This window comes from Bacteroides timonensis, from assembly GCF_000513195.1.
GTDB lineage: Bacteria > Bacteroidota > Bacteroidia > Bacteroidales > Bacteroidaceae > Bacteroides > Bacteroides timonensis.
The window spans coordinates 1-57671 of record NZ_CBVI010000012.1; the positions used below are offsets into that span (position 1 = coordinate 1).

Below are 57671 nucleotides of genomic sequence, written 5' to 3' on the forward strand. Positions count from 1 at the left end.
CCAATGGGACATGCCAGTTTGACATCCACAATGGTGTATCAAGATGTTACCGACGAGCAAAAGAGGGAAGCAATAAAATCCCTGGAAAATAATGTAACGCAGACAATGAAGAAGAAATGGACCATGCCGACCAATCGCTCACTGGCTGCCATGTTCGGTATTAATGTGGACTGAATCCTTCATTAGTTATCCAAACTCCTGAAATGTCAAAGTCTGATTTAAGCGTAGATAGCTGAGGAGTTTGGATAACTGAAAAGTTTGGATAAAACCAGTTGTTGTGCGGCTTGCATATTTCCCTGTAGTTTATAGTCATCCGGTTCTGGGCCTGGTTCCGGGGTAGGCTCAGGAGTTGGTTCGGGGTCGGGCTGTTCAGTATCCGGTTTATCACTTTCTTCTTTTGAACAAGAACTTATTCCACATAAAAGAATAGCCAATACAGATAGTGCTAAAAATAATTTTATACGCTTCATGATATCAAATTTAAAATAAAAAATAAGCTGCTTATCTTTTTAATAAATGTTCATAGCGACAAGGTACACCTTTATCTGTTATACCTTCAATAATAATTGTATAATAGCTGGGACGATCAGCTGTGTAAAAGTGTACGCTGGCATTACCTCTTTCATCGGTTCGGAGTTGAGGCTGCCAGTAAATGGTGGTACGATTATCCGGTACAAGTGATTTGCGTTCTTCGTCTGTTACGTATTTAGGGCTATAAAAGGATTTATACCGATTAAAGCCGAGCAGAAATGCCGTGTCCCCTTGGGAAGTACGCGGTATCTCTAAATTACCGGTACGTGAGGTTAACACAATACATCCACCCGAAATACGTTGAGTTCCATCCTTCATTTTCTGGAGTTGTCTGTCCACTTCTAGTTCTTCCAATTCTTCTAAGGTGGCACCACTCTCAAAAGCTTCATTATAGGCTGCTTCCAAGTATTTCAGATTTTGAGTAATATTGACGGCTGCATCAACTTCCGGATCGATTTTATGTACTCCTACGATGTCTTCCGCATTGATGAGAGAAAGAGCATTGAAACTGATCGTTTTGTTATCCAGCATGAAGCGCGCAGTACGGCCATAATCTATTTTCTCTTTGGGACGCAAGGCATTCCTGTTATTTACATCATTAGACATCAGATGTTCCGGACGTTGGGAGTATTTGGGGTTTATATAGGGACGATTATCTATAATTCGGAATCCGGGAACATTCTTGACTAAATCGAGTGCCGTGCGCGCATCTTGTTGAGCCAACATCTCTTCATCATCCATTTTATAGGAAGAAAAACGATCTTTTACTAAACTTCTGGCATTAATCACGACTTCTGGAAGACGTAGCATCAAGACTCTGTCTTCTCTGACAAAAGGTGATTGCATTTCTTCTATATATTCGTTTTGTTGCTCATATTTTGCATCCTTGTATGGATGGGTGTTTACTGCTTCCGGAAAATAATCCCTGTCTATTCGGATATTAGCATGAAAGATTTTTCCTTTTTCTATTACCTGTGCTTCAGCTCTGGCTGTATCTGCAAAACTTAACTTATCTACAATAAACACTCCGTTATTATCTGTATGTGCTGAGGGATAAGGACGTTTGTTAACAAAAACATTCACAGTTTTTCCCGAAAGTGGCTTATTACGAATATCTAATACCTTACCGGAAACAGCTTGTCCGATTTCCATAAAGTATTTGGGATTCTTTTGCTGTTCTTTAAGAATGTCTTCTACATTAAAACGACTCCACCCTTGTGTCAGCATTAAATTATCCAGACAGGCTTTCAATCGCTGAGAATTATCTTTAAAGTAATATCCGGGTGTTTCAATGTATCCTTTTATATCTGATGTCAGCAGCAGATTAGAAAGAATGTTATCTGCTGTAGAATCACATCTGATGGCATAGTTGTCTGTAACGCTTAAAGAAAAATCCCCCTTTATAGGTTGCCCTGACAGATCGGAAAGATGAATATCAAGAGATACCGGTGAACGCGAACCATAGGATGCCTTATCAGAGGCTAATTGCCAGGTTGAATGATTTTGGCGAACGAATACAAGGCGTTCGCTATGTGGAACGTAATTCCCATCCAATAAAGTAAGGGTTAATATCCCTTCAGGGATGGATTTCAGACTGACCGCTCCTTGTTCTTTCTGTATGGGTTGTACAAATAGTAGACAACCACGAACATGGGCTATCAGGTATAGATTATCCGGTAACTTCTCTTGGGGGGAATGTAATATATTGTAATGTATGATGCCGTTACGTTCGATAATAGACAAAGAGAATTGGTCAGTCTCCGGTTCAGGCAATAAAAACTCTTTTTTCATATTTCCCGTAATAGAACTAACAACTGCTTTATATTTTTCACCTACTGAAATAGGCAGCATAAAACTACCGATGCCTGCATAAACACTTTTAAAATGCGTAACGGTATCACCTTTACTGTCTAAAATACTACCTGCCACTTCTACTGATTTTCCATTTGTATCTATCGCTTTTATGCCCACTTTTTGGGTACATCCTAAAATTAAGCTACCCCCTTCCGGAAAAAAATCGACATGGTAGTCAAAAGTATCCGGAACATAAAATGTGTGTTTGTGCTTTAATTGTTTATCTTCCAATACAACATAGATGTATTGCTCTATTTTATCTTTTTCTGGTATATCTATTTGAATCTCTCCGTTTTGGTTTGTCCGTTGCTGACGAAACTTATTTTCGTATGGCTTGGTACGAACCATATAGTGTACGTAATTACCTGCGTAGACGGTATTGTCAGGACTTTTGAAGGTTACAGTTGCTATACGTTTTTTTCCTTTCTGCTCATATCTTATTTCCGGATACATAAACGAAGATTGAGAAGCAAAGACTTTTAGATTTTTGGAAAAATAAAAGTCGGATTTTTCGTTTAACATCCAATAGGTATATGCACGGAGATAATAATCACCAGCCTCTAATGATTTTGGAAGAGGGATGAAACTTGAAAAGATGTCTTTACGTTGCTGAACCTTAATACGCTGCTGAACTTTATTTTTGCGATTTATGAGCTCTACATACACATAGTGACTGCCATTTCCGGAAAAGTGGGTAATGGCATTCACCAAATATGCTTTCAACCAAATAGTATCACCTGCAAAATAATATGGTTTATCGGTATGTAGATAGACTTTCTCTTGCGGCAAATTAGTAACTTGTTTAAATGAACTGACAATATTGTTCATATAAATAGTATCTGTTTGTTGAGCATTACTTGTAAAGATGCTAACAAATAGTATCACCCATAAACTCAGGTAATATCTTATCCGGTTGTTTTTCATAGTGCATGCGTGTTTAGTAGTTATGTGCTATTTCTTAATTGTAGTAATAATTATAACACCGTTAGCTCCTTTCATGCCATAAGATGCACCATCTTTTTGTATTTCTACCTTGTCTACATCATTGATTGACACTACACCGTCTACTTCACTGCTACTTTCATATAAAGTGCCGTCGACAACAAATAAAGGCTCATTATCCAAATCAAATGAACTTCCTCCGCGAATTGTAATTTTGTCTCCATTCACTGTTACCCCCGGAATAGCTCCACCCTTAAATAGATCGTAAATGCTATTGGCTGATAACTTCTGAATTTGTTCACGAGTCAATACATTTGAGTTATAACTTGCACGGAGTATCCTGGTATATTCTCTTTTTTCTTCTTTCTGCCCATCGAATAAAATGAAAAATTTCTTTTCCAGTTTAAGAGAAGCTTGGGATAGCTTACCAATAGGGATAATTGCCTCTTCTTTTTTAGAAATAGATACTACCAATGTATCTGTGGGCTGTAAACCGGAAAAAGAGAATACTCCCATGTTATCTGTCTTTACACTTTCAGTAGTATTTTTTTTCCATACTTTTATCCCTTTTAAAGGACGTTGCTTGGCATTAACAATAACTCCCTTAAAGTCTTGACCAAAGACCATTGCAACATAAAGTGATGTGTACAAAACAAGAAATAATCGTTTTTTCATAATTACAAGAATTAAAAAAAGTATCTTAGGATACAATAACTCCCAAGATACTTTTTGATGAATGAATATTATTCTAAAATACCTGTATTAGAGGCGTAAGCGTCATCGATATATACTAACGGAATGTTTTTACCACCATCGCCATTGGGTATATAAAGCTCCCAGTTATTGATAGACATACGACCTTCACAGGAGTTTTCAGTACGTGCATCTTTTAAAATATTACTCTTTAATACTTCTTGACCAGCCACATGAACAATGATTGCTTCATTTTCGTCAACAGACATGGATACCGTCTGATAAAGTTTGGTAGTAAATGTATTCATTGTATTCAGGTTGTGATATTCGTTATACGTAGTTTTTTTACCTGCGGCAGATGTATACTGGACAATTAACTGTACATTATAATCCGTGGTACCCTCCATCGTAAGTTCTTCATTAGGTACAGCCGGATACACTTCTCCACTTTTTAGCTTTCCCGGATACCATATCAGACGAATCTGATTAATATAAGAACCATTGTTGGAAGCGTCGGAACGTAAATTCCAACGATACTCCAATGTTGCTTTTCCTGTTTTTTTCCCAACTACAATTTCTTGCATATTAGGGACATTAGAGTCAAAACCAAGTTTCATGCGGGTACTAAACGGAGTATATAACGTATTATCTCCAAAAGCACGGCGAAGATAACGAGTTACTTCTGCGGCAGAATTCACTTTTGCTTGCAGATATTGGTTACCGTTAGATTCTTTTTTAAGTGTTCCAGTTGTACTACCTTGTAAAGATAAAGAATGAGGAGTTTTCTCAAATTTATCAAAATAATAACTGGATACATACATCTTATGAGAACGAACTTGTGATTCTCCCCCAATACTAGCTCGACAGGTAATCGTGTAGGTACCCGGAGTGCTTGGCGCTTTCCAGGTCATTTCATTTAAACCTTGAGGTTGGGTCAATGAACCCGCATCACAACTCCATTCATAATTCGTATGCCATAAATCGCTGGAACGTACACACATCCATACTTTCACTTTCTGATTACAGTAGAATTCATCTCCATCTGTACTTAACGAATCTATTTCGATAAAATCATCATCACCACAGCTTGCAAAAGAGAAAGCACAAAGTAGAACAATGAAAAATTGATAAATATATTTCATAATCGTAATCTTTTTAGGTTATTTCATATTTAGTTGTTCTTTTGTAGGGCGATCCAACCAACTATCCATGACATGCATATATGAACCGTCAGCATTGTAAAGATTGGAAGTGCGTGGCTTGATGGAAGATTTGTAATGCCCATCAAAATTGTTGAATACAATGTTGGGATTACGGTCTTTCAATAAATACATATTTATTTTAGCTGTATCAGCTGTAGCTACCGTCTCAAACCAAGTTGGTTCTGCCGGAAGATTAGTGAAAGTATATTTACCCTTCACAATGTGATAAAGCAAAAATTCTTTCACTTGTTCTTTGGAATAGGCAGTCATACTTATAGGTGCGTAAGAAACAAGTTCTCCAGTTTCCTCATCTATATATGTTAGTTGATGCGTCTGAAAATAACTTAAATCAGTACTCGTCTCTGAGTTAAATGCTGTATTCGTTGGTAACAAGTAGGTCATTCCACTTTGTTTAAACTCATTGTCAACTCCTGCATACAAAATAGCCTCTTCCAACAAAGAAAATATATCTGTACGGGATTTGATAAATTCGAAAGCAGACATATCGATTTTATTACTTGGCATGCCAGCACTATAATCGTAATCGTATGAATCTTGATAATCTAACCCCAATAATTCACAGCTTGCTATAAAGAAAGGAATTACCATCAAGGCTAATGCTTTTTTATAATATTCTAGTTTCATTATTAACTCTTTTTTAATAGTTTGTTTTTAACGTTCAGTATAAGGTGGATTCTGATCTCCAACCAGTGCCTTGTTTGATTCAAATTCAGCATAATGAATTGGCCAGTATTTAGTGCCTTCATTACCGAAACCGGTTACTGTCACATCTGCTGCTTCCTGACGTGCGGAATAGATAGGGTCCATCACTTCTATTAAATGACCAGTTCGCATTAAATCAAACCAACGATACCCTTCTCCATAAAGTTCCAATTGTCTTTCTTGCAGAATAATATTTTCCACTTCATTTACATTATTAACATTGGATACTTCTAATTTTGCATCTTTCAAGTAACCCACACGAGTACGAACATCATTGACAATATTCAGTGCCTCATCTCCTCTGTTCAACTTATTTAAAGCTTCTGCACGCAGTAACATAATATTTGCCATACGCATCATTACCAGAGAAAACTCGCTGTCGGTTGTGTTCATTACTGAAAAATATGATTTATACACTTGATTAGAGGAATCATACTCGCGTTCAGGATCAATATTGCTGTATTTGATACATTTATTTACGCTTTCTACTCCAGCTGTATAACTTGCATACGTCAAAGGAACACGAGAGGCCTTATAGTATACTTTCACAGTGTCAATTGTATTCCAAAAACGTGCATCAGAACCTTCTCCGGAACGAAGCCGATCTATAAACTCATTAAAAATGGGTTCTGCCATTCTGTAACCATTATTCGTGTTACTTGCCCCTAAAAGTTGCGGCCAGCCACTTAAAGCTCCATCTGTTTCGTAATCCCATGCCATAGCAAAGATTACTTCTTTTGAACTACTAGGATTGGTGAAGATGTTTTTCCATTCAATTTCTCCATTAGATAATGACAAACTCTTATGGTTGATAAAATGTTCTGAAGCTGTTAAGGCATCTTGATAATCATTATACCACATGTAAACTTCTGTTAGTAAAGCGTACATTGCATCTTTGCCCAAATAAATTTTATCACTTGTATCAGATTGGTTAAAGTAACTGATAGCCTTTTCTATATCAGATAATATTTGTACCTTTACTTGTTCTAATGAAGAACGGGGAACAGCGATGGTATTTAGAGATCCATCCCATGGTTCCGTTATTATTGGCATTTTACCCCAAGTACGGGTTCCCCAAAAATACATATAAGCACGCATGGCATAACATTGTCCGATATATGGAGCATACTCGGATTCTAGGATATTGGGAATTGTCGGATATTTTTGAATACCAATATTACATCTGGAAATACAAGTGAAAAAAGGTTCCCAACTGGCTTCTGAGATATTGGGCATCAAGGCATTCATGTAAATCTTAGAATCTTCATAGGATGTACCGGTTACATTATCTGAACGTACATCACCAAAAAGAACCTGACGCTTGGAAAGTGCACTCTGAAACGCATCATAAATACCTGCATTCCAGTTCTTCATTTCAGCTTTATCTTTAAAGTAACTTGATGGAGACAAATCTGACAAAGGAGATCTGTCTAAAAAACTTTCACAACTTGATAAAGCCAAAAGACTTGTAAAAGCTAGTATTATATATTTCTTCATTTTCTTATCTTTTTAGTTAAAATCCAATGTTGAATCCAAAGCCAAACTCACGCTTACGAGGATATTTTGAACTGTCTTTACCTGGAGTTAGAACACCGCCACTCAACTCCGGATCATATCCTGTATAATTAGTCCAAGTCAGCAAATTGTTACCATAAATATATGCTTGTACTGAGCGGAGTGGAGTTTTACCTAAAAATTTAGGATCCACACTGTAACTTAATCGAACAGATTGTAAACGAATAAAAGTTGCATCTTCCAAGAACTGATCGCTCAAACTCATAGAGTGATTATTTGTTTTGCGCTGTTTGGAGTTCAATGCATACCAACTTGTGATCTCACCTGGATATTTCCAGCCTTGCATAATATATTCAGGAGTTTGTTTATGAGTATTTCCTCCCCATGAACAATAATAACGCTTCAAGTCATTCCAGACTTGTCCTCCCCAACTAACATAGAAGTTAAATGAAAGAGAAAAGTCTTTATATGTAAGGGTATTCCCCCAGGAGCCAAACCAATCAGGATTTGCTTTGCCTAATTCGGTCTGGTCGTTAGAATTGATCACATCATCTAACTCGCCGTTTTCATTAGGCTTGTTATACCATATGACATCACCACCACCAGCAATTACTCCATTTACTTTCATCTGAGCAATTTTGCCTGTATATTCAGTACCATCTGGGTTCAGATATTTTTCCAATGTTGGCTGACCATTCAAACCTATAACAACGTTACCTTCATCATCCCGTTTGAAAACAGGAGTCAGACGGTTTTTATAATCTTGAGTCCAGGCATTACTTGCGTCATATTCATATACCCCCAAATTCTTATAACCATAGAATAGACCAGCTGGTTTTCCTGCTGCAATCAGCCAAGCACTATTAATATAATCCTCACGTGCCAAATCAAGAATCTTATTATCATTCTTCCACCAATTTACAGTAGTACTCCAGCTAAAATCACGTGTTCTGACTGGTGTTGCTGTAAGTGATAACTCAACACCTTTATTTTCAATACTAGCCAAGTTTACACGCATTTTATCATAACCGGTAGTACTTGGAAGATTATAGTCAGAAAGCAAGTCACTCGTTTTCTTTATGTAATAGTCAGCAACAAACATAATACGTCCATTCAGAAAACTCAAATCCACACCGATATTTGTTTGCTTAGTCTGTTCCCATTTTAAGTCAGGATTACCATATTTAGATGCAGGTACAATACCACCTACTGAATTATAATATTGGGAACCGGCCGTATAAACGGTTTGCGATTCATAGCGTCCAATTTTATCATTACCAGTAATACCATAGCTGGCACGGATTTTGGCATCCGTAAGAATGTTATTAGCCCAACGCATGAAGGGTTCATCCGAAATACGCCATGCAGCAGAAACAGAAGGGAAAGATCCCCAACGATTATTCTTACCAAAACGGGAAGAACCGTCAAATCGAAGATTACCAGTCACGGTATAGCGACTCTTCCAACTATATACTACACGTCCAAATACACCTACCATAGCTTCATCCCAACCGGTTGTATTGATATTCTTCACGTCTTTTACAGTAGCCAAATTCATATAATGAATATCTTCGGAGAGAAAAAACGAACCGGCTATATTATATGCCAATTGATTACTAACTTCGAAACTACTACCAACCATAGCACTCAAAGAATGATCTTTGGCAATTGTCTTATTGAAGTTTAAATAAGCTTCGCCTGCATATTTCCAAGTTTGTTGGCTTTTATCTGCTCCTGTATTTTTCCCATTATCACTTCCTTCCAGATACTTGGATGAGAATGTTAAATTTCTATTAGATGTATAATCAGCTGAAATGTCAGCATCCAATCTTAACCAAGGAGTAAATGTCCAAGTTATACCCTGATAAAAGTTTCCTCTATAAGTCGAGCGTTCATCTAACTTTTGTTTTAGCTCAGCAATAGGATTACGACGTCCCCCCGAAGAATAATAGGGAATTAATTCACCATCCGGATACCAGATAATCATATCAGGATCACGACGCATGGCATCTTGCAAAACAGTTTCTTTAATATTATTAGTTTTATTGTAGCTTAAACGAACACGAGTGGTAAACTTTATATTTTTCCACGGTTCATAATCAACATTGACGTTAGCGGTATATTTGTCATTTCCAGACTCTAGAATTACACCCTTTTCGCCAATGTAGTTCAAAGATGCACGATATTTGAACCCTTTGGAACCACCACTAATTTGTACACTGGCATCATCACGTCCACCTGTACGGAACAATAAATCCTGATAATAATAGTTTGTACTATACTGCATGCCTACAGAGTCTGTACGTGCGGAAAACTTCTCTAAAGTTTTGGAAGGATTGTTTAAATCGGAAGCTGCCATACTTAAACGGCTTTCAAACGCATTAACCTGAGGCAATTTACGGGCAACAGTGTAAAAGGAATGTTGGTAACGTGCATCAACACGAGGTTTTCCTGATTCACCTGATTTAGTAGTAATCAGTATTACACCATTTGCAGAACGAGCACCATAAATAGCCGAAGAAGCTGCATCTTTCATAACGTCAATTTGCTTAATATCATTGGCAGAAATATCGTCAATGTTATCAACAACTACTCCGTCTACAACATACAGCGGAGAGACACCTTCATCACTAAAAGTAGAAGCACCACGAATAGATACAAATGAAGAAGAACCGGGTGCTCCGGAGTTTGATACGATTTGCATACCGGGAGCAGCACCTTGTAATGCATCAAAAACATTCACTGAATTCTTTTCTTCCAAGATTTTAGAATCAACCGAAGTCATTGAACCTGTAATATGTTTTTTGTTCATTGAACCGAAACCGACAATTACAACTTCATCCAGAGCCTGAGCATCTTCAGCCATTTCAATCTTCATTCTTTGACCGCTTGCTTTGTGCTCAACTGTTTTGTATCCCATAAAAGAGAAAACTAATGTGGCACCTTTATTGCATTTAATGGTAAAGTTACCATCTAAATCTGTAATACCACCAGTTGCTGTACCTTTCGTCTGCACAGTTACGCCAATCATTGGTTCATTGTTTTGGTCAACAACAACACCTGTCTGTGTAATTGTTTGAGCCATAAGATTAATACTCAAGACCAATGCTAATAGAACTAAAGATAACCGCCATAATAGCGATTTCGATTTGTGTTCTTTCTTTTTCATTAAACTACTTTTTTAAATTAGACTTAAATTAACAAGGGATTTCACCTGAAATTCTTTTTGAGTTGTTCATAATAGATTGTTTTTACATAATATCAATACATCATTTTTAAAGTTAAACATCATTGTTTTCCACACCGCAAACAAACAACAATTTCCTCAAACAAGATTTAAAGATTGTATCAAATGCTATCAATTATATCTCAAAGTGTTATAGACTGTAAACAGAATAAAGAATAACAATCTATAAACCAACATATTACCAACAATCACGATTTTACAACAGCAAATTACAAGCTAATTCCGGCTTACTTAGTCAGTATTAGCAAGTCCATATTCCTATGACGAGCCATCAGTTGTGCTATATAAAGTGAACGGGGGAAAACATTCTTCTCATTCTGTCCTTCCCAAACACCATCCGGACGATCGATGAAAACTCCCGGATATTTTTCACCCTTCATACCAAAGCTATAATTATATCCTGATGTCCAGGGGCTCTGTACAGCAGCACGCTTCACACGACAGTTCCAAAGTACCTGAGTTACTCCGGCCCAGCCATGTCCACTTCCCATTTTACCACGATCCTGCACATTGATTTCTCCATCGGTAATCACATTATCATAAAGGGTTCCAACTGCCCAGCGATGGTGAGGACCTATATCCGCATAAGTTTGCGAAGCCGTACAATTATAAAATACATTGGGACCACATACACGTGCACCCGTCACATAGTCATGACGCCCCTCTGTACTCTGACAGTTCATAAACAGATTTTGCTGTCCCCAATTATTAAAAGAATATCGCAGTCCACCGGTTATCAGAGATTTTGTTTCTAGACAACGGCAATCCGTCACAGTTACATTCTTCGCATTGCGTTCACAACTTACCGCTGAATACCCGAAATAGCGACAAGTTAGATTACGCGCCCAGCAGTTTTCCACTTTATCGAACTGAACACCAATCCAACCATGCTCGTTATCCTCATAATGTTCAAATTCAGATTCCAAACACATATTAGTTACCCCGACTTCACTGATACGACCATCAAATGTATACTTAAAGACTTCACCACCGCCATATTTCTCTTCCATTTGCATTACTACCGGATTATCAATATAAATACGGTTACCTTCTACTTTTGTAATTTCACGTTCAAAAGAAAGATTATATTCCCGTGCTGTCCATTGGCGGGTTCCCTGGCGTTCAACGATTTGATCCATCTTAATATCATGTATCCAATTCTCTGTTCCCGGACGATAAACAATGATACGATCACCCACTTTAAAATTTGCAGCAGAAGAAACCTGAAAAGAGTGTGTTCCCACTGGTACAAAAGCATCCGTAATCTTCACCCTTGTTCCGGATACTTCCTCCATTCTACCATTACCAGATACTTCTATCAATGAAAAACGCTGCTTACCGATAGCCAATAGACGAGTTTCATTCACATTATCCCCTTCTCCGGTTAAAATTACTCCACTTGCATTTATATGAATCGTTCCATGAACATGATATACTCCCCGTTTCAGCAGAACCGTTCCACGGTGTCCGTCTTTATCCGGTTGCATACGAGATACTTCATCTATTGCATCCTGAATTCTCTGACGACTATCCCCTTTTTCCACAGGATATACAGTTTTTGTTACCGGATAATCAGGAATTGATTTATCACCATGATGATAACCAACCCGGCTAAAATCCGGTATTGTATTTCCCTGTTTATCGGGATAATAAGCTAACTCCCCTTTCGGAGTAATTTTCACATAGCTGGATTGCCAGCCCGGAGGTAATTTGGTTTGAGCGGACACACTTACACAAAGTGCTATCGCCAGTACACCTCCTACAAGTTTCTTTACACGTTCCATTCTATTCTCAATTATTAGTTTGTATATAAATTCAGTTCAATTTTTTCACCCGCTACAGTCGGTATTTGCAGATATTCTCCATAGAGAACGTCTGCTTTTCCGTTTTCCCGGATAACTTGCACAGGGCATCCTTTCCATGGATTCTCTATTTTACAGATACGTCCTTTCTCACTAACCAGAGTTACTCCCTGAATTAGTCCTTCTTTCAAAGTAGAAGTAACCAAAAACGCACCATAAGCTCTCAGATTCTCAAAAGATGCATCCTTCTTCTGATTCCAATTGGGGAAAACACGAATAACCCCCTCATAGCTTTGTAACAACATCTCATTAATAGTAAGAGGCACAGCGGCTAAAGTTTCGATGCCTCCCCCACCTTGCACAATCCAGGAATTGGGATATACATCCATCTCAATCCGCTTCTTCAAATAAGATAGAATCTTATCCGAGGGATACCCCACACGTACAGCTCCGGGATAACAAGTTTCAATTCCATTATTAGATGTATTTCCCCAATCATTCGGGTCACGTTGCTTTTCCGACCAATGTGCCACATCTTCCAATAAGATAGTATTGAAAGCCGCATCTGTCATGGGTCCCACAACACCTGCGGGGAGAATCAAGCCATGAATAGATACCCTGTTCAGCCCCGATGGGCGTACTTCTTTATCCTGAGGTCCCTTCTCCATATTCTTCAAACTTTGACGTCCGTCTTCTGTAATTCCTAATGGGTATTCACTCAGTTTATCCAAAATATCCTGCCAACGGGATTGACGTATCTTGTCAATGGAAAGGAAATCACTCATATCCATCACACCCTGAAACAGCATACGAACCAAACCCAACGAAAGAGTTGAATTAAAATCACCTAACCGATTACGCCAGACACCTCCATTGCGTTTATTAGGCATCACCTCGTTGAAATGATCCATACGAATGACATAACGTCCATTCTCTAGAGAGAGATAATCTTCCCAAAAATCCGCACAGGCCAGAAGATACGGATATACTTTACGGGCATACGCCTCATCATACGTACTGTAATATCGCATCAACATATTTCCAACACTAAACACCGCATTGATTTTCTGTCCCAGAAACTTATAACCACCATCAATTGTATTTTCACGAGTAGAATACTTTTCCTGCATTTCTTCAGGAGTTAACGGCCACATAGCTGTACATAAACCTTTAGGACCGATACCCACCGGATAATAGATACCTTTGCAATTCAGTAATTCCTGCGCATGCTTCCGTCCAGCCTCCATATAATCTAATAGAGGTTGATCAAAATTATCCGTCAGACTAATATGATTGGAAGAAAATGACGCCCAGTAAGGTGCCTGATAATTATAATTCAGATGATAATCACCTCCCCATGCCGCTTCGTCACGCGTAACAAATGGTCCCCATATACCAGGCGCAAACTTACCCTCACGGGAAGAACAAGCAAACAAATATTGCGACTGATAGTAATACTTTTCAAAATAACTATCACCTATATCAATATGAGACTGTTTCCAGAAATGATTCCACCAGGAACGGTGTTCTTTCCGTAATTGCTCAACACCCTCTTCCGTTACTTTCTCTGCTTCTGTAATTGCTTTGTTTTTCCAATCCGGTGTATCATGATTCGTATAAACAGATATAACCAATTGTACTTTCTTACCGGGAATCAAGAAGAATTCATCAGAACTTGAGTTTAGAGCCAATGCCACATGAGTAGGCCAACGCAGCAATTCCGTATTTTCAAAGGAACGACTTACCCACATTACTTTATCTTTGCCTCCCGCCGTAGCCGAAGTATTACTTTCCGCAGCCCATAGACGCAAATGGGCAGTAACGGCTTTGTCCGATTGCAATTCTATAATAATCTTATTATCCGTTGCAGCAACCCATGCAGACAAATTCAACTGACAATGAGGAGTTGTGAATTTAGTTCTGATTTCAGCAGATCCGGGCAATTGTTCCGCATAGTAAGTAGCTCCTTGCAGTTCTTTTATCTCTATATTCAGTCCACCCGGAAGCGCAATTCCTCCCGGATAAACAGGATAAGCCCTCCAAAAATCATTTTTACCAATATAAAAACAGAGTTTATCAGGAGTACCTCCCATTGTGATACCGATATCTCCATTACCGGCTAAAGGAGCATCCGGAGTTTTGGTAGTGGGAACATGCTGTGGGGATGAGGTAAAGACAGCTTTATAGTTATCAATGGCAAACTGAGCCTTCACCCCAATAGTGCTCAGCAATGCTACGCCCAAAATATAAGCCTTGTGTGTATTCATAGTCTATAATCATTTATCTAAAAACAAAAATAGACGTATCTTACCAACAAGGCTTGCAATATTATTTCAATCGTTTGGAGAAATGGTTCAAAATGCGTTTTTTAACAAATTAACCCACTATGAAAGTTGTTTTCCCCTTCTCTTTTCCTTCTGGAAGAGAAATACGTACCTTTTTATGATTCAACTCAAATTCTGCAACGTTTCTCTGTTGAGTCGGATCGGCATAGCTTATTATGTACCGACCGGATTCATTTTTCCGTATCATATAGATTCCGGGAGTTTGAACATTCAATATCAAATCCGTACTTACAGTTAATTGTACCGGCTGATAAGCGGCCACCCAACAAGTAGTATTTCCTTCACTATAGACAGCCTGAACAGTAGCATCATTACGGAGTATCCGTATATCCGATAAATTAAAAGCAGCCACATTTTCTTTGTCCATTTCGGGCAATATCAAATATTGATATGCGCCTTGCTTAGGTGCAACGCCATGCGTCAAATAGATGGCGGTCACCTCTCCATGTGTTTCTTCCGGGTGATACATTTGCATCACATCATACCATGATCCCGTACGTTTTGCTGTTTCAGCTACAACTTCATGAGTATTGCCCCATACAATATATCCTGTATGATCATGAAAATAGCGCTGTTCCTTTCCCTTAGCAGATTGCTTTGTATTCACAACATTCCATCGTGCATTTTCCCAAGAAAGCAGTTCCCCATTTTTATGACATTGCTCTATAGAAGTGGTAACAACAAGATTACTATCTGCTTGTATGCCAGCTCCCAAACAAAGAATAAAGTCATCCGTACAAACCCATGCCTTATGAGCCTTCACTCCGGAACGATCTAACTCCATAACGGTCATTCCTTGTTTTCCATCCGAAACAGCTCCTACAAAAGTTCCTTTATTACGAGGCTGATAACTTTTAATCAGAGGCATAGGCGCATTATCTTCGAAAGCTGTTACTCCCGGTAATTTCCGCCAGTCCCAAAGAGGAAAAATATCCAGATACTCCTTACCATCTTTATAAATATAAGTAGCTCCATCTGCCATATAATACCCTTTCATATTATCGCCATTCATCATTTCCGTACCGATAATACGGTCAGAAGCCATTTTTATAGACGCCATCCAGGAAGGACGGCGATGAATTGTATAATCCGACTGCCAGAAATGCTTATGTCCTGTAAGCACATTCACTGCAGGTGCAGGATAATTATCACGAAGCAAAGCTGTTGCCACAGCCACGCACTCATCTGATTCACCTCCACCTAACTCCGAGGCTGCAAATGCAAGACTCAGTGCTTTATGTACGGGAGCATGATGAAACAGTTGACGTCCCAAAGCATTCACATCCATCATTCCTTTCCAGATAACCCAACGATATCCCTTATCAATCAGTGTACTCAGAATACTCAACTGTTTATCATCAAATGCTAACGACGTCCCTGAAAATAGTCCAGAGAAGAAACTCATTCCAGATACGAACGAAAGCCCATAATTACCAAACTGCTGCTGAGCGCCATGCTGGTGAAAGCACCAATCGTCTTTTATACCTTCTGCCCCACCCTTGACTATTTCAGATGCAATGGTATCACGCGCCATCTTTACCAACTCATAATCATTCTGCAATAATGCACGCATCATCACATTTCCGGCAAGCCATACCTTATTCTGTCCGGTCATTCCAAACTTAGCATTTTCCATTACAGTAATAGCGTTCTGTTTCTCCACAGGGGTCAACTGATCTTCAAACAAGATAAAAGCCGTACCTAGTGTTTTAGGAACACCTATTTGATTATACCACCAGTTCAAACATACCGGTTTAGCAGTAAACCAATAATTCAAAGCTTTATGAATAGCCGCTTCCACCTCCGAAGAATGATAGTAGGAAGTCTGATCAGAATTATAGAGTTTTACCAGCTCCAGAATACGTTCCGCATGAATTTTAGGCTCCCAACCGGAACGCTTTTTGTCATCGTAATTAATATCCGGCCATGTTCCGGCTTCCGTGAAAGAAGACAGATAAGTTTCTATTTTCTTTAAATCAAAAGGATATCGCTGATGTAACTCTACCACAACCTGATCCGAAATCTCTGTTTCCGGTTGAATAGACGAAAGGATGGACAATAAGCCAAACGGATCTTTACCGGAAGGAACCAACATTCGGGCATAATTTTGCTTGATACACACCAACTCATCCACACCACTTGCCTGTACAGTAACAGATACAAGTAATAGACTAATTATAATCAGTTTACGCAAAACTTTCATTCCTGTTTATTTTTTCAATTGTTCTGTTTCCATTATAACAGCCGCCCACAATATACCGGCAACAGCCTCTTTGGCATTCAATATTTTGGGAACAGTAACATATTCTACAAAATTCTTTTTAATCACAACTCCATCACATGCTCCTATCACATCCAGTAAGCCTCTGTTATTCACTTGTATAAAAGGAAAGAGACTTTGATATCCCCTATATGCAACCGGAGTATATTCCTTTGCTTTTAAGAGCCCTAACTCTACACCACGCTGAATAGAGTATACAAACATAGCAGTTCCGGATGGATCTACAAAATTTAAAGGATTATCTCCCTTATCCACAACCATAAACCAACCGCCTGTCTTCTTATCTTGCACTTCTTTCAGCCCTTTACACATTTTCAGATAAACATCAAGAACCTGCTGATAATCCGGATGTGTTTTGGGTAGTAAAGCCAGTAGTTCAGGTACCACTAAAGTGTACCACCCCATGCCTTCACTCCATACCTCCGGTGACAGTCCGGTAGTTTTATCCGCCCACACAGCCTTTTCAGGCTCTGTAGTCCATGCATGAAGGATAAGTCCATCCGGACGTTGCAAATGACGGGCAGCAGCAATAATATTCCTGCATGCCACATCATAGCAATAATCGGTTTCCCCCACATATTGTGCACAACGTATAAGGAACATCTGCATCATAAAAACACCATCTATCCACATATTAGGACTTCGGTTTCCGTGCCAAAACTGTCCATCGGAGCTGGGATATTGATCCACAGCTTTCAATATTTGCAAGGCAGCTTTCTTGTATTTCTCATCACCCGTACGCCCGTATAATGTACAAAAGGCCGAACCGGTCATGAAATTATCGAGATTCGTCAATCCGCCTCCTTTGTAATTACCCGTTTCATCGACGAAATGATCCATATATTTCTTTATATATTCCAGATACCTGCTATCGCCTGTCAATTGTCCCAAACGGTCTATAGCCTCAAACATGTATCCCTGCACATATGTATAGTCTTTCCAGTAAGCCATCCGATAATCCGGATATCTCGCCATGACAGTTTCCGACAAAGGTATAGCCAAATATTCCGGAGTAACTCCGGGGGTATATCCCAGTTTAGCTTCCGGCACTCCCTGAGAAGTAGTTCGCCGATAGCGGGTAGTAGTTTCCTGAGAATGACCCGTACCGACTGCACATACGATACAAACTCCTACTATTATTTTCCGTGTTATTATCATAGCATCATTATTAATGATTAAATCCAAATCAACGGATTACGTACAGGCAGATTACGCACCACTTCATCGGTTACAGGGAAATGCTCTAACTTCTCCCATGCTGACTGCCAGTTTTTATTATGAATCTGTAACGCACCGAATATCAGGAAAGGATGTGCTACCGGCCATTCATCCCAATACATTACATCTTTCGTATAATTCCATCTTTCTTTATCAATGACATAAGGATAGATAAAATTAATACCTTTCTCCATATTCTTACCTCCCTCTGCCGTATAAATCCATAAATTATCATTCTTATCCGAAAGCGTCTGGCATATTGTTGCCATGGCATCCAGATTAAATAAAGAATAACCATAAGGTTTTGTACGCGCTGTCTCTAACGGAAAACTTCCGTCTTCTGCCATTTGCTTAGGTAAAAGTACTTCTTTATAACGCCGCTTACAAAAATCCATCATATCCTTATCACCGGCATAACGGGCAAATACAGCAGCCTGCATCACCCAACAGGTACCATGATTATTCTTAGCATTCATCTCGTCTATGCCATACTGATGTGTGAACATCCATTTCAAATAATCAGCAAACCACTGTTTAGTAGACTTTATATCATCCTTAGACAATACTCCAAGCTTTTCTAACTGCCATAACGATTGGGCTACTTCCATAAGATGTACCGTATCAATGATGCCAATACCACGTCCTGTAGCAATTCCCTTAATAGCTTGCGCATACTGCAAGTTAGGATTCATTTTCGTAGACTCATTCACAAACCAGGCACGCACATGCGCCAGTATCGCATCTACATATTCTTTATCCTGAGTCAATAAATAAGCAGAGGTCAGATTACCTACGATTGAACTAAAACGTATCATAGCATGACGATGAGCTACAAAATTATCCGGATTGGTCTCACCATCCCGACGCACATAAGGTCCGTCAGGGTTCAAAGTATCCGGCCACCAATAATCACCCTCCGAATAAAAATCATGTATATCCCCTGCACTTCGTTCCGCTATAAAGGCGGTAACCGTTACCGGCTCCTCCTTTATATTCATAGCGGCACGTTCCAGTATACCCTGCTTTAAAACGCACTTCACAAAATCTTTACCGTCTTTATCCGATGTACACGAAATAGCCAGAAAAGAACAGATCCCTAAAAATAACATACCTACCTTTTTCATAATCTTACTGCACCGTTATAAATGATGTTTGGACTTTATCAGCTTTTACAGCTACACAGGAAGTACCGCCTTGCGTACGAACCCGGATTTGTGCCCGCCCGTTACGTGCCTGTACCTTGCGGGAACCGGTTGCCGTGCCCTGATTCTGTATCAGTTCTCCGTCACCGGCAATATCGAAAGAAACAAAAACTCTGGAATCAAGACACCTGATACCATTACTATCTACCAGCTGGGCTTCAACTTCAACAATTCCGTCTTCTTTAGAAGTAGAAGTTACCCGGAATGCATGTTCTTTCCCCCACTTCTCGGTCTGATATTCAAAGCTCAATTCATCAGCAAGAACTTCTTTTCCAGCAGCCACTGCACGCAATGTATTCTGCCCCTTAGCAAGCTTCACATTCCAGCGCAAACCCGCAGCGGGAAAATCCTGACTATTACGCTTGCGTATCCCCTGGCTTTGTCCGTTCACAAACAGTTCCACCGATGGACAGTTAGAGTAAACCAAAACCTCTTTTTCTTCATCGGCATCTCCCCATCTCACAGGCCAACCATGCCCATAGATATGCACCATAGGCTTTTCTGTCCAATAGGATTGGAATACGTAATAGCTTTCCTTTTTCGTAAAGTCACGTTCCACCACTCCTTTCTGATTCATATATGGTACCGGATTATCCGGACGCACCGGTGTGGAAAAGTCCTTAAACGGCCAATAAGCAGCACCGGTCAGCCAAGGCATATTCTCCTGTTCCTTCAAATGCCAATCTATCAACTTAACGATATAACTTTCCGACCAGTCTCCTTTCTTCAAAACCAGAGCCGAACCGTTCAGAGCTGCATCGCCATCACTTTCACCTTCTTTTCGTATAGGAGCAGTAGCCTCCGCATGACGTCCGGCATGGCTATCACCACCCCACTCTACATGCAGAAAATGTTTCACCTTCTCCATTTCTTCTTTGGACATCTGCTGATAATCTGTATAAACCCCACGATACCAACCGGCCCAGATAGAAGGAGAATATACATCTACAATATCGCTACAGAATGCACAACGGCGAATTGCCGTCTTGCGTTCGGCATCAAGATGATGTGCCAGTGTATTCAACTCACTCATCAGGCTCCGTATCTTGCGTTGTTCAAATTCAGGAAAGTCATTCGGCCAGTCATTCTCATTACCCAATCCCCAGATTATCACTGAAGGGTGGTTATAGTGCTGGGTTATCATATTCGTCAACATACGTTTCGCTTGTCCGCGATAAGTTTCATTGCCCACACCACCACGGCACCAGGGAATTTCTTCCCAAACCAGAATACCCAGTTCATCACAAAGATTCAAAATGATTTCAGATTGCTGATAATGTCCCAGACGGATGAAATTCACCCCCATCTCTTTCATCATTTTCATTTCCTGTATCATCTGCTCCTCGGTCATGGCAGCAGCTACTCCTGCATGATCCTCGTGCCGGTGTGTTCCCCGCAACAAGAGGCGCTTTCCATTCAGCATGAAAGGCCCCTTATCTATAAACTCAAAAGAACGGAAACCGAAACGTTCACTCGCTGTCACTTTCTGTCCATTAGCAGTTACAGTAACCTCGCAAGTATATAATACCGGATGATCTACATCCCAAAGTTGTGGTTTATCAATCTGAATACCCAACATATCCAAATCTCCCAACGGAGTTATTTTATCCAGCGTACGGGTAGATACCACTTCACCTTTAGCATTCTTCACAGTAACTTCCACCAGTGCTTCACGCACATCCGCAGGATTATAGAATGTACCGGATACCTTTAACATCCCCTTTTTCAATTTAGCGTCCAATGCCGGTTCTATCCGGAGAGACGCCACGGAGACTTCCGGAAGATACACCAGATTCAGATAACGGTAAATGCCGCCATACAAATTGAAGTCCGATAAATCCGAAGGTATCATTTCAGCATCCCGGGTATTATCACAACGAATACTCAATGGAATTTCACCTCCAAAACGTTCAGCTTCTTTGCTTGCCAGAAAAGTTCGCACGGCATCTGTTATATCTACATTCCAACTATCATATCCACCGACATGACTCCCCACTTTGGTCATATAAACATATACATCCGTCTTCTGTCCCGCTCCTTCGAATTCCAATACCACCCGTCCGTTAGGATATGGATTATCCAGCTTCAGGCGTGTTTTATACCACCCCGGCCCCTGATAGTAATTCAAATCCGGATCGACAGCATCCTCCGCATTAAAGCAATGGGGCAACGTAACTTTTGTCCATATAGGTTGTTCTTCCGGCTGGCCTTTCTTTACAGGGCGTACCAGTTCCCAGATATTGCCCACATCCTGACGGAGAAACTCCCAGTTATCCGTTAACCGGATCTTATTGCCCATCACAGGTACCTTCGCAAAGGTACCTGCAACAAAGCAACTCATCACTAACAATGCAATTATACGTCTCATACCTATTGATTCTCCACATTTACAGAATAGCCGTACCTTCTTTCTCTAATTTAGCTTTCTTAAGCAAAGCTTCCAGGAAGTAATAGTCTGCATAAACCAAAGGCACATCTCTCTCAAAGTTGTGCGCACCTGTGCTGTGCAAGAGTAAGAATCCACGGTCACCATCCAATTGCGCACGATAGTTCTTGCTTAAGCTCTCAACAATCGTATCCGCCCATTTCTTGTATAATGCTGCTTTCTCCGGATTGTACATGGACAATTCGTACATGGCACAAGCCATCACTGCGGCAGCAGAAGCATCTCTCGGTTCGTTCGGAATACCCGGAGCATCAAAGTCCCAATATGCAACCATATCTTCCGGCATGGTAGGATTGGTAAAGATGTAATTGGCTATATTCTCAGCCTGCGACAAGAATTCTGGAAGTTTCGTTTCACGATAACACATGGTATAGCCATACAAACCCCATGCCTGACCTCTTGACCAGGCAGATTCGTGATTGTATCCCTGGTGCGTATGCTTATGAAGTACGTCGCCGGTGATTGTATCATAATCGATTACATGATAAGAGCTATAATTATCGCGGAAATGATTTTTCATTGTAGTGCGGGCATGTGTATTCGCAATGTTATAATACACGGAGTCACCGGTTTCCTTAAATGCCCAATACAGCAATTCAAGGTTCATCATATTATCAATGATAACCGGACATTGCCACTTGTCCCGACTGTGATCCCAAGAACGGATACAACCAATTGTAGGCTTATAGCGGGTAATCAATGTGGCTGCAGATTCCAGCAGAATATCTTTGTAGTTCGCATCATTGGTCAGGCGATAACCATTACCAAAGCTACAGTACATTTTGAATCCCATGTCATGCGTTCCACCATTCGTTTTCTGGTCTTCTATATTAGCAGTAAACGCCTGTGCCTGCTTCTTCCAAAAATCATCTTGTGTATACTCATACATATACCACAATTCACCGGGAAAGAAACCACTGGTCCAGTCTCTTGATGCTACCAGGCGCAAGGCACCGTTATCTTCTATCGTGCGGGGAGAAACCGGCTTCCTTTTCAGTTGTTCCTCCGGCATGCTTGCTTTAGCAGAATCTATTTGCGTAAATGCATACTTCAACTGCTGTCCGGCAAAATCAAAACTGTCTTCTACGACATCCATTTCTTTTGTCGCTTGGCTGCATGCTCCACATACGACCAATAACGATACTAATCCTGTTTTAAATTTCATAATAATTATTCTTACTAATGTTGATATTGATTTAAAGATTAAATTCTCCATAAAAAGATTGCGCTAAGATAGGCGATTTATCTTAGCGCAACTTTCAATATTGTCTTATTCATTTGAGATTCTATTCCAAACGATATGTAAAACATAAGCTATTTGGGAGTTTCTCCCTTATCATTATGCCTTTGTACCCACTCTGAAGGTGAATAGCCATAAAATGACTTGAAGCAATTGGTGAAATAAGCATGGCTATTGAAGCCCGTGTAGACCGATATTTCAGACACCGTATAATTGGATTCCAGCAAGAGTTTGGCAGCTATCTCCAAACGTTTATTGCGTATCAACTCTGTTGGAGAAAGTTCCGTTACAGCTTTCAGTTTCCGGTACAGGTTGGCACGACTCAGACCTAACTCTTGGCTCAACAAGTCCACCCCAAGCTCCGGATTAGAGATATTCTTCTCTATAATCTCAAAGAAGCTCTGCGTAAACCGATCATCCCCCGAAACAATCTCGATACCCATCGCTTCCGGAGAGAACTTCTTTCCATATAGTTTCTTCAGTTTCTCACGGGATTCCAGCAAACTGTTGATACGGCAAATCAACACATCCATACTAAAAGGCTTCACAATATAGTCATCAGCGCCCACCGAAAAGCCTTCCTTGATATGAACCACCATGGACTTGGCCGTCATCAGTACTACCGGAATATGCCCAAGCTGTAAATCCTGCTTCACACGTGAGCACAGTTCCAATCCGTCCATCTGTGGCATCATGATATCACTCAGTATCAAATCCGGATATTTCTCCAGACTCAGTGCCAGTGCATCCTTACCATTGTTTACATCCAGCACATAGAAATAAGGATCCAGACATTCTTTGACGTAAGCTCTTACTTCATCATTATCTTCCGCCAGAAGTACAGTCCACTTCTTCTCTATCTCAAAATGCATTTCCTTGGCTGACGGGATAACGTCCTCCACTACCTGCTCTTCATCATCCTCCACCAACTGCTCTTTGCCGTAGACAGAATTGCTGATCGGAATATAAACCTTGAAGATCGTACCTGTAGGCTGATTATGGGATACGGAAATAGCGCCTTTATGCAGAAGTACGATTGAGCGTGTCAGACTCAGACCTATACCCGTACCTACATTCTCTTTATTGTCATCTTCACCCTGATAAAAAGGTGCAAATATATTCTTCATATCTTCCTCCGTAATACCCTTCCCGGAATCTATAACCGAGAGACAGGCAAACTTGGTATCAGCAGGCATCTTATTCAATTCCGCCTGCTGTTCCGACAGAAGTTCGGCAAAGGTACACCGGGACAATGAAAACACAACTTTACCATTATTCGGAGTAAACTTCATCGCATTGGACAAGAGATTAAAGACCACCTTTTCTACGATAGACTTATCAAACCATGCCGACATTCTCTCCTCACTCTTCTCAAAAGTAAATTCTATGGATTTCTTTGCTGCAAGATGGTTGAAGGCATAGTAAATCTCTTGCAGGAACAGGTTCATATCCGTTTTAGCAATATGCAATTTCAATTTACCCTCCTGATTCTTGCGCAGATCCATCAACTGATTCACGAGCAGCAACAGGCGTTGGGCATTACTGAATATCAGGCTCAGCTTATTCTTCACACTGGAAGAGAATTCCGGCATAGACACCAGATCCTGTAAAGGTGCAATAATCAGTGTAAGCGGAGTGCGGAGTTCATGGGAGAAATTGGTAAACATACGTATCTTCGCCTGATGGAACTCTTCCAGTTGCAGTTTCTCCTTCTGTTTGAATTGCAATTCACGCTCCAGCTTTTGCTTCTTCGATATATAATACATGATGAGTGTCATTATAAAGACAAAAGCAATGGCATAAAACAGGTAGGCATACCAGGTTTTCCACAAGGGTGGATGCACAATGATGCGTATCTTACGTGTCTGTTGACTCCAGACTCCATCATTATTAGAAGCCTTCACTTCAAATACATAGGTTCCCGGACTTAAGTTCGTATAGTAGGCTTCCCGACGATTGCCAATATAATTCCAATCTTTATCGTAGCCTTTCAGGAAAGTGGCATACTGATTCTGCCGGGCAAAAACAAAGTTCAGTGCGCAGTAACCGATAGAGATATTATTCTGATTATAACTCAGCTCTATTTCTTCCATACCGTCCAGCACGGTGTCCAATATCCTGGTTTCGTCTTCCGGTTCAATCACCTGGTTATTCACTACCAATTTCGTGAATACCAATGGCGGTACAAAAGAGTTTAGTTGCAGCTCCTGCGGGTTAAAGGTCACAAAGCCGTTGTTACCGCTAAAGCAGATTTCACCATTGGGCAGCAACAAACCACTATGGGGAGTAAACTCATAGACTCCGATTCCATTCAGAGAATTGTAATTGGTAAACTCCTCTGTCTTCAGATTGTATTTTGAAATGCCATTGTTCGCGCTGATCCATAGGTTATTGTCGTTATCCTCCACAATGGAGCAGATATCATTCTCTATCAATCCCTGTTCCTTCGTTACGGTCTTTACGATTCCTTTCTCTTCATCGTACAAAGCGATACCGCCGCCGAACGTACCAATCCAGATACGGCCGGAACTATCACGCACAATACCCGTCACGTAATTACTAAGCAACCGGTGAGGCTCTTTCTCATCCGTATCATAGTAAACCACCTCTTCCCTATTTACATCGTACTTTATCAGACCATCATTGCGGCTGCCAATCAGCATTACCCCATCACGCAACTTCAGTATGCAACGCGAACTGGCAAACAGACAACTGTCCTTTCCGCCATTAATAGGAAAGTGTTTCTGAAGTTCCTTTTTATCCGACAAGCGCATCACTCCCATACGCGAATCGGAAGTTATAATCCACAGACTGTCATCCTTATCACGAAGCATGGAGTAAATGGACATTTCCCCCGGTAGCTGATAATAGAACGTATATTTCTTAGTACGGGTATTGAATTGATAGATAGATCCCTTATTCGTTCCGCACCAAAGTATATCATCTTCCAGCAGAAGCCCTTTTATAATATTCTGGCTGTACTGCAACTTTGAAGCCTTATCTATCGGATAATACGCATACTGTCTGTTTTCCAGATTATAATCGAGCAGCCCTCTGCCCTCCGTTGCCATATATAAAGAACCGCCGGGAGTAGAAACCATACAACCGTATATCCCAAACAATGCATCAAACACCGTAGCAGGATCATGGAAATCAAAGCGGTTGTTAAAGCGGCTGGAGAAACTCACTCCGCCGGCATACGTCCCCACCCATACCGTCTGACTCCTGTCTACAAACAACGAATAAATGGAAAAGTGACTCAGATTCCCCTTTTCAAGGGAAGCATCCGTATGTTTCCAGAAAGAATTAGTGGAGAGATCAATGGTGTATAGCCCGTCGAACGTACCGATAAGCAACATTCCGCGCAACTCTGATATGGCTCTGACGCTATTGCTCGTCAGGATACTGTTACCCTTATGATAGGTCACCATTTCCTCTTTCTCAAAGTTTATGCGATACAATCCGCTCAGTCCGCTTCCCACCCATAACGTTCCGTTTGAATCTTCATAGATAGTAGAGATGCTATTGCCAAGCAGATGAAGCCCCGGCGTCCGGGTAGTCAGCTGCCGTTGCACTTTCATGTTCATATCGCAGACAAACAGGCCTTTCGTAGAAGTACCTATCAGAATCTGATGCTGCTTCGTTTCGTAGACTACAGAGATAAATTCATCTTTGATCTTCCCGTTCAGGTCTATACGCTGAAATACATCCATTGCAGGCACATACAGGTACAGCCCCTTGGTAGTTCCTATCCAAAGGCGATTACGGGAGTCTACCGTCAGGCAGCGTACTTCACTTTTGGCAAAAGCGCCGTATCGTTCGTCAACAAACGGCTTGATACGGTTGTTTTTCAGGTCGAGTTTATTCAATCCGCGTGCCGTACCAATCCACAAATTGCGGTCGTTATCTTCGGCTAAACTCCAGATATGATTATCACTCAGGGTCAGAGAGTCTTTCGGATCATGTTTATAGATCACGAACTCGCTGCCATCATAACGATTCAATCCGTTGCGCGTACCAAACCAGATGAAACCTTTGGTATCCTGGAATATTTTAAGCACAGATATCTGAGACAAACCATCTTTCAGATTCAGGTTTGAGAAGTAGAAGTTCTCACTGTTCTGCGCGGTTACTTCCAGGGTCGCCAACAAGGTTATCAGCAAAAGAATATGTTTTCTCATAGGTTTCTTATATGTCTCCATTCCATAGTATTTTAGCAGATCTAAACTCTATGGCAAATGTAGACAATTTGCTCCTGAGGGGTTTGAAAGATCGTTCCAAATGCTTGAACTATTCGCTCAAAATAACGTATACAGGCCTATTCGTCAGCTTCTTCCTCGCTTGCCGGAGCCTCGCCCACCCTGAGCACTTTATGGTCCACCCACCGCACCGGTTCTTTCAGCGGTGTAGGTTTGGTGCAGCACTGCGATGTAACGGCCAGTAGATAGGTTCCATCGGGCAAGTCCTTGGGCAGACGGAAGAAAAGGCGCGAACGGGTGTTCATACTCCCCAGCTCTGCGGCAGGGAAATGGTGTATCACTTCTTCAGTTTCCGCATCCAGCAGTTCCACTCCGCGCAGGGGCGAATCACCGTTCATCAGCAGCAGGCGTCCTTTGAGGACGACGTAGCCTCCGGGGGTGAGGCATTCGTTGTGCGTGCCGCTTTCCATGTCGTGTACATCGAAGATGAAGGGACCTCGCTGCAGGGAGTTCTCTACGTGGAAGAGAGGGTCTTCGAATGCTTTTTTCAGTTCGGTGCTCAGGGCGTAAGAGAGCGATGCCTGATTCTGTGCACGGGCGGCGGGGTTGATGCGGTTGAAATTCCACATACCACGTACGACGGGGGTGAGTCGCCCCATAGGCGTGTTCAGAGCATAGCCGTCTACAAGCGCGTCGCGGGCAACGGACATGAGTTGGTTTACAATCAGTTCGGTGTCGGCGGCACGGTAGATGCCCCGGCTGCGCTCTTCGAGGATAAGTGCCAGGTCATGCACATCGAGTGTGCCCCGCAGCACGACGCGGGGATGGAGGTCGTCACTTTCTTTCAGGTTGTAGTGCTGGAGGCGGACGCCCCATTCTACGCGTTTCTTGTATTTAGCCATAATGATGGAAAAGTTTTATTCAGAGAGGTAAAGGTAGGCAATGCGTGTGAGAGTATGATGGTAATGGCGGTTAAAGTGTGTGAAAGGGTAAGGATGAAGTTCATATACGCTCCGATATAATGTTTTATACCGAAGCGTATATTAAATTATACCGCACGGTATATTTATTTATATCGCTCGGTATAAATAGATATACCGCACGGTATAATTAGATATACCGGATGATATAATTCAGTATATCGGATGATATATATACTTCCTCCTTAGGCTGTAGGAAGGTATAACAACAGTAGGAAGGGAGGTATAAGACGCTAAGAAACGGCACACCTGTTAGAAGGGAGATTGAGGAGTATATAAATGATAATTTATCGCGCTTTGCGCGATAAATTATCATTTCCCAAAACGCGCCCGCTTATACCCTGCATAAATCATCAGTGCAAAAGCGCAGGCATACGTAATGAAGACGGCAGTCAGTCCCGGCGGTGTATCACCTCCGCCATACGAATGAAGACCGGACAGATAGTAGTTCACACCGAAGTAAGTCATCAGTACCGAAGCAAGGCCCAGTACGGACATGACGCTGAATGCATAATCCGAACGGAGAACGGGAAGAAAGCGTGCATGCAGGATAAAAGCATAAACCACCATCGTAATCAATGCCCAAGTCTCTTTAGGGTCCCAGCCCCAATAACGTCCCCACGACTCATTTGCCCAAACAGCACCGAGGAAGATACCTGCCGTCAGCAGATAAAGCCCTATATGCAGGGACATTTCATTGATGATGCGGAGTTCGCGGATATGGGGCTGCAACAAGGCTACTTTCGACGGATTGCCGGCACTCATGAATGCAAGGGTAAGCATACCGAGCAGGAAACTGATACCAAAGAAGCCATAACTTGCCGTAATTACAGCCACATGTATCATCAGCCAATAAGACTTCAACACCGGAACCAGGGGAGTGATTTCGGGATCCATGAAGTTCAGGTTCGCAACAAACAGGATGATACCTGCGAAGAAAGCCGCCAAAGCCAACGTCGTGGAGGAACGCTTGATAAACAAAAGTCCCGCCAACGCTGTAGCCCAGGCTACATATATCATGGACTCATAAGCATTGGCCCAGGGAGCACGCCCGGATATGTACCAACGGATGCCGATTCCGGAAGTATGCAACAAGAAGATCAGCACGACCAACGCCACCAAGGGAATGATAACGGTTTTAACCCAGCGTCTGGGTTTCAGCAACTGCCCTACCACGAATATCAATAATAACAGTCCGGCCGTCATATACCCCATAGCCGACCAGAAGAACAAACGTGCTTTATTATAAAACAATTCCCACGACACTTGCTTCTCAGTCAGCAAAGATGTGGCGCTCTGCTTCTGTTGATACACGTTCATCATGGAAAGCACCTCTCCCGCGCTCTCCCATGTACCGGTACGCAAGGCATCAAAAGCTTCTCCCAGATACCACGGCATGATTTTCGATACAAACAGAGAGTCTTTCCCTGAATACACACTCAGATCATCTCCCGGAGAATACCATTTGCCACTCGTATCTCCCGGCAACGGGAACAGTGCAAACATCTTTCCTTGTTGCAGGGAATACAGGATATTAATCTTTTCGTCCAGCTTCAGCAGGTCCTTTTCAAGCCGCGAACGTTCGGCTGCCGGACGGGAATATGCCTTGTCTACGGCATCGGAAATCAGATAGCTGCCATCTTCACTGAATACATCAAAGAAACGGATATATTTACCTTCGGGCAGAGCGTAGGCTTGCGGCAATTCTTTATTAGCCTGGCGGATAAAAGGAATATTTCCCCAGTAAGACGGATTCATAAGAAAACCGATAATGACCTGTTCGGAACTAAGTCCTTCGAAAGTACCGCTGCGGTAGATCTTGCGCAAGAGTTTGTCCGTATACGTATCTACAGGTTCAATACGGCCTGTAGGACATTGTATCTGCATTCGTCCCCATTGTTCGGCCTGTTCCGCAGGGATGGTGTTCTTCAGCAGATGTTCCGTTTCTGCCTTTTGCGCAAAAGAAAGGGTGGGAAGAAAAGCCAGTAGCAAAAGAGGAGTCACCCGTTTCAATTGTTTTGCCAGTTGGCGGAAACGGGACTTTTTATCTGCCAGGGTCAGTAACATACCGGCAAGCAGCAGCAAATATCCGGCATACGTAATACCTGTTCCTGCCGTATCATTATTGACGGTCAAGATGGTGCCCTGTTCATCGGCATCATAGGAAGACTGGTAGAGCCGGTATCCCTGCTCGTAAATCACCTTATTCATGTAGATGTGTTCTCTCCGCTCTCCCTCTTCCGTATGAATGGTAAGGAAACTCTCAAAAGAAGAAGGGCTGTGAGAACCAGGATAACGAACTAACTTAAAGTCATCCAGGCGGATGGAAAAAGGCAACGGGCGTTGGTCTTCCGTCGTACGCATATGGGACACGGTTTCTCCTTCCCTGATATGCACAATGCCCTCAAAACCGAACATATTGGTCACCAATGCTCCCAGCAAGATTACAATAAAAGAGATATGCAACAGTAAGACTCCATATTTGCGCTGGCTCCACAGACGTGCTTGCCAGGCAGTAGCGCAGAAATTGAGAATCAAAAGAAATTGCAGAAGATAGAAAAGCGGATTGTTATAGATTATTTCCCTTGCCATCGCCGTCCCTTGCGCCTTCTCGACAAAAGTTGCGGCAGCCAGCAGGATCACATAATGCACCAGCAATATCAATGTTATCTTCCACGAGGTGAACATCGCTTTCAGGGAGGAGCTTACTTTTTTCATGTGCGGATATATCCTTTCAATTGTTTTATGATCTATCTGTCATTCTATTGAAACATTATCATTCTATTGAAACCTTCAACGTAGCCAACAATTCTGCCAGTGCCGGTGGTGTCAGTTGCTGGGCGGCATCAGAAAGAGCTTTCTGCGGACAGCAATGCGACTCGATAAACAGACCGTCGGCGTGCAAAGATATGGCTTTCCCGCAAATAGCCGCCAATAATTCACGTTTTCCTCCGATATGACTCGAATCACAGTAGAAAGGCAATTCAGGAAAATGAGTATGAAAACGCTCCGCCAACTCCCAAAGGGGGGCATTGCGGTAAGGAGAACTATCTACCGTGCAGAAGCCACGATGAATGATGCGGATGTCTTTCAGTCCGGCCTGTTGAAGGCGTTCTACCGCACCAATCCATAAGTCTACGTCGGGACATACAGGATTCTTCACCCATACCGGCATATCGCACCCGCGCAGGGATTCTGCCAGTTCGTGCATCATAAAAGGGTTGACCGTAGTACGTGCACCAATCCAGATCATATCCAGACCGGCTTTTTGTACAGCTTCCACGTGGCAGGGAAGTGCCACCTCAGTCATAACCCGAAGTCCCAGTTCTTGTTGTATCTCTCGCATCCAGTCCAGTCCTTCTTCGCCAACTCCCTCAAATGTTCCACAGCGCGAACGGGGCTTCCACAAGCCGGCACGCAAAGTGCCAACACCCATCTCTTTCAGCCCTCTTGCTGTTTCCAACATCTGTGTACGACTTTCCGCACTACACGGACCGGCCACTAAACCTATAGTTTTCATATTATAATAGTTACGAGTAACGAGCTACAAGCTACGAGTGACGAGCTACGAGTAATACCCGAAAGGTACTTGTAGCTCGTAGCTCATGTAGCTCGTAGCTTTCTCACTCTTCGATAATCACACGGAAGCCTACATTGTATACTTTCTGCCAAGGCAGATACGATCTGCGGTAGTATGTGGTGGACGCTTTCGGATGATCATTCCATGATCCGCCTCTAACCACTTTCTCCGCACCCGTACCTTGCGCCTTTTCATTGTAAGGATAAGGCAGATAATCAGAGGATGTCCATTCGGCAACATTACCCTGCATATCATAGAGTCCCCACGCATTAGCCTGGTACTCACCGCCTTTCACCATCAGCATATTGCCGTCATCCACACCATTCTCCTTGGGTTGATACGTGTAGTACTTATACCAGGGATCATTTTCCCGCATCGGCATCGGATTCACTCCTTTTACCGCCATTTGATTCAGGTGCTTGTCGGCCAGATTCTCAAACTTACCAAAGTCCGTGTTCAAGGAACCATACCAGAACTCACCGTCGCTACCTGCACGGCAAGCCCACTCCCACTGAACCTCGGTAGGAAGAGTAACGGTCTTACCGGTCTTTTCACTCAGTTTCCTGCAGAATGCCATTGCCTCTTCCCAGCTCACACGGATGGCAGGCTGTTCAGGGTTGTTGGCAGGATAGCCCTGGTGTACATGGTCTTTCCACAACTGGCGGATGAAGCGGCTGTCATGTTCCGGGAAGATTGTGCGGAACTGTTCATTGCTGACTTCTATCTCACCCATCCAGAATCCTTTCTTCACAACTTGCTTATGAGCAGGAGAGTAATCGGAATGACCTCTGTTACTACCCATCACAAATGAACCGGCAGGAACACGGACAAAATTCATCTTTACTCCCGGAGCCAATTCAATACTCATCTTCGTTTCTCCTTCTTTGGCAAGCATAGCCTGGGCAGCAGTTTTATCAAACGGCCAGCCTTTGACTTTTACATCCTTGTCTTTATACTCCTTCTTTTCCGGTTTCACTGGAACCGGTTTCTCTTGTCCTTCCAGGTATTTGGCATACGAACGGATCTCAGCCTGCCAGTCTACACCGGAGCGGGCATATTTCTCCGTCAATTCCGTACGGCGGCTGATTTGTTCCACTCCCTTAAATTCATTGGCTTTGAACTTGCCATGATAAGGAGCATTGAAGTCAATCCAGTTGTACAGAGCTTGCCATTCCTTGTCGGTCAGTTCCACTCCATGATGCCCCGTCTTCAATATTTTGATCAACGGACTCACGGAAGCATGATACTCATACGGATCGAGCACTTCAATTTCCGCTTCGGGACCTTGACGGTACACATAAGGATGCAGATTCAGATAACTGACTCCGAAGCCGGAGAACTTATCTATCTTTCCACCTGTAAAGTCAGCCAGTTTATTGGAACCATCGTGGCAGGCGATACAAGCACGATCCAGCACAGGCTGTACTTCCAGATCGAAAGTGAAAGAACGTACTCCACCTTCCGGCTTCGTAATCTCATGAGGCGCCATAGCCGAAGCTTTCACACGTTTCGGTATAGGCAATTGGTTCTGGTCTTCATGGCAGCCTACACAAGAAACAGTTTCTCCCGGCATACCGGTCAGCCAGCTGCGCATCCACTGAATGGCACGTCCTTCCGAATCCAACGGCTGCAATGAAATAGGCGTATTGGCAGGAATCTTAAATATCGCAGAACCGTCTTCTTCTACAGGAACGGTCCCCAACAAGCGCTTGATATCCCAACCACTCTGAACACCCTGCGCCCAATGGTCGGACGGAGTTTTGTTATAAGCATATTCATAAGCAAGCACACGGAATGCTTTTACTGTACCACGAGGCACACCTTCCAGACCTTCACCCTCGTATATATCCTGAATGAATACGGTAGCCTCCTTACTGGCCGGATTAATCTTTTCAGGAATCACCGGAGGTACCGGACGTTGCACTACCGGAGTCGGACAAATAAGGCCTTCACCTTCAAATTCGGCAATCAGCGTGAGGTTATCGTATATGTCGATCAGATAGACTCCCCACAGGGCGCTTTCATTCAACTTAGCAGTAACCAGGAAATATTTATCCGTCAATGGATAAGGCTTGATAAACTGAGGCCAAACGCCATCCACCAACCGGTCTTTTACAATCGGTTCTATCTTACGGTCGCGGAATGGCAATTCCTGTAACATACCTTTCTCTGACTTACGGCTCTTTGAAGGATCAAACAACATCAAACGGCCGGAACGTGTCACACCATGGTGACCGGAAATCACACCGATAAACTGTGACGAACTACCGGGCAGCGGTTTGGCATCGAACGTACTGTTCGGGAAGTAAGAACCACTACCATACAAAGACTTCTGTTCCGTTCCGTCCGGATTCATGTGCATTACGAAGCGTGAGAAATAGTGAGTCAAATCCGTATATTCCCAACGTGTGTACATGATACGGCCATTATTCATAACCGTTGGCGCCCAGTTGGCATCCTGGTCAAAAGTCAGACGACGCAAAGAGCCATCTTTCGGATCATACAGACACATATTACCTACCTCATCATTACCATTCACGCAAGGTACACCATTATAGCCGATATTGGATACAGCGATAAGCTTACCGGAAGGCAAATAAGTAGCATCAAAGAATTCCAAATCCTTTTCCGGAGTCTCTATGAGTTTCTTCAAACCGGTACCATCCAATTTCACTTCAAATACTTGCCAGCGGCGGTCGGTATCTACCATAGAGAACATCAAACGGTCAGCATCCCAATGTAATTTCAAATCAGGCACAGAAGAACCGTTGGTAGGTTTAAAGATAGTACGGGTCTTAACATCTCCACGCAAGTTGGATAACTCCGCAATCTCAGCATTAAATCCACCGCGTGAAGCGGAAGTCTGGTTGGACCAGTTGTTATTCTGAGTACCCAGGGCACGCGGGTTCACCTGACGGGCAGAAGTACCTATCTTATAACGACCGACAATGATCTTATCCATATCCAGCACTGTATTTGCCAGCAAGATATCACGCTTCAATTGCAAAGCTTTGTTGGCAGCTTCCAAGGCAGAAGCCTCATTTTTATAAATACCGGAGAAACCTTTTCCGGTCAGTAACTTCAGTTCGGCAAGCTTAGCCTGGTTCGTATTCTTATCATAACCGGCATCTTTTATCATGTCATTATAAGCCTCTTCAATAGCACGCATATTCAGCCAACTCAGAGACTCCTGCAAGTGATATACTTTCATAGCTTCCTGTGCCAGATTCAAATAGCCGATAACTTGATCGTCCAAGATCGGTTTAGATGCAATCTGTGCAACTTGGGCAGTGAAATAGGATTTATCATTCAGCAAATTAATAACTTCCGTTGCTATATGCTTTTCGATACCGGCATCATAGGTCGTAACCAACGCTTTCATATCGCTTCCACCGAATGGCAGAAACAAAGTAGCCTCAGTCGGATATTTGGCAACGATATCCGAAGCAGCTCCGGCACCGGTAATCCCTTGGAGACGGAAAATCACCGTACCCGCAGAAGAGCGGTTTTCCAATCCGATCTCCGCCTCAAAGCGGGTATATTTCTTATCCAGAGGAACCACGATTTGCGCATTGGCATTTGCCATGATCGTGCGTTTGTAGGTTTTGCCTTTCATGACTACATCCTGTCCCTTGGCATTCTCATTAAAACGCAGACTGCCGCTACCTGTTTTCTTGAAAGTACTTCTCAAGTCGTTCAGCCAAACGGAGGAACCGTCTGCCGCTACTAATTTAGCATTTGCCCATACAGCCTGGTCATCTCCTGTACCATCTACCGTACCCCAGGTATAAAGCACCATTTCATCCAGTCCGGTTATATCCGCCGAGAAAGGCACTGCTGCCTCTTTTGCCTTAATTACCTTCGATGCAACCGGCAAACAGGTCTTTTGCATTTCCGCATGGGCCCGATTCTTAGCCGCAGCAATGCTTTCCGCCCACGTAGCAGGCGCTTTCACCTTCGCACTCGCCCTTCGCTGTGCCATAGTGGGAAGCAACAGGGCAATGCATACAGACATTACTAATAATTTCTTATTCATAATACTTTGTTCTAAAGTTAATCTCCTATTTTAAGTTCGGTAAGCGGAAATTGTCTATATAGCAGGCAGCGGATATCTTACCGACATTCTTCTTATCATGCAAGCTCCACACCACTTTACCGTTTTTATCTATCTCTATCAATTGCGGTTCATCCACCGTGGCATCTTTCGTATGTCCATACCAGTTACAAATCAATAGATTCCCATTCTTCAATTGCAGGATTTGCCCTACAAACAATAAAGCAACTCCTTCAATATCCAGTGCATTTACCCGTTTCATCTCTTCGCCTGTCTTGCGGTCGATCACGATGTAACAATGATTGTCTCCACAAGGCAACAGCAGATTTCCATCAGGAAGTTCAAGAGACGAGAATGCCTTGCCCTCAATCTGATGTTCAGCGATGATCTTCCCTTTACGGCTTACTTCCAGCACTTTCTGTTTTGCCATTACCGGTATCAGATAATTACTGTTCCGGAGTTGGAATACTTGTCTGAACTGACTGTGGGGTCTTTCTACTTCCAGATTCAATGTTACTTTATTTATTTCTTTACCTTTCTTATCCAATTCTATGAATTGGGCAGGAACACCACATATTCCCAATAACACGCCACCGTTCCGCAACAAGGTAGCTGATTGTAATTCCGTCTTGTCCGGTGTTTTATAATCCCAGACCACCTTATGGTCCCATGTCACGAGTTTTGCTCCCCGCTTATACGAATACAAGATTTCTCCCTTCCGGGTCAAAGCAACCGCATTACATTCTTCCCCTTTCTCCAAGGCATGCTGCCATTCCACTTTCCCCGTCTGTTTATCCAGCAGCAGAATATTCGGATTTCCGGAACCGGCAACCAAGAGTTTATCTTGTGCTGCCGCCCGAAATCCCATGGAAAGAATGATCCAAATAATTATATAAACCCTCATCATTCTTTTTGTAATCAGTGTTACTTATTCTTCAGTTCATTGAACAGTTCGAATGCCTGTTCCGGTTTCAGGTTTTCGTGTACCACTGCATGAACGGCCTGTATCATAGCGGCAGGCGCTTCCGACTGGAACACATTACGTCCCATATCCACACCGGAAGCCCCCTCGCTGATTGCCTTATAGCACAACTCCAACGCTTCCAGTTCAGGAAGTTTCTTTCCACCTGCAATCACCACAGGAACAGGACATGCTGCCACTACCTTTTCAAAACCATCACAATAATAGGTCTTCACGATATTCGCTCCATTCTCGGCAGCGATACGGGAAGCTAAACCGAAATAACGGGCATCACGTGCCATATCTTTACCAACGGCCGTCACTCCCATCACCGGTATTCCGTAACGGGTACCTTTATCTACTGCCTTGTACAGGTTGGCAACCGTTTTTGCTTCGTGGGCTGCATCTCCGATAGACAGCATGATTGCCATGGCCGATACATTCATACGTATCGCATCTTCAACGTCAATCAAGACATTGTCATTCAGTTCTGTAAGAATAGAAGTGCCGGCATCCGAACGAAGACAAACAGGTTTATTGGTACTGGGCGGTATTACCGTACGAAGAATACCGCGTGTACACATCAGGCAATCTGCATATTCTATCAACGGAACGATGTTCAAATCGATACGCTCCAAACCGGATGTCGGTCCCATAATAAAACCATGGTCAAACGCCAGCATCACGGTTCTGCCTGTCTTCGGATTGAAGATACGCGATAAACGATCCTTCATACCCCACGGAAGATGTTCCGCTCCTTTTACATGAAAACTATTATTAGTAGAAGCTACCCCCAAACCGAAATTGCAGCCTTCTCTTAAATCATCTAAATCAGCCATTTCTTATCTTTTCATTAGTTATTTATTATAAAGCTTTTGCGAACGCATCAAACATGCACGACCAGGATGAAGCCCCGGAATCCGCGTACCCGATAGAGCGTTCGCCATAATTACGGGCACGTCCGAAGTTTGCCTTCATTTCTTTGGTAGCTTCAGCACCTTTCACAGCTGCTTCGGCACCCGCTGTCAGAATAGCCTTCACATCAGCAGAATCACAAGCCTGAATGGCTTCCACCGCCGGTATCAGGGCATCCATCATTGTTTTATCTCCCAGTTTTGCTTTTGTTTGTTTTCTCACACCTTCAAGTCCACCTGCAAACATAGCTTTTACACCTGCCACATCCAGTTCGGTACCTTCCGCATGGTCGCTCATTCCCAGGAAGAATCCCCCCAGTAAGGTACTGGTCGAACCGCTGATTTCAAGCATCAGGTTAAAACTCATATCATTCAGCATCGACTTAAATTCAGTGCCCTTATCAGCCGTAGCAACAAGAGCGGACATGGATTGAACGATAGCTGTTCCATGGTCGCCATCTCCCAATACCGCATCCAGTTTTGAAAATTCATCGGAGCGCTCCGTAATGCACACCAGCGCATTACGAAGCATCTTCTTGAAATCATCTATAGTCAGTTTATCCATCTCTTACTTACCGATAGTGGTCCAATAAGGAGCATTAGACATTTTATTATTCAGATAATCTATATGATCGTCATCCAGCAAACCAAGAATCATTTGGAAACCAGCTTGTTCCTGAACAGTCAACAACTCACCGATACGGGCGGCAGCCACTTCGATACCGGCATTTTCCAACACCTGATGAGCTTTGCGATAAACGATATTCATCTCCATGTGCGTAGTTGCCCCTACACCGTTAATAATTAACAGAGCCTTGTTACCGGCTTTCGGCTGTAGCTTCTTCATCAGCAAACCAATCATTTCTTCGGCTGTTTCATCGGCAGAAACCAGTTGCTTGCGACCGCCTCCACCTTCTCCATGCTGCCCCATACCGATTTCAATTTCACCGTCCGGAAGGTCGGAGATGGTCATGCCGTTTTGCGGATGGGTACAAGACTTCATAGCCACTGCCAACGTAGCCAAGCGTGCATTGAAACGTTCACCTATTTCAATAATCTCGTCCAGTGACTTACCTTCTTCAGCGGCAGCTCCAACTATCTTGATCAAAGGAATACAACCTGCCAGACCACGACGATCTTCATCCGGTGCATCCAGTCCGGCACTGATATCATCGTGCGTTAAGATAGTCTTGACCTTAATACCGGTACGTTCAGCCAACTGGCATGCCATGTTTGCACTCATGATATCACCGGAGTGGTTCAACACCACAAGCAAGATACCGGCCTCACGTTTGAACATCTGCAAAGCCTGGAACAAGCGTTGCGCACCCGGAGCAGCAAAAATATCACCGACTACAGAACAGTCCAACATTCCGTCGCCCACGAAGCCGCTTAATGCGGGTTCATGACCGGAACCACCCAAAGTGATCACAGCTACTTTATCTTCTGCTTTCGCATGTGCACGCACAATAATGTTTTCTCCGCCGATGGCTACCTGGTTACTATAAGCCATTACATATCCTTCCAGCAATTCAGCTGTCAGATTATCCGGATCATTTATGAATTTATTCATCATAGTTTCTTTCTACTAATTGATTATTTATCAAACTGCATTAACTCCAAAGCAATACCCTCTTCTTCAATGAAAGCAATTGTCAGATTCTCTCCGCCCGGCATCGGTTCAACTAATACTTTTGCACCTTCCAATTCGGCTGCCAGATCATCGACTTCGTAAGCGATATGCGCTACTTTCTGAATCAATTCAGGCATCCAGCTGCCTTCTTCGAAACGCAAGTATTCTATCTTATTGGGGCTTTCATTAAAGTTAGTCAGCCATACTTTTAATCCTTCCACATATATCTCACCCGGTTGCGGTGTAGTGGTCGGTATTCCAAAATGATTAATCTTTCTCATGGTATTCTTAATTATTGAATGATTTACAAAGCAGCCTGTCCATTAGTGAAACGCAGACCATCGTTATCATGGTAACATGCCCACTCATCTACAATGGCTCCCTCAGGACCGGCCATCATAAAGTGGAAAGTACCCAGTTCTTTCAGACGAAGGACATCACCCACATTCTGCTTCACGAAATTCTTGCTTTTGATAGGACCGTGAGATGCCGGAACCGCAGGAGCATTCGGAGTCTCCTCTCCTACTTCGGAGAAGTTATAAACCCAGCCGTGATTTACCATCCATGACTCGTGTTTTGCCGGGAATGCCGTTTTTACATGGGCATGTTCCGGAATCATCTGTCCCGGCAACAAATAAATAGCATGTGCAAAATAGCCATATTCAGGATCGTTTACCCAAAAGATGCCTCCCATACCTACATTCTCAAAGTCACCCAAACCGAAATCTGTAAACCAGATATCTTTCTCCATCAGCGGAGTGTAAGGCACACCATAAAATTCAAACATGTCAAGGAATGCCTTCTTGGCAGCTTCCTGATCAAACTTTCCGTCTTTGTAGAAGTCAGCGTTCGTGTACTTCTTCTGATACGTTGCCTTTTCTTGTGTCATAACTTGTTCTGCTTTTTTAGATTCTGCCGTACAAGAAACGAATCCCATACCGCAGGCGGCAATTAATGCCAGGGTTAATACTTTTTTTAATCTCATGTATTTATCTATTTTAATGGTTAATAATCAGCCTCAGCAAAGCACTCCCATTCCTTCTATCTCTATCAGTAGTTCCGAACGGCATACATCGGTTAAAGTATAGATGGCAGGTAAATCGGGGTATCGCTCTGTCACTACTTGCCTTGCTTTTTCCATATCCTCCCAACGTTTCACATACACGCGGAAGGTGATAGGGGTAGCATTCTCCGTAGCAGGAATACCGGAACGATTGAGGTTATCACGGGATACCAGATATTCTATATTCTCCAAGGTAGTCAGGGTTTGCTGTTCAATACCAACGCCTTCCAGACTCTGTTCACCACGAATAGCGGCTGTACCCGATACGTATACGAAACCATGATCCTCTTTCCATACAGCCTTGGCACGTTCGAACTTCGGAGTGGTCTTTTGAGGAAGAGCTGCATCTTTTTCTCCCAATAATACATTCTGTGAATAAGCATGAGCGGCAATCTGCAAAGGATTATCCACTCCAAGAACCCGGACACTTCCATCTTTGCAGAGTAAGGCATCCACATCAATCATAATGCCGCCCCACTGAGTCCCGATACCGGTAGCAGCCGGATAACCGGTAGTCCACTCCACATCATTATAGAATAGCGAACGTGCATCATTGAAATCCTGATAATGCTGGTGTCCGGTTGCATCACAGGTTGTTATCTTTTCAATATAGTTCCATTGACGTATGATTGAGGAAACCGGCATACCTTCCGTTTCCAATACCCTGGCTATCTTGGAGAATACTTCATGAGATTGCTCACGGATACTTTGATGCAACACATCCCCTGTCACGCCGCTTAGAAACAAGCGTTTGCAGCCTTCTCTTTCGATAGTGATATAAGGTAAATCCTCCTGCATCCGATATTCAACATGATCTTGCTCTGTCAACTGTATTTCATGCACTTCCATCACCAATCCCATACTCTGAGGAGGTTGTGCCACATAGCTTACGGAAGGTTGTTTCTTTTTAAAAAGCTCTTTCACTGCTTTCCTGATGCAAGCAAAACGGGCTACATATTCTTCATTATCCATCGGCGCATCGAATATCACTATACGTACAGGAATATGAATAGCTTTATATTTCGCCAATAGCTGCGCCAACATCACCTTAAAGGGAGCTTTGTCAACCAACAGGAAATAATGGATAATCTCTATATTTTCGTGTGTAATCATGATCTTTTTATTCTATTAAAGTGAATTCACGTATTCGGCAAGTTCTTCCGCTTCTTTAGCTGATATTTTCTTTTCAATACCATGCTTATGTACCGTGAACACTTCTTCCATAGTGGCAGCACGTCCGTCAAACAGATAAGGAGCCGTACGCCAGACTTCACGCAGTGTCGGAGTGTCCCACCCGTTCTCAAATTCGATATCTTCACCGATGCGGTGCATCTTCATATCCGTATAATAAGGACCGGAATGGCATTCGTCGCAATTAAACTTTTCGTAAACCTTACGCCCCCGTTTAGCCTTCTCCGAAAGTTCGCCATTTACCAGATACGGACTGGGAACCGGTTTCAATGACATTAGATACTCATCCACACACTCTGCAAACTCTTCCGGCAGATCACTGAACTGAATGAGCTTATATCCGGCACGAACAGCTATCTCAGCATGAGCACGAATACCGGAAATCATACACGGCGGAGTGACATGGGAGAATAACAGGCTCTTACAATTCTTTGAATTACCAATGCCGTCATTCATCAAATCCCAGTTCATGGCATCCATACGCGCATCTCCCGGATGGCATCCATTGCACGACTGCCAGTTCTGAAAACAATGTTCCGCATCATTGAAGTATTTCTCACCACGCTGTATTCTGTTCTCCGTACGATTCTTCACCATGGCAACCGACTGAACATTTGCCGTATTCAAGTCCACGATATTCAATGTATCAGAGAAATAAGTAGGAACAACAGCCGTTCCGTCCTTCAGCATCATACAACGCGGTCCATTGCCTACCAACGCTACACGTTTACGCATACCATATAAAAAGCGTAAATCATATGCCAAAGCATCCTTTTGAGGATACTGCTCAAACTTCTGAATAAATGCGGGATAATCTATCACACTGACCTCATGGGTACCGGAATGGCTGACCACAATCTTATCATCCGTACACTTCACATCCCATATACCTGCCGCACCCCGTTCCGGTTCATCCAGCAACACGGCACCCTCAAAGTTCAGAGTAGCCAGATTAACGATACTGATGGCACTGGTATTCATCCAGCCCTGTTGCAACTGGGATGTCGGAACCTGAAAACGACCCAGATTATGAGTAACCAGCAAATAACGCCCGTCCGGAGAAAGCGACATTCCACGCAAGGCATTACTTCCATTGGCCAGTTGAATATCCTTTATCTTCCGGAAACTATTCATATCAATCACTGATACGCAAGCAGCTACAGTATCTATATCCGCCCGTTGCATAGGTAGGAAATTGGTAACAAACAAGTGTTTTCCTTCTTTATCAAAAACAGCAGATTTCGGTTCACGCAATACTTTCACCGTTCTTATCACATTCTTTCCATTCTTATCCAACTCTGACACTGTGCCGGCAAACTGGTTGCAAATATATAACTTGCCGTTACCCGCATTTACCAACGGAGCGCAGGCACCGGATGCTGTTTCCACAAAGACTTTTTCCGAAGGATTGGAAGCCGACAGGAAATAAACACCATTCTTATGTTCACCTGCCACCGTTGCATAAATCTGATCTCCATCTGTAGCAACTCCGGTAGGGACTTCATCCAGTTCCCACTCTTGCAAGCGTTCTTTATAATCTGATGAATAAATAGAAACCTTCTGAATACCTTTCTGAGATACGATCATTCCGGATTTATAAGGAGTAATACCCGTTATAAACAATGGAGTTCCTTCCGGCTGCTCCGTGGAATGAGTAGTAAATGCAAATAGAGATACCACTAAAAACACAGGCACTATAACCTTTGCGATGCTACGACTTTTATACTTCATAGTGATTGAATTAAGCTTGTTTTTCACATCACAAAGATAGGGCATCACTGGTCTGAGGGTTATCAATCGTGTATCATTGACTTGCAATAATGTCTCAAAACAAATGTAGTGAGTATTTTGAGACGGTAGTGGGAATCGTTTGAGACAAAAAAGGCGGAAACTCCTTTCCGCCTTAAATCTTATTTTTCATCTTACATCTTCTCTTTGTTCGCACTGTTCATCTGTACGAACTCCGTAGGTGTGAACCCATAGAACGCTTTAAACGAATTGGAGAAGTAGGAATGACTGTTGAATCCCAACAAAGTTGCCACTTCCGAAACGCTCATATTCGTTTCCTTCAGATAGCGCAATGCCACCTCCAGGCGCTTATTGCGTATCAGTTCCGTGGGCGAAAGCTCGGATATAGCTTTGATTTTGCGATAAAGATTAGCGCGGCTGATGCCGATCTGGTCACAAAGCATCTCTATACCCAGATTCTGGTCAGATATATTCTTCTCAATAATCTCATACAGTTTCTGTGAGAAGCGTTCATCCGCCGAAGTGGTACTTACACCCACCACTTCGGGCGAGAAGCGTTTGCCATACAGTTTCTTTAATTGTTCCCTCGACTGCAACAGGCTCTGAATACGTATCCGAAGCACATCCATACTGAAAGGCTTAATCACGTAATCATCCGCCCCTGCCTCAAAACCTTCCCTTATATGCATCACCATGGAGCGTGCAGTCATCAGTATCACCGGGATATGTCCGATACGGATATCATTCTTAATCATGGAGCAGAGTTCAAGCCCATTCCGTTTAGGCATCATAATATCGCTCAGCACCAAATCAGGAAAGAACTGTACCGCCTTGTCATATCCTTTGATACCGTTTGCCGCTTCAATGATCTCATAGTCATTCTCCAAAGACTTATGTAGGTAATCCCGTACGTCTTTGTCATCTTCCACCAAGAGAACCACCGGCTTTTTGGATGCTATTTCTCCAATGGGAGATGTTTGCGGTTTCTCCACCGGCTGTGCAAATGCCGTATCGCCAATCGTTTCCACAGGCATGGAATCCGTCTCTTCCTCTGTGAAAGCTTCACGGGAAACAGGCAGCAGAACAATGAACCGTGCTCCTTCCGTCCCATCTTCCCGGTCTTCAATACGGATCACTCCCTTATGCAGCTTCACAATGGAATATACCAGACTAAGCCCGATGCCTGTACCCGGTACATTTACCCCTGACGTTTCAGGTACCCGGTAGAAAGGTGTGAACACCTTATCCCGTTCCTGCGGTGGGATTCCACAACCGGCATCCACAACCTTCAACATCATATACAGGGCAGAAGGAGCTACTTCCTTTCGATACGATTCTTCCAACTCTCCGACAGAAATGCAATCTACTGACATACGTACGTCTTTGCCGGAAGGAGTATACTTGAATGCATTGGACAGTAAATTGAATACGACCTTCTCAAGCAGCACTTTATCATACCAGGCCTGGAACTCCCGGTCCCGGCAATCCAGTGTGAAAGTGATTTCATTGGTTTGCGCTATCTGATTGAACGCACAGTAGATCTCCGTAACAAACTCATATACATTATTCTCCGTGACTTGCAATTCCATCGTACCACTTTGGTTTTTCTGCAAGTCCATCAGTTGATTGACCAATAAAAGAAGCCGTTGGGCATTTTTATAAATGACCATCAGCTTATCCCGCAGTTCCATAGTCATATCCATCCGCTTCACCAGCTCTTCAAAAGGAGTGATGATCAGCGTCAGTGGAGTACGTAGCTCATGGGCGAAATTCGTGAACAGATGCATCTTTGCCTGATGGAACTCTTCCTGTTGCAGTTTCTCTTTCTGCTCCATTTGCAGCCTTTCCCGCAAGCGGCGACGGGCATTAAAATAATGGAATATTGCGTAGAACACTCCTATCAGCAATAGTCCATAAATCAGGAAAGCGTACCAGGTAGCCCATAAAGGTGGTGTAATGACAATCTTCAAAGTTTTCCCCTCCTCATTCCATACCCCATCGTTATTACAAGCCTTGACATGAAAAAGATAGGTGCCGGGACGCAGATTGGTATAGTAAGCCGTGCTGCGTTCTCCCACATGATTCCAGTCTTTATCATATCCTTCCAATTTATAGGCATACCGGTTCATCTCCGGATTGATGAAATTCAACGCTTTATAATTGATTGCCAGATTATTCTGATTATACTGCAAATTGATACCCTCCGTTTCATTAAGCAACCCATTCAAGATTCCTGTTCCATCATCTGTACGCACCACACGATTATTCACCAGCAGGTCTTCCAATACTATTGGCGGTACAAAACGATTCATCGGCATCTCCGGCGTATAAAAAGTGATAAAGCCATCATTGCCGGTAAAACACAATGTACCGTCCGGCATGGCTACCCCACCCCGATACGTAAACTCACGCAAATGAATACCATTATTGAATGGAAAGTTTTTAATCTCCCCGGTAGATGGAGAATAAGAGGAAATACCCTGCAACGAACTCATCCATAGATTTCCATCCGCTCCCTCCAGCAATTTACAAATATCCTCTCCCATCAATCCTTCTTTCTCTGTTACCCGGCGAAGCACACCACCACGTTTGTCCAGTTGGAAAATACCGCCTCCATAGGTAGATACCCATACATCACCGGATCTGGTTGATAATATGGAAGATATATAGTTACTTGGAATTTGCATTTCCTGTTCCGGTCGAGATGTACGAAATACGGTCATTTCACCTGTACGGGTATTAAAACGGTATAGTCCGGCAGAACGCATACCTATCAATAACACACCGGGACTCTCTTCTGCCATGCAACGAACGGAAGAGAAGTGCAATTTCTCTCCTTTCGGTCCGGTAAATTCAGTCTTCCGCTCACCGGCAGGAGTAAAACAAGTCAGTGCATATCCACCTTTTGAAGTTCCTACCCATAAATTACCGTCTGCATCACGCACAATACCATAAACAGCAAGTTCTATGGGATATTTATAGAATAAAGAAAAACGCCGGGTAGCAAGATCAAAACGATAGACCTCACCCAATACCGTACCGCACCAGATACAGTCATCCTCAGCATATACCGTCTTGATAACATTCGAATTATGCACGGAATAACTCTCCTTATCAATCAGGTAAAAGTTTCCCTCTCCTGTCGAGATTTCGTATTGGAGCAATCCATACCCTTCAGTAGCTATCCATAAATTTTTCTGTTTATCGACACAAGCCGTTCCATAGATTCCCGTTTGCTGATTCACCGCCTTTCCCGGAGTATGATGAATGAAGCGGTCGGTAAGCGAACTCAGCCAAGTGACGCCACCGGCAAAGGTACCAATCCACAACGTACCGGTATGGTCACGACAAAAAGCATAAATGGAAAAATGCCCCAAGCCACGTCCGGGTTCGTCATAACTGCTCACTTTACGAATCTGATCTTTCAACGGTGCATAAGCATAAATACCATCAAAGGTACCAATCAGCATCTCTCCATCCCATTCGGCAAGACAGCGGACATAATTATTCTTCAGACCACTGTTGGCAGATGTATAAGAAGTTATTTTATGGTTACGGACATCAATGCGGTTCAGTCCTCCAAATTGACAACCGACCCAGATACGATGATAAGAATCTTCATAAAGAGTGGAAACACTATTGTCCGGTAAACCGGCACGACGGTCATAATGATTCATCACCTGCATCTGTTTGTTACACTGGTAAACTCCGTTCACTGCCGTACCTATCCAGAAGTTACCTGCCTTATCCTCCATCAAGGCAGTGACGGAACTATTGAAATTTTCCACAAACTCCACCCTTTTAAAGTTGTCTTGTTCGGGAATATAACAACAAAGCCCGCTACGGGTACCCACCCATACTTTGCCGGAACTATCAACTAAAAGAGAAAGGATACTTGCACTGGAGAGTCCATCTACATTAAAATAATTGCGGATACGTTCCGTACGAAGGCACATCCGGCTTAATCCCCGACTGGTAGCTATCCATAAATTCTTGCTATGATCTTCGCGTATTTCATTGACTTCATTGTCTGCCAAACTCAATGAGTCCCCCGGATGATGGCGAAAGACGGTATATTCACTGCCATTATAACGATTCAGTCCATTACGCGTCCCCAGCCAAAGGTATCCCCGGGTATCCTGGCAAATGGTCATCACGGAGAGTTGGGAAATCCCTTCATTCAGTTTCTGGCTGTAGTAGAATGAATATTTAGAATGTTCTGCCCACACGTACAAGACTGAAAATGAGCAGACTAATAAAGTCAACAATATTTTCCTTTTCATCAGTATAGATATATTTACTGCACAAAAATAAGAAAAGCGTAGAAATAACATAGGATATAGTGCAGAAAGGTATGGAAATAGAATAAGACGAGCAAGGGTCAGTGGTAAACCCATACTATCAGAAGTTACGACAGAACTTACAATCAATAGTATTGATTGTAGGAATCATTGGCAATGATTGTAGGAATCAATGCCAATGATTGTAGGAATCAATGCCAATGATTGTAGACATCATCGGTATTGATGATAAGATGTCTCTTACACTTATCTATCCTGCATACATTATAGATTCACCCTCACTGCTACACCTTCCGTTATATTCTTCCTTAATATGGGCTTGCCACCTTTCAAGACTTCTACATGCAGTTTCTTTCCTGCACGGGATACACGAATATCAAACTCCGAATTGAAAGCACGTACACAATTCAGATTCATATACTCCCACTCCTGCGGCAAACGGGGTGTCATCTCGAAACTGCGCAATCCTGTGGGCCGGATGCCGAACAGTCCTTCGGTATAGATACGGCAATACAATCCACTTTCAGCGGAGAGATGACGCTGATCTCCTTCGGGCCACGCTTCAATGGCATAAGGCACATGATCGCCCAACAAACGGCGATGTGAATACTTCTTAAGAAAGTTCATACCTTTCTCCACTTCTCCGGCTGCAATGGTGCCACGCAGGGCATAGAGAGTACTACGATCCCAAAAGGTTTCGGTACCGGCTTGCGTCAGTAACCCATCGTCCGTCCATAGGCGGGGTGAGAAGAGAGCATCAATAGTGCCTTGCGCACGGGTGTAAATCCCCATAACAAGAGGCATACAAATCCAGGAACGCAGGATATCATTACCTTCATAATAACGGTAGCTGTGGAAACCTTCTATCTCGTAACCAAAATGTTTTTCTATGGCTTTCTCTAAAGCATCCGCTTGATCACGATACGTGTTCAATTGCTTTGCCGATACTCCCAATTCACGTCCCAGCATAACGGCTGAACGCAAAGCGTCATAATAAAGCGTAGAGGTACAGAGGTTTGCATCACCAGCCGGAAAGCGGTTCTCCAATTCATCCGAATTCGATGCAACCACGCCGGCGGGAGTTAGTTTACGGTTGCAATACTCCAGACACCATTCGATCAGAGCCCACAGTTCACGCGCTTCCGCCTTATCTCCACGAGCCAACGCATAGCGTGCGGCACCGTAAGCAATCATCGCACCGTCTCCCCTATCTTTGGCACCATGCCAGAAGCTGACACCTTCGGAGATGATGGAACTCGGAATAGGTTTATACTCCGGATTCATATAGCGGGCAAAGTGGCGGAAAGAGTTCAATGCGGACTCATCACCAATCTCATAACCCAGGAAAGGGAAGAAAGGATTGATATACTCTGCCTGGTCGTTAGCCCAGACAGCCGCATAATAGGCTTCACCACCTGGACCATGCATCAATCCGCCTTTCGTGCGGTAGATGCTTTCGGCACCACGTAGTTTGGCGAAGGCAAACATGCGATTGAGCACGGGATCGGGTGTGTCCAAAACCAGATTGCTCCACCACTGACTGATAAGCGCTTCACGCGCGGCACGTTCACCAAGAATGTTGATGTGTGAAAGACCGGCATCGTTTCGTCCGGACGAAGCATCCGCCTGTTTCTTTCCGGAAAAGACAGCATAAAACTCAAGCGTCTCTCCCGGTTTCAAAACAAAGACACCACTTTTGGAAAGACCGGCTTCGATGCAATAAGCACCATATACACCGGCTTCCTCAGGAGTAGTATATGTTACGTTCCACTCAGGCACTCGCAGCGTTATCTGATTCGGACTGCTATTCTTGAAAGTATATTCTTCACAATAGCGCGCGGCATTGGTGGAGGGATAGAGTACACGCGTCAATTGCACGGCATCTTTCAGTTCCTTACGCCGGTAAATATAACCAAAACTACTTTCCACACGCATAATGCCATTGAAGGTAACATCACGTACTTCTTCATTCAGCAGGGTTTGATCGTCCACCGTCACCAAAGCGGGAATATTCACATCGAAACGCTGCTTCAGATTGTTCTGTGTCTTATTGGGATGCATACGAAGCATAGGGAAAACAAGACTTCGGTTCAGATGGAAACGCTTCTGTGCATCCACACCGTACCGAAGGACAACGGAAAGTTGTTGCCCGCTCATTTCCAGATGATCGTCATGTGGAATATTATCATTGATATTCCAGCGAATAGCTCCATCATCCTGAATAGTCCAACGATCTTTCGGTTGTGCAATGGCCAGCGAGCCGGCAAAGATGAAAGAGAAAAGTAATAAAGTTCTTCTCAGGTTCATAAGGTTATTGTGTTTAATTGTTAGCTATTAATATCAATACTGCACTCTCAAACTGGGTATTCAATGGATTCTCCAGACCTTTTTCCATCAGTTCCGCTCCCGTAAATACCTTACCATTGGCAGGGAAACGGGAAGCCATTCCCTTTGCCAGACTTACTTCCTCCACACGATATTTTTTATGGGCATCCAGGCCACCAAGCATTACCCGGGGTTCATTACCATCTTTAGTCTGGTAGAAGTAAACGACTGCTTTTTGCTTATCTGTTGAAACATAACTCAAAGAAGCCAATGAGGACTCATAGGGAGAAACCAGGCGATAAAGTTCACCATGCATCACCAACGGACGAATGCGTTCTTTATACAATTTCACAGCATCGGCAATCTGCGCCCGTTCTTCAGCCGTAGCCTTATCCAATGCCAAGTCTATTCCGAATGCACCGCTCAATGCCACATCGATTGCCATCTTCAAATGACGCTTACCCATACGAGTCACATGAGCGGAGATCGTATTTGCAGGGAAGAAATGCGAGAAGCCCCATTGTATCTTGATACGTCCCAACGGGTCTGTGTTGTCACTGGGCCAGAAGGAATGGAAATAGGGCATTGCGCCATAGTCCACACGTCCCGATCCGCCGGCACAAAGCATGGCCATCACATTGGGGAAGCCTTTGGCAAAGCGATCCATCAGACGGTAAAGCGCCCAGTTATAGTCTATCCAGAGATGACTCTGATCGGCAGGCTGCAAATAAGAAGATCCGGGTTGGGTGATGTAACGGTTACAGTCCCACTTCACATAAGTGATATCCGGATTAGGCCGCAAGGTTTTGTCGATAATATCCCATTCAAAAGCCTGTACTTCGGGACGGGTGAGATCCAGTATTTCCTGATGGCGACCCAATATCGGTTCACGCTTGGATTGAGTAATGATCCAATCCGGATGTTTCTGATAAAGTTCACTCTGAGGATTCACCATCTCGGGTTCCAGCCAGATACCGAAGCCAACTTTACGCTTCAATGCTTCTTTGGCAATATATGACAGACCTTTTGGTAACTTCTTGGTAGAAGGATCCCAATCTCCCAGACCATGCTTATCATCATCACGAGAATAAGGTCCATTACCAAACCATCCGTCATCCAATAAGAAAAGTTCAGCACCTACCTGGCGGGCACCGTCAAAGAGTTGCTTCAGGCGGTCTTCATCAAAATCGCAGTGCGTGGCCTCCCAGTTGTTCAGCAATACAGGGCGGTCCTTTTCTGCATTGCGGATGGCATTTGCCATGGCCCAACGATGGAAACGACGGCTGGCTTCTCCCTTACCCCGCTTACTATACGTGTAGAGAATGGCGGGTGTAGTAAATGTGCCGCCACGCTCCAGATTGTACTGTGAGCCCAAAGGATTCATACCGGTCAGTAAACGCAGGTTCTTGTTCCAATCCACATCAAAAGCAAATTGGAAACTGCCGCTCCAACGCAAAGAAGCAGCCAGTACTTCGCCTTCATTTTCTTTAGCCGGTCCGTTCAGTGAGAGGATAAAAGAAGGAATACGCATCTGATGCGCACGGATGCCTAATTTGGAATCCAGAATCTTGACTCCTTCCGAAAGGCGTTCTTCATTGAGGGTTGCCTCGCGCTTATAGTTACCGGAGAATTGAGTGAGCCAGTATTCTTTCGCCTTTACCACCGGGGCAGCAGAAGCAAAACGATGCAGAATGACTTTACCTTTCTCATTATGCGTAACAGTATTCCATATCTCCATCATGCTATTGTCTGCATAGCACTTGATATAGATATCTACGGTGAAAGGATAGGCAGGGTCTTTCAGTGAAATAACGGTTTGTTCGATACCCTGTGCCAAGGCTTCCGTACGATGTCCGGCGTAGTGAAGTTCCGTAGATGTATTTCCATCTACGTGAGTTGCCTGAATAGCCGGTTCTGTCAGGACACCGTTTCCATAAGGAGGAAGAAACTCCCATTCACGTGAGGGTATCTTAGCTGGAGGCTCTACTTCACGGGCAGCATCTCCAAAACCCAATTGGTAAAGGCGATTGTCCGTACCCACCATGAAGGTCAGTTTTAGTTCGCCGGATGTAACGGTGAAGAGTTTCTTCACATTTGGATTGTCCGCTGCATGCACCGTGAGGAGAAGGCAGAGAAATAAGCAGGTCGTCAATATATTCTTCATAATCTTATCATTCTTCTGTCATAAACTTCCAGGTAACATTGGCAATGCTATTCGGTTTCCCCTTTTCAGCTTTGGATATAGCACCTTTCAGCTTGCCTTTCTTATCGCGTGTCACAGTGATATCACGCCAGGAATAGGCGCCCTTCTCATAATCGAATGTTTCTCCGTCATCATCATACAGACGGTAAGAACCATCCGCTTTTCCATAATGGCGGATTTCCAGATTCACCTTCTCTCCTGCTTTCGGCGCATGCAGACGGGCCTCCATAAATGGCAGGATAGCTCCATCCTTTACATATACCGGAATACGGTCCAAGCCCGGTGTAACAGTAATCTTCTCTCCATTGCCCACATATTTACCCGTATAGAAATCGTACCAGTCTCCCTTAGGCAATACCACCGTACGTTCTTTCTGGCCTTTGAACATGGGAGCTACCAACAGATATTCACCAGCCATATACTGATCCTTAATTTCTTTGGAAACCGCTTCCAAATAAGGGTTATCTTCCAGATTTGCATCCGACAGTTTCGCTGTAGTTCCTTGTTCAGGGTTAAAACCCGGTTCCAGATTCATGGCACGGAACGGAGGAATACCATCGAAATGGTAACGTGCAAATTCACTATACCAGTAAGGCATCATCTGCATACGCAGCATAGCATACTCTTTTATCTGATTCTCTACTTCGGGGAAAGTCCAGGGTTTCGTACCGCTTGCCCAGGCATTAATCATTGCCATCGGCGAGAATACTACAGACTGGAAACGACGTAACCAATCTTCCGATGAACTGGAACTACGTACTTCCGGAGTCCACAATACACCACTAAAGCCTGAGTTAATCAAAGCAGTGATAAAGTCCTGATGGCTGTAATAGTCATTATAAATCACATAGGGGAAAGAAGTTGCACCGGCATTCGATGCACGAACCAATCCGAAGGTACGTTGATTACGCTTCTTGTACAATTCCGCAGTAGTGCGTTGAACCCACAAACCATAAGTCTGGCGCATCTGCTCGGCAGCAATTCCACTGGGAAAAGTAGCTACATCCGGCCAGACATAACGGTCGTATCCGTCTACTTCATCCACTTTATAACCGCTGACACCGATATTCACGTGTTCCTGTTCCAGCTTATCCATCCAGATTTTGCGGGCTTTCTCGCCTGCCAGGTCGGGCACGATACCACACCATACGGTGTGTGAACCACTTACCGGATACATTTCCTTATATATCTTTGAATCGGGAGAAACGTATGGGTTTGTCCATAAGTTGATACGTACTCCTTTAGCCAACATATCTTTCACAAAACCGGCGGGATCAGGATAGCGAGTAGCATCCCACTCAAAGGTACAAGGATACGCTTTGCTTTGCCAACCTGGTTCCAGTCCGATGAAGTCCAACGGGAAACCACGTTGTTCAAACTCATCCGCTTCGTTCTTCACGTCTTCAGCTGTATAGAGCTTCTTTGTACGTTGTGTAAAGCCCAGGCCCCAACGCGGAGGTAATGTACCTCCTCCACAGAACAGGTTATAACGACGGACAACATCCATAGGAGTAGGTCCGGCGAACAGATAAATTTCTACACCCGGAGCAGGAACCAAGATAGAGACGGCATCCGAGTAAGGAGCTGATGTCCAGGTCTTATCCATATTACGGTCTTTGGCCACCGGAGCATTCGGACTGTCCTTACGTGCGCCGCTACCTGCATATACCGTCAGATAACGTGCCGAATTAATCAGTACTCCATAACCGGAACTGGAAATATAAAAGGGAACAGGAGCATGTGTACGCCCGTTATCACGTCCACCGTAATGGTCTACATGCAGGTTCAGGATCTTGCCACGTTGGTGTACCGTCTGAAAGTTCAGTCCAAAGCCGTACAACTGTTCCTTGCGCTGCAAAGGAATGCGGAGACTTGTTTTACCATCCTGTATGGAACCCACAATTTCATTCGCCAATTCAGGCAATGTCACCTCCGGCAAGCGGGCAAAACCTTCCTTTTGTGGCGTAACACCGGCCACACCCAATAATGAATATTCTTCAGGAGTACCTACCACGCCTTTCCAAACGCCGGGCTCCACTTGCTGCCATACAATCTGTGCTTTGGCAGGACATAGCATCAACAGGGCCATCGCCCCTACAATCAAAATCTTCTTCATTCTCTCCATTTTATTATAATAGTGTTATTATCATCGAATCATACCGGCAAAGCCACCGTTCGGAAGAACTTTCACTTTTACCGTCCCATTTGTATTTTCTACAGGCATGTAGTCAAAGCTATCCTTATCTTTTCCATCTATAATCATAGTGAATGATCTATCTTCACATCCGACGGGCAAAGTAAATTCTATTTCTCGTTCCTCCTCCTTACCGCTGATGCCGCCGATATACCATACATCACCGGAACGACGTGCCACAACAGCATAATCAGCCGGATAGCCGGCCAACAGGATGCTCTCGTCCCAGGCTGCGGGTACTTCTTTCAGGAATTGTTTGGGTTGCTCCGGCAAAGAAAGATAAGACTCCGCCTTATCAGCATAACATTGGAAACCGGATTCGAAGACAACTGCAAGGGCCAACTGATGTCCCATAGTTGTCCTGCGTATAGCTGGTACTCCCTGACGTACTTTATCAGAGAAAGTCACCGGGGTATAATCCATCGAACCGACTACATTGCGTGTGAAAGGTACAGTAGCATTGTGTTTTGCCGCCTGGTCGCAACGTTCCTGACGTCCCAGAGTTTCTGCACCCCGGATAGCTTCCGTGGTCAGCATATTCGGATACGTACGTTCAAAGCCACGGGGTAGAGTGGCACCATGAAGATCTACCAGCAAATGATTATCTGCCGCATCTTTCAATAAAGCCGGATAAAGTTGAATAATACGTTGTTTGTCTGTATCAAAGAAATCGACCTTGATTCCTTTCACTCCTACTTCACTGATGCGTTTCATTTCTGCACGACGTAATTCAGGATCGCTCATCAGACGATGCGCCGGTATAGAATCCTTTTCACGTCCTGCACCGGAATGGTACCATAACCAAACACCCACTCCCTTTTTCTGCGCGTATTTCACGACATCTTCCATAGTGCCACCGTTGCCCATGTTTTGCCAACCGGCATCAATCAGCATATATTCCCAACCCATTTCTGCGCTAAGATCCACATATTTCAGCTGCGCTTTATAATCACGGGGAGTACCGCCATTAGACCACCAACTCCAGGATGCGCGTCCGGCCTTTATCCAGGATTCATCATTCAATACAGATGCAGGATTCAGGTGCGAAATCATTTGTGTCTGGAATATAGTATTCAGATCATCTCCTATGATAATAGCACGCCAGGGAGTGAACCACGGTAATTCCGATACCGGTTCTACTGCATCCGGTACAATTGGTTCATCCGGCTCCGGAAAACGGATTTTATATGCTTTATCGGTTCCGGCATTATCAATATGAGTAGCAGGATATGAGCCATCCAGATGAGCTTCCGTTATCATCATCCAGACTCCGTTGGTGTTGAATAGCATAGGGAATGCCCAACCACGTCCATGTCCACATTCCGAACGGATATCTATTTCACTTCGGCAATATTGTTCATAGCTCGGTTTGTGACGATCGTTCCAGTCATACGGATGTATCCACGCTTTTCCATTTACGGGTACGGCAAACTCTGTATGTTCAGATTGGATAGTCCGCATTTGTCCATCCTCTCCGGGTAGTTCATAGCGGAAAGCCACTCCGTCATTATATACCCTTACGATCAAATTAAACCGCTTATCCTCTTTAGTACGGAAAGTAAAAGTCTGTTCACGACACTCATCCGTAGTATTCATCTTCTTACCGGATTTTAGCTGATAAGCATTAGAAATATCTTTCACAGCAGAAACGGAAACAAATTGTGCGTCTTTTCCATACTCACAATTATCCATAACCAGCCCTAAAAGAGATTTCTCCATCGCCACTCCATCTTTATAAAAGACAGAGTAACTAAGCATTGTACTTCCATTTTCTTGTTTATTCTCCAAGGCAAAGCGGACGTTGCTGTCTTTAGATACTAATTCCCATGCATCAGGAGCCGTACAAGAAGCCATTAATATTACAAACAGAAACAGTACTGTATTCAATAGTTTTTTCATGGTATTTATCATTTATATATTTGTATATCCCCATCTTCACAAATAATCTCCGGACGAGCATCGGGGTTCTTCAACTCAAACGTAACATTCTTCAGTTTCAACCCTTTCACGTGGCGTGCCCATACTCCGTATGCCGGAATCTTAGGCCCGAAAGTTTTTACCTCCGGGTATTTATCTATAGCTTCAGGTACCTGAGACAAGGCATCCTCAGGAGTTCCTGTACCCAATAAACGAATATGAATATTTTCTAAAGTCAGGTTTGTGATGTAATGTCCCGGAATACCCGTAATCAGAATACCGGAAGGAGGTGTGAGTTGAGCCTTATCTGCAGCCACCGCTTTCACATTACGGATTATCACATTTTCAAAGACACCGATAGGTTGCCGGGTATCTTCCTGTTTACGGAATACACTCAGGCGGGCACCCAAACGAAATAGCATCGGCGTACGTACTTCGTCCATTGTGATATCAGAGATTTCCACATTACGCAAATGGGCTCCATCTACAGAGAATAACTTAATACCTCCATTCTTGGTGTCGTAAATATGACAATTACTGATCTTGATGTTCTCAAATCCTGCCATGGATTCTGTTCCCATCTTGATACCTGCCTGATTACTTTTCAACTTCATGTCCGTAACAATGATGTCATCACATCCCATTTTACTGGCAGTAGTCTTAAAGCAAAGAGCATCGTCACCACTGACAATATCACAATTACTAATGCGTACATGCTGGCAACCATCAATATTAATACCATCGTTGTGAGCCACTCCAAAGCTGCGTATCGTCACATTATGGATATTCACATTGCGGCATTGGAAATAATGGGAAGTCCAGGCACCTGCATATTTTAAAGTAACTCCTTCTACGCGTACACCTTCGCAACGCACCCAGCGAAGCAGGAAAGGACGCAATCCCCAACGCTGTCCTTCCGGACGGGTATCTACTTTTATATGCCGTTCTTTCAAAGCCGAACCTTGACCATCGATAGCACCTTCACCCTCTAATGCCACATTTTTAGCATCCACCGCTACCAGTAATGCCCAACCGACATCGATACCCAGACCTTCCGTAAAAGGATCAAGGTTATCGTAAACTTTATAATCGGTAGTACCCAGAATAAGGGCATCTTTCTCCAAATGTAAAGTTACATTATCTTTTAGCACGATAGTAGCCGACAA

33 protein-coding genes (1 of these 33 running past the window's edge) are annotated in these 57671 nt (G+C 43.4%); all 33 read right to left on the reverse strand.

What is annotated here, in order from left to right; all coding sequences use genetic code 11:
- Positions 1-218 precede the first annotated feature (218 nt).
- A complete protein-coding gene (locus BN161_RS03515) occupies positions 219-470 on the reverse strand; it encodes a Phr family secreted Rap phosphatase inhibitor (RefSeq protein WP_044263196.1) in 252 nt (83 codons plus the stop codon).
- A 31-nt stretch (positions 471-501) separates the two neighbouring features.
- Positions 502-3309, reverse strand: a complete 2808-nt coding sequence (locus BN161_RS03520; protein ID WP_044263199.1) for a hypothetical protein — start codon at positions 3307-3309, stop codon at positions 502-504.
- A 27-nt stretch (positions 3310-3336) separates the two neighbouring features.
- On the reverse strand, positions 3337-4002 hold the full coding sequence (locus BN161_RS03525; protein WP_044263332.1) for a TonB-dependent receptor plug domain-containing protein: 666 nt from the start codon (positions 4000-4002) through the stop codon (positions 3337-3339).
- Positions 4003-4070: 68 nt separating this feature from the next.
- Positions 4071-5162 (reverse strand): hypothetical protein, encoded by a 1092-nt coding sequence (locus tag BN161_RS03530; protein ID WP_044263202.1) that lies wholly within the window; start codon positions 5160-5162, stop codon positions 4071-4073.
- A gap of 18 nt (positions 5163-5180) precedes the next feature.
- A complete protein-coding gene (locus BN161_RS03535; protein ID WP_044263204.1) occupies positions 5181-5867 on the reverse strand; it encodes a fasciclin domain-containing protein in 687 nt (228 codons plus the stop codon).
- A 27-nt stretch (positions 5868-5894) separates the two neighbouring features.
- Positions 5895-7442 carry a RagB/SusD family nutrient uptake outer membrane protein gene (locus BN161_RS03540; protein WP_044263206.1) on the reverse strand — a complete coding sequence of 516 codons (1548 nt, stop codon included), beginning with the start codon at positions 7440-7442 and terminating at the stop codon, positions 5895-5897.
- A gap of 16 nt (positions 7443-7458) precedes the next feature.
- Complete coding sequence (locus tag BN161_RS03545; RefSeq protein ID WP_044263207.1) at positions 7459-10629, reverse strand: SusC/RagA family TonB-linked outer membrane protein; 3171 nt, start codon at positions 10627-10629, stop codon at positions 7459-7461.
- A 305-nt stretch (positions 10630-10934) separates the two neighbouring features.
- Positions 10935-12491 carry a hypothetical protein gene (locus BN161_RS03550; protein ID WP_044263209.1) on the reverse strand — a complete coding sequence of 519 codons (1557 nt, stop codon included), beginning with the start codon at positions 12489-12491 and terminating at the stop codon, positions 10935-10937.
- Positions 12492-12505: 14 nt separating this feature from the next.
- On the reverse strand, positions 12506-14776 hold the full coding sequence (locus tag BN161_RS03555) for a glycosyl hydrolase family 95 catalytic domain-containing protein (RefSeq protein WP_044263211.1): 2271 nt from the start codon (positions 14774-14776) through the stop codon (positions 12506-12508).
- A gap of 109 nt (positions 14777-14885) precedes the next feature.
- Positions 14886-17057: a polysaccharide lyase 8 family protein gene (locus tag BN161_RS03560; protein ID WP_044263213.1), complete on the reverse strand. Its 2172-nt coding sequence runs from the start codon at positions 17055-17057 to the stop codon at positions 14886-14888.
- A gap of 6 nt (positions 17058-17063) precedes the next feature.
- Positions 17064-18293: a glycoside hydrolase family 88/105 protein gene (locus tag BN161_RS03565; RefSeq protein ID WP_052356165.1), complete on the reverse strand. Its 1230-nt coding sequence runs from the start codon at positions 18291-18293 to the stop codon at positions 17064-17066.
- Positions 18294-18310: 17 nt separating this feature from the next.
- Positions 18311-19477: an alginate lyase family protein gene (locus tag BN161_RS03570; RefSeq protein WP_044263214.1), complete on the reverse strand. Its 1167-nt coding sequence runs from the start codon at positions 19475-19477 to the stop codon at positions 18311-18313.
- Positions 19478-19481: 4 nt separating this feature from the next.
- Positions 19482-21923: a glycoside hydrolase family 2 protein gene (locus tag BN161_RS03575; protein ID WP_044263216.1), complete on the reverse strand. Its 2442-nt coding sequence runs from the start codon at positions 21921-21923 to the stop codon at positions 19482-19484.
- Between the two features lie 19 nt (positions 21924-21942).
- Positions 21943-23166, reverse strand: a complete 1224-nt coding sequence (locus BN161_RS03580) for a glycoside hydrolase family protein (protein WP_044263219.1) — start codon at positions 23164-23166, stop codon at positions 21943-21945.
- 149 nt (positions 23167-23315) lie between these two features.
- Positions 23316-27422 carry a hybrid sensor histidine kinase/response regulator transcription factor gene (locus BN161_RS03585; RefSeq protein ID WP_044263334.1) on the reverse strand — a complete coding sequence of 1369 codons (4107 nt, stop codon included), beginning with the start codon at positions 27420-27422 and terminating at the stop codon, positions 23316-23318.
- Positions 27423-27559: 137 nt separating this feature from the next.
- The gene (locus BN161_RS03590) at positions 27560-28342 is read right to left on the reverse strand and encodes a DUF4469 domain-containing protein (RefSeq protein ID WP_044263221.1); all 783 of its coding nucleotides are present in this window, start codon (positions 28340-28342) and stop codon (positions 27560-27562) included.
- A 390-nt stretch (positions 28343-28732) separates the two neighbouring features.
- Positions 28733-31138 (reverse strand): c-type cytochrome biogenesis protein CcsB, encoded by a 2406-nt coding sequence (ccsB, locus tag BN161_RS03595; RefSeq protein WP_044263223.1) that lies wholly within the window; start codon positions 31136-31138, stop codon positions 28733-28735.
- A 58-nt stretch (positions 31139-31196) separates the two neighbouring features.
- On the reverse strand, positions 31197-31940 hold the full coding sequence (locus BN161_RS03600) for a DAHP synthetase I family protein (protein ID WP_044263225.1): 744 nt from the start codon (positions 31938-31940) through the stop codon (positions 31197-31199).
- Positions 31941-32043: 103 nt separating this feature from the next.
- On the reverse strand, positions 32044-36036 hold the full coding sequence (locus BN161_RS03605; RefSeq protein WP_044263227.1) for an SUMF1/EgtB/PvdO family nonheme iron enzyme: 3993 nt from the start codon (positions 36034-36036) through the stop codon (positions 32044-32046).
- A 25-nt stretch (positions 36037-36061) separates the two neighbouring features.
- Positions 36062-36958, reverse strand: coding sequence for a beta-propeller domain-containing protein (locus tag BN161_RS03610; protein ID WP_209441884.1), 897 nt, complete (start codon positions 36956-36958; stop codon positions 36062-36064).
- A 20-nt stretch (positions 36959-36978) separates the two neighbouring features.
- The gene (lsrF, locus tag BN161_RS03615; RefSeq protein WP_044263231.1) at positions 36979-37854 is read right to left on the reverse strand and encodes a 3-hydroxy-5-phosphonooxypentane-2,4-dione thiolase; all 876 of its coding nucleotides are present in this window, start codon (positions 37852-37854) and stop codon (positions 36979-36981) included.
- Positions 37855-37879: 25 nt separating this feature from the next.
- Positions 37880-38494 carry a DAK2 domain-containing protein gene (locus BN161_RS03620; protein WP_044263232.1) on the reverse strand — a complete coding sequence of 205 codons (615 nt, stop codon included), beginning with the start codon at positions 38492-38494 and terminating at the stop codon, positions 37880-37882.
- Positions 38495-38497: 3 nt separating this feature from the next.
- Entirely contained in the window at positions 38498-39505 is a 1008-nt protein-coding gene (locus BN161_RS03625) for a dihydroxyacetone kinase subunit DhaK (RefSeq protein ID WP_044263234.1), read from the reverse strand.
- 20 nt (positions 39506-39525) lie between these two features.
- Positions 39526-39843 carry a VOC family protein gene (locus tag BN161_RS03630; RefSeq protein WP_044263235.1) on the reverse strand — a complete coding sequence of 106 codons (318 nt, stop codon included), beginning with the start codon at positions 39841-39843 and terminating at the stop codon, positions 39526-39528.
- 23 nt (positions 39844-39866) lie between these two features.
- Positions 39867-40547: a cupin domain-containing protein gene (locus tag BN161_RS03635; RefSeq protein WP_044263237.1), complete on the reverse strand. Its 681-nt coding sequence runs from the start codon at positions 40545-40547 to the stop codon at positions 39867-39869.
- Between the two features lie 33 nt (positions 40548-40580).
- Complete coding sequence (locus tag BN161_RS03640) at positions 40581-41738, reverse strand: chorismate transformation enzyme, FkbO/Hyg5 family (RefSeq protein WP_044263240.1); 1158 nt, start codon at positions 41736-41738, stop codon at positions 40581-40583.
- A gap of 15 nt (positions 41739-41753) precedes the next feature.
- Positions 41754-43592: a YVTN family beta-propeller repeat-containing protein gene (locus tag BN161_RS03645; RefSeq protein ID WP_052356166.1), complete on the reverse strand. Its 1839-nt coding sequence runs from the start codon at positions 43590-43592 to the stop codon at positions 41754-41756.
- Between the two features lie 146 nt (positions 43593-43738).
- Entirely contained in the window at positions 43739-47848 is a 4110-nt protein-coding gene (locus BN161_RS03650) for a hybrid sensor histidine kinase/response regulator transcription factor (protein WP_044263242.1), read from the reverse strand.
- Positions 47849-48130: 282 nt separating this feature from the next.
- Positions 48131-50173, reverse strand: a complete 2043-nt coding sequence (locus BN161_RS03655) for a glucosidase family protein (protein WP_044263245.1) — start codon at positions 50171-50173, stop codon at positions 48131-48133.
- A 13-nt stretch (positions 50174-50186) separates the two neighbouring features.
- Positions 50187-52355, reverse strand: coding sequence for an alpha-galactosidase (locus tag BN161_RS03660; RefSeq protein WP_044263247.1), 2169 nt, complete (start codon positions 52353-52355; stop codon positions 50187-50189).
- Between the two features lie 7 nt (positions 52356-52362).
- Entirely contained in the window at positions 52363-54510 is a 2148-nt protein-coding gene (locus BN161_RS03665; RefSeq protein ID WP_044263250.1) for a glycoside hydrolase family 31 protein, read from the reverse strand.
- A gap of 30 nt (positions 54511-54540) precedes the next feature.
- Positions 54541-56487 (reverse strand): glycoside hydrolase family 97 protein, encoded by a 1947-nt coding sequence (locus tag BN161_RS03670; protein WP_044263336.1) that lies wholly within the window; start codon positions 56485-56487, stop codon positions 54541-54543.
- Positions 56488-56495: 8 nt separating this feature from the next.
- On the reverse strand, positions 56496-57671 hold the 3' portion of the coding sequence (locus tag BN161_RS03675; RefSeq protein ID WP_044263252.1) for a glycoside hydrolase family 28 protein. 198 nt of this gene lie beyond the right edge of the window; the window shows 1176 of its 1374 coding nt (coding positions 199-1374); its start codon lies off the right edge, out of view; the stop codon is at positions 56496-56498.

What these genes read in the sequence shown, in the direction of transcription:
- BN161_RS03515 (WP_044263196.1), bottom strand. Translation starts at nt 470, where the DNA reads ATGAAGCGTATAAAATTATTTTTAGCACTATCTGTATTGGCTATTCTT.
- BN161_RS03520 (WP_044263199.1), bottom strand. Translation starts at nt 3,309, where the DNA reads ATGAAAAACAACCGGATAAGATATTACCTGAGTTTATGGGTGATACTA.
- BN161_RS03525 (WP_044263332.1), bottom strand. Translation starts at nt 4,002, where the DNA reads ATGAAAAAACGATTATTTCTTGTTTTGTACACATCACTTTATGTTGCA.
- BN161_RS03530 (WP_044263202.1), bottom strand. Translation starts at nt 5,162, where the DNA reads ATGAAATATATTTATCAATTTTTCATTGTTCTACTTTGTGCTTTCTCT.
- BN161_RS03535 (WP_044263204.1), bottom strand. Translation starts at nt 5,867, where the DNA reads ATGAAACTAGAATATTATAAAAAAGCATTAGCCTTGATGGTAATTCCT.
- BN161_RS03540 (WP_044263206.1), bottom strand. Translation starts at nt 7,442, where the DNA reads ATGAAGAAATATATAATACTAGCTTTTACAAGTCTTTTGGCTTTATCA.
- BN161_RS03545 (WP_044263207.1), bottom strand. Translation starts at nt 10,629, where the DNA reads ATGAAAAAGAAAGAACACAAATCGAAATCGCTATTATGGCGGTTATCT.
- BN161_RS03550 (WP_044263209.1), bottom strand. Translation starts at nt 12,491, where the DNA reads ATGGAACGTGTAAAGAAACTTGTAGGAGGTGTACTGGCGATAGCACTT.
- BN161_RS03555 (WP_044263211.1), bottom strand. Translation starts at nt 14,776, where the DNA reads ATGAATACACACAAGGCTTATATTTTGGGCGTAGCATTGCTGAGCACT.
- BN161_RS03560 (WP_044263213.1), bottom strand. Translation starts at nt 17,057, where the DNA reads ATGAAAGTTTTGCGTAAACTGATTATAATTAGTCTATTACTTGTATCT.
- BN161_RS03565 (WP_052356165.1), bottom strand. Translation starts at nt 18,293, where the DNA reads ATGATAATAACACGGAAAATAATAGTAGGAGTTTGTATCGTATGTGCA.
- BN161_RS03570 (WP_044263214.1), bottom strand. Translation starts at nt 19,477, where the DNA reads ATGAAAAAGGTAGGTATGTTATTTTTAGGGATCTGTTCTTTTCTGGCT.
- BN161_RS03575 (WP_044263216.1), bottom strand. Translation starts at nt 21,923, where the DNA reads ATGAGACGTATAATTGCATTGTTAGTGATGAGTTGCTTTGTTGCAGGT.
- BN161_RS03580 (WP_044263219.1), bottom strand. Translation starts at nt 23,166, where the DNA reads ATGAAATTTAAAACAGGATTAGTATCGTTATTGGTCGTATGTGGAGCA.
- BN161_RS03585 (WP_044263334.1), bottom strand. Translation starts at nt 27,422, where the DNA reads ATGAGAAAACATATTCTTTTGCTGATAACCTTGTTGGCGACCCTGGAA.
- BN161_RS03590 (WP_044263221.1), bottom strand. Translation starts at nt 28,342, where the DNA reads ATGGCTAAATACAAGAAACGCGTAGAATGGGGCGTCCGCCTCCAGCAC.
- ccsB (WP_044263223.1), bottom strand. Translation starts at nt 31,138, where the DNA reads ATGAAAAAAGTAAGCTCCTCCCTGAAAGCGATGTTCACCTCGTGGAAG.
- BN161_RS03600 (WP_044263225.1), bottom strand. Translation starts at nt 31,940, where the DNA reads ATGAAAACTATAGGTTTAGTGGCCGGTCCGTGTAGTGCGGAAAGTCGT.
- BN161_RS03605 (WP_044263227.1), bottom strand. Translation starts at nt 36,036, where the DNA reads ATGAATAAGAAATTATTAGTAATGTCTGTATGCATTGCCCTGTTGCTT.
- BN161_RS03610 (WP_209441884.1), bottom strand. Translation starts at nt 36,958, where the DNA reads ATGAGGGTTTATATAATTATTTGGATCATTCTTTCCATGGGATTTCGG.
- lsrF (WP_044263231.1), bottom strand. Translation starts at nt 37,854, where the DNA reads ATGGCTGATTTAGATGATTTAAGAGAAGGCTGCAATTTCGGTTTGGGG.
- BN161_RS03620 (WP_044263232.1), bottom strand. Translation starts at nt 38,494, where the DNA reads ATGGATAAACTGACTATAGATGATTTCAAGAAGATGCTTCGTAATGCG.
- BN161_RS03625 (WP_044263234.1), bottom strand. Translation starts at nt 39,505, where the DNA reads ATGATGAATAAATTCATAAATGATCCGGATAATCTGACAGCTGAATTG.
- BN161_RS03630 (WP_044263235.1), bottom strand. Translation starts at nt 39,843, where the DNA reads ATGAGAAAGATTAATCATTTTGGAATACCGACCACTACACCGCAACCG.
- BN161_RS03635 (WP_044263237.1), bottom strand. Translation starts at nt 40,547, where the DNA reads ATGAGATTAAAAAAAGTATTAACCCTGGCATTAATTGCCGCCTGCGGT.
- BN161_RS03640 (WP_044263240.1), bottom strand. Translation starts at nt 41,738, where the DNA reads ATGATTACACACGAAAATATAGAGATTATCCATTATTTCCTGTTGGTT.
- BN161_RS03645 (WP_052356166.1), bottom strand. Translation starts at nt 43,592, where the DNA reads ATGCCCTATCTTTGTGATGTGAAAAACAAGCTTAATTCAATCACTATG.
- BN161_RS03650 (WP_044263242.1), bottom strand. Translation starts at nt 47,848, where the DNA reads ATGAAAAGGAAAATATTGTTGACTTTATTAGTCTGCTCATTTTCAGTC.
- BN161_RS03655 (WP_044263245.1), bottom strand. Translation starts at nt 50,173, where the DNA reads ATGAACCTGAGAAGAACTTTATTACTTTTCTCTTTCATCTTTGCCGGC.
- BN161_RS03660 (WP_044263247.1), bottom strand. Translation starts at nt 52,355, where the DNA reads ATGAAGAATATATTGACGACCTGCTTATTTCTCTGCCTTCTCCTCACG.
- BN161_RS03665 (WP_044263250.1), bottom strand. Translation starts at nt 54,510, where the DNA reads ATGAAGAAGATTTTGATTGTAGGGGCGATGGCCCTGTTGATGCTATGT.
- BN161_RS03670 (WP_044263336.1), bottom strand. Translation starts at nt 56,487, where the DNA reads ATGAAAAAACTATTGAATACAGTACTGTTTCTGTTTGTAATATTAATG.